Raw genomic sequence first — 56,345 nt, 5'->3', positions numbered from 1 at the left:
TTGAGCAGGAAACCGGTGGCACCGGCTTGCAGTGCCCGGATGACGTACTCCTCCTCGCCGAAGGTGGTCAGCATGACCACCTTCGGCTTGGGGACGAGGGCGACCAGCCGCGCGATGGCCGCGAGCCCGTCAAGCACGGGCATACGGATGTCGAGGAGCGCCACGTCGGGCCGGTGCTCGACGGCGAGCCGGGTGGCGTCGGCGCCGTTGGCTGCCTCGCCCACTACCTCGATGCCGTCGGCGTGCCGGAGGATCAGCCGGACACTGTGCCGGATCATCTCCTCGTCGTCGGCGAGCAGCACCCGGATCACGGAGCCCGTCCCAGGACCTTCCCCGAAATCGGTGACATCGGCGTGGTCAGCCATGTGTCCTGCCCCCGTGGAGCCCGTCGGTCACCATAGGCACCGCAAAACGGTCGATTGTGATCAGCGTGTCAGAGCGGAAACAGTAGCGGACGATGTCGAGCCGCCCGCCCTGGGGTTTGCTCTGCACGTACGGGTAGAGGCAGTCCGTGGCGGACTCGGGGCGTTCTGGCTCACGGCCGAAGGCGGCTGCGCGCACCACTTTGTCGTCCGGGGGCACGGCACCCTCCACCTGCTGCCTCGCCATCCCTACCCGAGGCGTCTCTGGGTGGTAGCCGGGGCCGGGCAGGGCCTTGTGCACCATCACCACCCCGAACAGCATCATCACGCCCACGCCCACCAGGCCGAGCAGCCCGGTGACGGCGCCGGTGAGCCGCAGCTCGACGCGCGAGAGCCCCCGGCCGGGCTCAGCGGCGCCGACCGCCGCCGCCTCGCGCGGCGCCGCGTCAGTCCACCCTCCGCCGATTCCCGGATCCGCGGGGATCTCCGCCGCGACGGTGAACCCGCCGCCCGGCGTCGCGCCCGCCTCGAAAGTGCCGCCGAGCAGCGCCACCCGCTCCCGCAGACCGATCAGCCCGCGCCCAGAACCGAGTCCTGTAGTGGCGGGGGCTGTGGGCACAACGCCGTTACGGACCCGGATCCCCACCCGCCCGTCGGTGTGCGTGACCGTGACGGTCACATGGGCCCCGGCCGCATACCGATGGACGTTGGTCAGCGATTCGCGCACCACCCGGTGCACCGCACGCCGCACGCGGGCTGGCCGCGTGTCGAGGTCATCCCCCTCCCAGGAGAACTCGACGGAAATGCCGCCGCCGCGTGACTCCTCGACCAACACCTCGATGTCCGAGCGGGTTCCTGTCGCGTCGGTCAGCACGTCAGTGCCGGTGTCCCGCCCCAGCGGGCCGAGAACCCCCAGCACCTCGCGCAGCTCCCGCATCGCGTCACGAGTGGCCCGCCGCACCAGCGTGGCTTCCTCCCGCAGCTCCGGCGACTCCTCGCGCAGCGCCATCTCCAAACCGCCCACGTGCAGCGAGATCAGGCTCAGCCGGTGTCCGACCAGATCGTGCATCTCCGCGGCTATGCGCGACCGTTCGTGCAGGCGCGACTCGCTGTCCGAGAGCCGGCGCGCCTCCTCGGCGGCAGCCGTACGCTCCCGCAGTGCCTGCAGCAGCCGGTCCTGCTGCCCGCCCGCCGTGCCGACCAGTCCTGGTATGAGGACCGTAGTCGCGGCGAGTACCGCACCGAGCGCGAGCCCGTACGGCCTGCTGCCGATCCCGGTGGCGGGAGCCGACACGAAACAGGCCAGCATGGGCAGCGCTACCCCGGCGAGCAGCAGCGCGGCGCGGCGCTGCGGCGCCTTCGTCAGCCGGGTGGCGGTGTGTGAGGCCACTGCGGTCAGCAGCCCCGTGGAGGGCAGCAGGCCCATCAGCGCGGACAGCCCGAGCACACTCGCCACCGGGAACCGACGCCGTACCACTACCAGCCCGACGCCGATGAGTGCCAAGATCGACGCGTTGTCGAACGACATCCGCAGCGACGGCCTCTCAGCGGCAAATGTGAGCAACACCAGCAGCCCGGCGAGAATCGCCTCACCCACCCCCCGCCAGAGGCACCGCGCCCGTTCTCCGGGTCCGGAGACCGGGCCCCGGGCGGCCAGACGGCCAGCGAAGGCCAACGAAGCGCTGAAAAACATAACGCCGATTATGGGCCCCACCCGCGCCGGGCCCGTACGCCTTGCGCAGGACCGTCCCTCTATCGAAAGGCAGAGGAATGGAATCTCACCCAATGCCAGCAACAATGCCGGTGATTGCTGGCTGTGCGAGGCAGAGGATCCAGGCCCCGAGCGCCGTCGCGGTGCTTCCACCTGCGGCCGACGACCGGCCCGCCCAGCACCGCCCCGAGATGCGCGCCCTCGTCGACCTCGGCCGGGACGGTCATTCCACCGACGACGGGAACGCCCGGGTCGTCTCCCCGGACCCCACCGATCGCCTCCGGCCAGGCGGAACGGACCTCCCGGCTTCGACAGGGAGCGGTACAAGAAGCGCAACGTCGTCGAGCGGGCGATCAACAAGCTCAAGGGCTTCCCAGCCGTGGCTACCCGCCATGACGAGCGAGGGCACGCGTTCCTGGGCACCGTGACCTTCGCGGCCGTCATCATCTGGGGGTGTGTCAGCGAAGCTTTCCGACACGCTCGAGGGCTCGGCCACGGGCTCTCTGGCCCACGTGGTCAGTGCAGGACGGTCCGCGGGGTGGCGGGGACGGGCGCGAGCCGGTAGGCGTCCTCGTGGGTGACCACGCGGCCGGCGGTGGGCGGCGCGAAGTGCGTGCCGAGGACCAGGGTGTCCGTGTCGGCGAGGGAGCCGAGCAGCTTGCGGCGCGAGGCCTCGGACTGCGCCGGGTCGATGTCGACGCAGGCGCCGATGGCGGGGTGGGCGAACTGGACCGGGTGATGGATGCAGTCGCCGGTGATCAGCGCCGTCTCCCCCTGGCTGGTCAGCTCGACAGCGATGTGGCCGGGGGTGTGACCGGGCGTGGGCAGCAGGCGCAGGCCCGGGGCGATCTCGACCCCCTCGGCTGGGACGTCGACGAGGTCGAGCAGCCCCGCCTCCTCGACCGGGATCACGGAGTCGCGGAACATCTGCCTGCGTGCCTCCTCCATGTCGTACGTGGCCCAGAACTCCCGCTCGGCGCGGGAGGTGACGTAGCGGGCGTTGGGGAAGGTGGGGACCCACTCGCCAGTCACCTCCTGCGTGTTCCAGCCGACGTGGTCGGCGTGCAGGTGGGTGAGGATCACCAGATCGACGGAGTCCGGGTGGAAGCCGGCAGCGGTGAGGCGCTCGAGAAAGTCGGTCCGCAGGTTGTGCCACGCCGGGTTTGCCCGCTCCTTGCCGTTGCCGATGCCGGTGTCGACGAGGATGCGCAGCCCGCCGACGGTGAAGGCGAAGCTGTGGCTGTCGATGTGCAGGATGCCCTCGTGGTCGGCGAAGTCAGGGTGCAGCCAGTCCTGGTGCTTGACCACGTCCGTGGTGGCGTCCGGCAGCAGCCAGTGGCCGGTCGCGGGCGGCAGGAGGACCTCGTCGATGCGGTGGACGGTGACAGCGCCCACGATCCAGGAGGGGATGGCGGTGGTCTGGTCGGCCGGTGAAGCGTTCATGGTCCGTCGTTCCTTTGTTCTTCAGTGGTTTCAGCGGAGGTGGTCGTCTGCGGTGCGGAGTGCCTTGCGTCCAGACGCGGTGAGTGCTGCCGCCGCCGCGACAGCGAGGAGTGCGGCGGCCACGGCGTAGGTGAGGGAAGTGGTCCGCAGCCCGAAGTGTTGGGTGGCGGCGCCTGCGGCGATGGCGGGCAGGCTCATGGACAGGTAGCTGAGGACGTAATAGGCGGCCAGGGTCGCGGCGCGGTCCCCTTCGTCGAGCGAGGCGAGCATCGCGCGGAGCGCGCCTTGGGAGACAGCACCGAAAGCGATGCCGGCCAGGGCCGCGCCGCCGTAGACGGCGGTCAGGCTGGCGCTGTGCAGACCGAGCAGGCTCAGGGCCGCGGAGGGGATGACCACCAGGGTTCCGCCGGTGGCGGCGGCGAGCGGCGCGGTCCTGCGCAGCCCCCACACGGTGAGCGCGGCCCCGGCACTGACGATGAAGAAGACCATCCCGGCAAACACGTGCGGGGCGCCGGGGGCCACCAGGCGTACGAGCGCCGGTCCGAGGGAGGAGTAGAAGCCGCCCAGCGCCCAGACGGCGGCGACTCCGGTGCCGGCTGCCAGCAGGGCGCGGCGCGCCGAGGGCGGCACGGCGAGCTGCGGACGCAGGGAGCGCAGTGCGCCAGGGTGCGGGTGGGCCGTCTCCGGCGTCAGGATGACCGCGATCGTCTGGGCGGCGAAGAGTGCTGCCAGGACTACGTACACGGTGGCCGTGGGAGCCGGAACGAAGCGCACGAGCAGGGTGGAGACCAGTACGCCGGCCGCCATGCCGACGACCGGGGCGATGCTGTTGGCCAGGGCGGACCGGCCGGGACGCCGGGGGTCCTCGAGGTCGAGGAGGGCGGCGCCCGCGGCGCTGGTGGCGGCGCCCGTGGCCGCCCCTTGCAGGATGCGGGCGGCGATGAGCGGCCCGGCGCCGTCCGCGGAGGCCAGCAGCAGCATGGACGCTGCCTCCAGGACCAGGGCCCCCATCAGGACGGGCCGCCGCCCTAGGTGGTCGGAGAGCCCTCCGACGGTGAGCAGGGCCACCAGCAGCGCCAGGGCGTAGGCGCTGAAGACCACCGTGATCGTCAGGGCGGTCAGGCCCCATTGGTCCTGGTACAGCGGGTACAGCGGCGTCGGCGCACTGGAGGCGGCCAGGAGGAGGGCGACGATCGACACGTCGAGGGCGAAGGAAGCCGCGCGGGTGCGGGCGGCGGGGCATGGGAACTGCGCGGCTGCGTCTGACATGGCGTTGGACATGGGACCCCTCCCGCTAAACGCAATTGGTTTGCTTTAATTCACCATAGCCCCTAGCGTCAGCTAAAGCAAACGGTTAGCTTTTGGTGCGGAGGGTCGCCCATGATCGCTCCGTCGCTCCAGTCCGATCAGGAGAGAACGTTCATGTCCGCTGCCGAACTCACGCCATCGGAGGCGGCCCGCTGGGCCGACCGCGCCGGGCTCCCACTGCCGACTGACCGGCTCGACGCGGTGGCCGCCACCGCCAACCACATCCAGTCCGTCGTCGCGATCCTGCGGGAACTGGACTTCGGAGACACCCCGCCTGCCGCCGCCTACCGCGCCGGAGAGGAGAAGAACGATGCAGCCGTATGAACTGTCCATCGCCGCAGCTGCTGACGCGATCCGGGCGCGAAAGTTGTCCCCCGTCGAGCTGGTGGACTCCGTCCTCGACCGCCTCGAGCAAGTGGAGCGGCACCTTCAGGCCTACGTCACCGTCGCGGCGGAGGAGGCCCGCCGGGCGGCGCGCAAGGCTGGGCAGGATGTCGCAGCCGGCCGTCTGCGCGGCCCGTTGCACGGCATCCCCATGGGGCTGAAGGACCTGATCGACGTCGCCGGCGCGGCCACCACGGCCAGCTCCCGGGTCCGGGCGGACCACCGCGCTGAGGCCGACAGCACGGTCGCCGCCCGCCTGGTCGCGGCCGGTGCGGTCCTGCTCGGCAAGACGCACACCCATGAGTTCGCCTACGGTCTGACCACCCCGCAGACCCACAACGCCTGGGATCGGGACCGGGTCGCCGGCGGCTCCAGCGGCGGTTCCGCCGTCGCCGTCGCCGCGGGCGCCGCGACCTTCGCTCTGGGCACCGATACCGGCGGATCGATCCGGGTGCCCTCCGCGCTCAACGGAGTCGTCGGCCTCAAACCGACCTACGGCCTCGTCCCCCGCCACGGTGTGACGTCCCTGTCCTGGTCGCTGGACCACGTGGGCCCGATCACCCGCACCGTGGAGGACGCCGCCCTGGTCCTGTCCGCCCTGGCCGGCCACGATCCCCGCGACCCCGCCTCCCTGGCCACCTCCGGCCCGGACTACCGGCCGGGCGGCGCCACGGAACTAACGGGCCTGCGCATCGGCGTGCCGCGCAACTACTACTTCGACCACGTCGACCCTGAGGTAGAGGCCGCCGTCCGGCGCGCCACAGCCGAGCTCGAGAGCCTCGGAGCGCAGCTCGTCGAGGTCGAGATCCCGATGACGCGCTACATCCAGGCCACCCAGTGGGGCCTGATGGTGCCGGAGGCCACCGCTTACCACGAGCGCACCGTGCGCGCCGTCCCCGAGCTGTACCAGGCTGACGTGCGGATCCTTCTCGAAGCCGGCGAGCTGATGCCGGCCGGGGACTACCTGCGCGCCCAGCGCTCGCGCACCCTCATGCAGCAGGCCTGGGCCCGCCTGCTGGAGGAGGTCGACGTGATCGCCGCCCCGACGGTCCCGGCCACTGCGGTGAAGGCGGACGACGAGGCGATCACCTGGTCGGACGGCACCGTCGAGGGGGTCTCCGACGCCTACGTACGCCTCTCCGCCCCCGCCAACATCACCGGGGTGCCCTCGCTGTCCGTCCCGGTCGGCCACGACACGTCGGGCCTGCCCATCGGCATGCAACTGCTCGGCCGACCCCTCGGGGAGCCGGTGCTGCTGCGGGTCGGCCACGCCTACGAGCAGACCCGGCCCGCGCGCCGGCTGGCAGCGGTGTGACGAACCGACCGAGTGGCCCCGGCCGCACCGGCCGGGGCCAGGACGAGCACTTGAAGCAGCATATTTGCTTTAAGGTGGTTCCATGAGCCGAAAGACCATGGTGCGCCCCGGTGGGCGCAGCGCCAGGGTGCAGGCATCGGTGCACGCCGCTGTGCGCGAACTCGAGGCGGAGGTGGGCCGCGAAGCCCTCACGGTCCCCCTGGTGGCCGCCCGCGCCGGAGTCACCCCGTCCACGATCTACCGCCGCTGGGGCGACCTGCAGGAGCTGCTGTCGGACGTGGCGGTCGAGCGTCTGCGGCCCGAGGCGGCGCCGGAGGACAAGGGAAGCCTGAGGTCCGACCTTGAGGCCTGGGCCGAGCAGTTCCTGGAGGAGATGTCCGCCCCCACGGGCCGCGCCTACATCCGCGACGCCCTGCTCGGCGACCCGAACGGCACCAACGCCGGCCAGTGCTCGGCCTACGCGGCCGAGCAGATCGACGTCATCCTCGATCGCGCGGCCGGCCGCGAGGAGAACACACCCGACGTCGAGACGGTCCTCGACCGCGTCGTCGCCCCCATGATGTACCGCATCCTCTTTCGTCCGGAGGGGCTCGACGCCGCGTACGTGCGTCAGTTGGTGGTCGGGCTCGTCGGGTCGAACGATCGCTGACCGAACGCTCTTGCGGCCGGCTCCTCCGCTCCCGAGCCGGACTGTTGCACCCCTGGCAGTCGTGGCCACAACACCGCTGCCAGGGGGCGGCTGGAATGCCGTCTTCGCTCACCAGGGCCGTTTCGCGGTCCCGGTTCACAGCCGCGTCGGTGCCGCCTCGTCATTCGTGCCGGCGGTGGCGGCCCCTGCGGGCTCAGCTCAGCTCAGCCGGGCCGTGGCTTGGCTGTTCGATGCCGCTGCGTCATGGCGCAAATGCTGGTCAAGGGGCTTGGACATGGCAACGGGACCCCTGTAGATCAACGATCGGCGAGGAAAGTCGATCAAGGTCAGGAGTCCCGTTGCAGGAGAAGCTGTCTAGGGTGGTGACCGTGGTAGATGCCGATGATGTCCGTCGTATCGCGTTGTCCCTCCCGGAGACCGTGGAGAAGGAGGCGTGGAGCATGCCGACGTTCCGGGTCGCCGGGAAGATGTTCATCACGGTTCCTGACGATCAGACGTCATTCGCCGTGCGGTGTCCGAAGCATGACCGGGCGGAGTTGATCGCTGCGGAGCCGGAGAAGTTCTGGGTGCCACCGCATGAGGTGTCTTCCGCCTGGGTGCGCGTGCGACTCGGCGCTCTGGAAGACATGGCCGAGCTGTACGACATTCTTGTGGATTCATGGAAGCAGGCCGCACCGGACCGCCTCGTGGAGGCATTCGGAGTGTTGGGACCGGTAGACCCGGGCGAGGGCAACTGGTGACCCGGCCGGCGAGCCAGCGCATTGGGCGGGGGGATCCGTGTCCGGCGCCCCGGGGCGCCCAACGGCGTTCAGGCAGGCCAAAGTTCGCGGGTCGTACGGCTACGGCATCGGAGTGGGTTGGAGTCGCTGCAGGGCTCTCAAAATCCCCATACGGAACCTCTGTGTACGAGGAGGGCTTTGAGCTCCCCTGATAGTGGAGGCTTCTGACGGATCGGCACGCGTTGGGGGCAGCGGTCACGGGCGTCGGCATGGGCGGCTGGTCAAGCCGGCCGGCCAGGCGGAATCCGGTTGGCGCGGGTAAGTGGCCGGTTCATAGGGTTGCGGCATGCTCGACCAACCAACCAACACCCCAACCGGCCCCGGGGCCGCCGAGTCCCCGCTGATCGCAAGCCTGCGGGCGGCCGTTGCCGCGGCGCCGCAGGACATACCCCTGCGCCTGCACCTCGCCGAGCTGCTGCTCGGCGCTGGGTCCGCTGACGCGGCCGTGGCGGAGGCGGCCCTGGTGCTCAGTCAGGCGCCCGGGGACGCGCAGGCGCGGGCCCTGATGGCGCGGGCCATGGGCGCTCCGGTGCCCACGGAGCAGGCGCCGCCAGCCGCCCCCGCAGAGCAGCAGGCCGGCGGCTTCGACTGGGAAGCCGCCGCCCGCGAGGTCGGGGACGCCGTCCCGCCCCGGTTCGCCGCGGAACCTGACGTCAAGGAAGCCCCGCTCACCGTCGACGGCAGCGGCGCCCCCGGGGAGGCACCCGCCTACGACGTGGACGCCCCCGACGCGCCCGGCGCGGTGCGGCTCGCCGACGTCGGCGGAATGCAGGAGGTCAAGGACCGCCTGGAGGCCGCCTTCCTCGCGCCGATGCGCAACCCGGAACTGCGCAAGCTGTACGGCAAGAGCCTGCGCGGCGGCCTGCTGCTCTACGGGCCTCCCGGGTGCGGGAAGACCTTCATCGCCCGAGCCGTCGCCGGCGAGCTCGGCGCGAACTTCATCAACGTGTCGATCAACGACGTGCTCGACATGTGGATCGGCAACTCTGAGCGCAACATGCACGAGGTGTTCGAAACCGCCCGCCGGCAAGCGCCCTGTGTCATCTTCCTCGACGAGCTGGACGCGCTCGGCGCCAAGCGCAGCCGCACCCAGCACAACGGGATGCGCAACACGGTCAACCAGCTGCTCACGGAGCTGGACGGCGTCAACGACGTCAATGACGGAGTGTTCGTGCTCGCGGCCACCAACGTCCCCTGGGACGTGGACATCGCGCTGCGCCGACCCGGCCGGCTTGACCGCACCCTCCTCGTGCTGCCGCCCGACGGCCCGGCCCGCGAGGCGATCCTCCGCTACCACCTGCGTGAACGCCCCATCGAGTCGGTCGACTTGGCCAAGCTGGTCAAGGCCACCGACGGCTTCTCCGGCGCCGACCTCGCCCATGTCTGCGAGAGCGCGGCCGAGTCGGCGCTGCTGGACTCCGCCCGCACCGGCACCGTTCGCATGATCAACACCAAGGACCTGCTGGGCGCCGCGAAGGCGATCCGGCCGTCCACCGAGCCGTGGTTCGCGGCCGCCCGCAATGTGGCGATGTTCGCCAACGAGGGCGGCATGTACGACGAGTTGCTCGCCTACCTGAAGAAGGCCCGGAAGCTGTGACGACCGCACTGCACCCGCTCGTCGAGCAGGCGATGGCCCTGATGGACCTCAAGCGCATCGACGAGGCCCGCGCACTGCTCGCCCGACGGCTCGCCGAGGACCCGACGGACATCGTTGCCTGGCTGCGCCTCGCCCGCTGCCATGAGGAGGTCCGGGACTACCAGGAGGTGCTCAACGCCACCAATGAGGTGCTGGCCCTCAATCCGGAGGAGTACGGCGCTTACCTGCGCCGCACGTACGCGTTCCGGCGGTTGGGCCGTCCAGACGAGTCGCTGGCCGCGGCCCATGAGATGCTCAGGCTGGAGCCGGAGTCCTGGCAGAGTCATGTGGGCCTCTCAGAGGCCCTGGGCGCGTGGCAGCCGCGCTGGCCCGAGGCCCTGGAGGCGGCGGCGACCGGCGTGCGACTCGGTCCGGACCAGATCGCCGCTCACTACGCGCTCTGGAAGGCCGCGTTGATGAACGGCCGGGTGGACCTGCAGCGGCAGGCCGTGGCCGAGTCCCTGCGCATCGACCCGCACGACGCCTGGGCGCTTGACCAGCGAGCCAAGTACGCCGAGGTGGATGCCGCCCGTCCGCCGCTGACGGGCGCGGGCGCCAAACTGCCGGCCGCCGCCGAGGCATTCGCCGACGCGCTGGCCGCCGCCCCCCAGGCCCCGCAGGCCGACCGGCAGCGCAAGCACCTGGACGTCGCGGTGTTCCGGATGCTGCGCGGCACCCGCTGGCTCGCGCTGCTCTGCGTGGTGATCGCGGCCCTGGCGGCGCGGGTCTTCCCGACCGGCAGCGACCCCACGGCCCTGCCGGGGCCGCTCGCCACCCGGCTCTACGGGCTCGCGCTGATGGGCGCAGTCTGGGGCTTCGGTGCCTGGCGCCGCTACCGGGGGCTGCGAGCCGGGGTGCGGATGAGCCTGTGGTCGCTGGTCCGGCGGGTGGGCTGGGCGCGGCTGGTGGTCGGGCAGTCGGTCTGGTGCACGCTCATCGCGGTGGTCGTGGTGCTGGTGCCGTGGTCCGAACGGACCGCCCCGCAGGTGCTGTTCTGGGTGGCGCTGGTGCCGACCCTGCTCACCATGTGGTTCGAGCGCGCGGCGATGCGCAGCTGACACGCACCCGCCAAGCCGTCCCGTTCGTCTGGCCGACGTCTGCCGCGCAACCGGCGGCCCGGTCCCGGTCCGTCAAGTGGCCAGGACGACCGCGGGGTTGGAGAAGGACGTGGAGCCGCGGGCTGCACCGTACTGCGCGACGATGTGGGTGCGGTCCGCGCCGTCAGCGCCGTCGTTCGGGACTGCCGTGGTCGACCGTGCGCGCTGCCCGGCGTCCCTGGCGCTGCCGTTCCCTCAACTCGTGCACCAGCGCGGCACGTTCGCCGCCCGGCCCATTCGGCTGACAGCCCATCAACTAATCGGTGGCGCTCCGGCTGTGATCGGCACGGTGCTGCCCAAGGTGTTGCGGTCCGGTGACACGGAATGCTCTATTCCGTCGATTGTTCGCACTAGATTCGATCGTGTACCCAGCCGCATAGCCTCGCGGTTCCCGCACGAGAGGGGACGGGCAATGTGCGCGCCCTCACCCGTACTGTGCTCAGGAGAACCTGCATGTCCCCCTTTACGACTCGCCGCGCGACCACCGTCCGCACCCTGGCCGGCACCATCCTGGCAGCCGCCCTGATCGTCCCCGCCGCGACAGCTTGCAGCTCCACGTCCGCCGCGCACACCACCGCGGCCGCCACGCCCACCACTCCTGACGCGCAGGGCACCGCCGCTCCGGCCACCACGACCGGCGCGCACAGGACCACCGCCCCGCCCGCCTCGCCCCGGGCCACCGCACCGGCCACCACGGCCAAGCCGAAGTCCCCGGTCCGCACCCAGTCCCTGGTGGACGGCAGCACGGCCGAGGTCCAGGAGGTCGGGGCCCAGCACTACGTCGCCAAGATCGTCCACAACGGTGATGTCCTCGCCACGCTGGAGGCGAACGACTCCGACGCCGGGCTGGACGCCAACGACATGTTCGTCGTGCTCTCGCTGGACGGCCAGGTCCACTCCTGGATGGGCGGTGGGAACCAGGGACCGGGCACGTTCAAGCTCGCGGGCGGTTGGACGGCCAAGGTCACGAAGATCGGCGACCTCCGGTACCGCGCGCAAATCATCGGCAACGACAACTCCGTGGACGGCACGCTGGAGTCGAACCAGCACGACGCCGGAGGCGTCGCCAACGGCGTCTACATCGTGCTCACCGCCGGCGGCGAGATCAGCGCCCACCTGTGACGAAGCACCACTTGTCGACGGCGGCCGTGGCCGAACCCGGCCGCTCTCCGGGGAGCCTCCAGCGCGGACGAAGCGCGCGGCGGTGACCGCGACCTAGGCCGTGCCGAGTTGGCGCCGGGAGGGTGACCTTCCTGCTGCGCGGGCTCTACAACAGGTCGACGACCTGACCGCGACGCTGGCCTGGACCCGGGCGGCCGGAGCCCAGGTGCCGTGGGGGCCGCGGCCGTCGGGCGGCCGCGACAGTGCCCTGGTGCAGTTCCCCGGCGGCTACGTGGCCGAACTCCACGACCCGCGTCCGGGGCGCTGACCGACGCGAGGATGGCCGGAGGGGATCCCTGATCAGCACCACCGGTCGGCCGGCGCCGTGGTCCTCGTAGTGCAGCTGCAAATCGGCCGAGTTCTCCCGACCCACGGTGAGGAAAGGCATCGCGCGTACTCCTTCTGACGAGGCGTCATGGTGCCCTCACTAGGAGGTGGGGGGAGAGGCGGGTTTGTCCCATGACGTACCGAAGCTGTTCCGTGCGTGCCTCGCTCAGCCGTGGTGGGTCTCCAGCGGGCGCAGCCAGATCTCGCTGACGGTCGGGTGGGCCGGGGCGGCGTGCCAGGGGCGGCTGAGCGGCGCCGGGCGGCGGCCCGCCTCGGGCAGTCCGGTCGGAGCGCCCTGTTCCGTGGGTGTCCGGTGCTGTTCCCAGAGGGAACAGGGTGGGGGATGGGGGCGACAGATGTTGATCCTTCAACTACAGTCTCTCTCGTCGGCTCACCCGGGCCGCATCCGAGGAGGAGGAACCATGGAGCAGTCCGTCGTCGACAGCACCGAGAAGTCGCGGTTCGAGGTCCACGAGGACGGCGAACTCGCCGGCTTCGCCGAGTACCACCGCTCGGGCAACGAGATCGCCTTCATCCACACCGAGATCGACCCGCGCTTCGAGGGCCGGGGGCTGGCTGGCAAGCTGGCGCGTGCCGCCCTCGACGCGTCGCGTGAGCAGGGGCTCGCTGTGCTGCCCTACTGCCCCTTCATCCGTGGGTGGATCACCAAGCACCCCGAGTACGCCGACCTGGTCCCCGCCTCCCACCGCGCCAGGTTCGGCCTCCCCGCTGCCTGAGCGGGTCACCGTCGGGTCGGTACGGCGTGCGTCACGACCGGCTCGTCCGGCGCGAACTTTCGGGCCGTGCACTCGAATTCGCGGTCGATCCCGGTGTGGCGCTCGTGGTGCTGGGCGCAGTGCTCCGCCCACGAGGTCACGGTGAAGACCTCGATGAACCGGCCCGGGTCCGCCGACGGCCGCCGCGGCGGAGCTGAGCGCGGCGACGCTGCTCGGTCTGTCCGGCTGGTTCCTGACGACCTGTGCGCTGGTCACGCTGCTGGCCAACACGACGTGGTCGTGGATGTACCCGTCGGGGGCGGTCCGCGCCCTGGCCCTGCTGCGCACCTCGCTGCGCTACCTCGAACGGCTGGTCAGCCACCGGGTCGTCCTCGCCACCACGGTGAACCTGCGGGCCCGCCTGATCCGGGGCGCGCGCGAACTGCGCGCCCGGCGCGACGGCGCCCTGCTCGCCCGCCTGACCGCCGATGTCGCGTCGGTGGCAGGCCTGCTCGCCCAGGTCATCGCCCCTCTCGCCGAGGTCGGTGCCCTGCCCCTGGACACACCGGTCGGCCCGGCCGGCCGCGCCCTGTCCCAGGGGCAGCGCCGCCGTCTCGCCGTCGCCCGTGCGATCCTGCGCCGCCCGCGCATCCTGCTGCTCGACGAACCCACGGCCGGGCTCGACCGGCCGACCGCCGAGGCGCTGCTGCGCGAGCTGCGCCGGGCGCTGCCCCGGACGGCGCTGGTCTTGGCCCTGCAAGGCCAGGACCTCGCGCTGCTCCCGTGGCGCCCGGACGTCACCGTCGACCTGACCGGTGTGGCGCCGCCTCAGCCTGCCTGCGCTACCGGGGGGTTCCCCCGTGGGGTGAGGATCGCGCCGGGCAGGACGGGGGCCGGGAGGCGGTCGCCGGGGTAGCCCGTGACGCTGCCGAAGCGGTCGGAGGCGTTCTGCCACGCCTCGCGGGCCGCGACGATCTCCTGGTGGTCGCGGCCGATGAAGTTCCACCACATCACGATCCGCTCCTCGAAGGGCGGGCCGCCGAGCAGGATCAGCCGGGCCGGGGTGGAGCCGGTGTTGGCCAGGGGCAGCGTCGTGGGCCCGGGAGCGAGGTAGCCGAGCTCGGCCGGCTTCAGCGCGGTGCCCGCCATGGTGACCTCCCCCTGGTCGACCAGCAGGCCGTGCTCGAAGGCGGGGTCGACCGTGAGGGTGATGGTCGCGGCCGGGCGGAGGGTGAGTTCGGCGCCGAGCAGGGGGGTGAAGGTCGGGACGGGGGAGGTGTCGCCCGCGAGGGTGCCGAGGAAGACCCGCGCCTCGCCGCCGTCCAGCGCGACGGGAGCCGGCACGTGGTGCTGGAAGTCGCGCCCGGTGTGCCGGTGCTCCTCCGGCAGCGCCACCCACAGCTGGACGCCGTGCAGCACGGTGGTTCCGGGGGTCGACACCTCCGAGTGGCAGATGCCGTACCCGCTGGTCATCAGGTTCACCTCGCCCGGTCGGACGAAGGCGTGGACGCCGTGGCTGTCGCGGTGCTCGATCTCGCCGCTGAACAGCCAGCTCACCGTCTGCAGTCCGATGTGCGGGTGCGGGGCGACGTCCATCCCGCCGGTCGCGGCGACGTCGTCCGGGCCGTAGTGGTCGACGAAGCACCAGGCGCCGATCAGGGTCCGGGCCCGCTGCGGCAGGGTGCGCCGGACCGTCATCGCGCGCGGGCCGCCGAGCGGGACGTCCCGGGCGGACAGGACCTCCACCTGCGGGTCGACGGGGTCGGTCTCGATGGTGCTCATGGTGGTGCACACTCCCGCTCTGCCACTTGCCAAGATGGTTTTAGTTTCAACTATTATGGCACGGCGAAGTGACGGGCGAAAGTGATGGGCCGGAGGAGTTCAGGTGAGTGCAGTGACCAGCGAGCACCGGCGGGTGTTCGTCGACAAGCAGAGCCCCCAGGCCTACCGCGCGCTGCTCGCGACCGCCGAGACCGTCCGCGCGGTCGCGGCGGACGCCGGGCTGGACCGCCGGCTGGTGGAGCTGGTCAACCTGCGCGTCTCCCAGATCAACGGCTGCGCCTACTGCCTCAATGTGCACACCAAGGCCGCACTGCAGGGCGGCGACAGTGCGCAGCGCCTGGGCGTGCTCGCGGCCTGGCGGGACGCCGAGCTGTTCACCCCGCAGGAGCGCGCCGCCCTCGCCCTGGCGGAGGCCACCACCACCCCGGCGGACGCCACGGCGCAGGAGATCGCCTACGCCGCCGCCCGCGCGGCCCTGACGGACGACCAGATCTCGGCAGTCGTCTGGGTGGCGGTCACCATCAACGCCTTCAACCGCGTGTCCATCCTCAGCAAGCACCCGGTGCGGCCCGTGCCGGCGCAGTGAGTCGCGTGACGTTCGGTCATGACATTCACGCACGGCCGGCCCCCGCGCCTGGTGCGCCCGGACGCGTTCAGCGGAAGCCGCGCTGGGTCACCCCGTCGGGGCGTTCCGCAGCTCCCGGAGTTCCGGCCAGTCCGGTGCCGGACCCGGCAGGGCAGTGGGCGAGTCGGCGACGGAGGTGGAGTTGGCAACTCCAGATAGTGCTACTGTCGGATCATGGACGGAACGGATTCATCCGCGTCCCGGGGCGCACGGCGCCTGAGACGCGATGCCGAGGCCAACCGGCAGCGCACGCTCCTGGCTGCTCGGGAGGTGTTCGCCGAACGGGGGTTGGGGGTGAACCTTGACGACATCGCTCGCCATGCCGGTGTCGGGGTGGCGACCTCCTACCGGCTCTTCGGCAACAAGCAAGCGCTGATCAACGAGCTGTTCGAAGAGCGTGTCGATGCCTTGGTGGTGGCCGCCGAGCAGGCTCTGGCGAATGACGACCCGTGGGAGGGGTTCGTCGGCCTGCTGACCTGGGTGTTGGAACAGATGGCTGCCGATCGCGGACTGAGAGAAGTGGTGTTCTCCGAGGTCGGGGGCCGTCCCCTGGTGGCGCAGGCTCGCCGCAGGTTCATGCCCGTAGCCGAGACGGTCATGCGTCGTGTCCAGGACGCCGGTCTGCTACGTCCGGACTTGGCGATGACCGACCTGCAGCTCATCTTCTACATGGTCAGCTGCGTGATCCAGCACACCCAGCCGGTCTCGAGCGAGGTGTGGAGGCGCTGCCTGACGATCGTGTTGGACGGCATGCAGGTTCGCCCCGGGCCGACGGGGATGCCGGTGGTCGCCCTCACGACCACCGAGGAAGAGCGTGCCGCCGGCTTGAACCCCTCCAGTCCCTGAACGCCCTCGTCAACCCCGAGGCGCTCCTCGCGAGGCCCGATGCCTCGCTCCTTGCGGCGCCCGGAATCTGCGCGTGGCCCTGATCGCGGCGGTGTGAGCCACCGCGTGCGGTCAAGGGCCCCTGCAGTCCCGCCTCTTCGTCGCGGTCTTGTGCGCTGAGCCTGACGGCTGGACATCGCGCGAGCGAAAGGTCCTCACACGCCGTGGCTCTGCTGCGGCGTTCCACCGGTAACCGCGGGCCGCGCTGAGTACGGCCGGCTCCCGACCTTCGAGCCGGCTCCCGACCTTCGAAATGCAATCACGGAAGGACGACATTCGTTGGAACCGACAGCTCTTGAGGTCGACTACCTGATCGTCGGAGCCGGGGCCATGGGCATGGCCTTCGCCGACACCCTCATCGCCGAAACCGACGCGACGGTGGCCATCGTCGACCGCTATGACCAGCCCGGCGGTCACTGGACGGTCGCCTACCCCTTCGTACGCCTGCACCAGCCGTCGGCCTTCTACGGCGTCAACTCCCGCGAGCTGGGCAGCGGCACGGTGGACCAGCACGGCTGGAACGCCGGACTGAACGAGCTGGCCTCGGCCAGCGAGATCCTGGCCTACTTCGACCAGGTGATGCGCAGGACACTCCTGCCGACCGGCCGGGTCTCCTACTTCCCCAAGTCGTTCTACGACGGCCCGGATCCGCAGCGGCCCGACGTCCAGCGCTTCCACTCCACCGTCAGCGGAGCCGCCTTCGAGGTGACCGTCAAACGGCGGACCGTGGACGCCACCTACATGAACGTCACGGTGCCGGCCATGGTGCCGCCCAAGTACGAGGTCGCCCCCGGCGTCCGCCTGATCACCCCCAACCAGCTGCCCGCCCTGCAGGACCAGCCGTCCCACTACACCGTCGTCGGGGCGGGGAAGACGGGCATCGACGCCTGCCTGTGGCTGCTCAGCCGCGGCACCGATCCCGCCGACATCACCTGGATCACGCCCCGCGATTCCTGGATGATCGACCGCGCCCACACCCAGCCCGGGGACTCCTACCTCGAAACGGAAGCGGCCCGTCGCGAGGCCGTGGCCGGCGCTGACACGGTCCAGGAGCTGTTCGCACGGCTGGAGGAGCGCGGCCTGCTGCTGCGGCTGTCGCCCGACGTCACACCGACCGCGTACCGTTGCGCGACAGTCGCCCGCGCCGAGCTCGAGCAGCTGCGCCGCATCGGCGACGTCGTCCGCCACGGCAGGGTCAAGCGCATCGACGAGAACGCGATCGAACTCGACCAGGCCACCATTCCCGCGCGGGCCGGAACCCTCTACATCGACTGCACCGCCGACGGCCTGGAGCGACGGCCGACGGTGCCGGTGTTCGACCAGACGCACATCACGCTGCAGGCGGTGGTTCCCTGCCAGCAGGTGTTCAGCGCCGCACTCATCGCCCACGTCGAGGCGGGTTACGCCGACGACGACACCAGGAACGCGCTGTGCGAGCCCTCGCAGCACCCCGACTCCGCTCTGGACTGGATACAGTTCTTCGGTGACATCCAGGAGCGGGTCGTGCGATGGACCGCCGACCCGGAACTCCTCGAATGGCTCGGCACCTGCAGGCTCCTGGGTCGGCGGCTCCCCGAGCTCTCCCCGGAGCAGCGGACCGCGCTCCTGCCCATGTTCCAGGCCCTGAAGCTGAAGTTGGAGCAGTTTCTGCAGCAGGCGGATGTCGTCGCGGCGGTGAACTGACCGGGCATGTGCCGACACCGCCCCTTCGGGGGCGGCTCTGCTGACGGACGGTTGTCTGTCGCGGTAGATCGTCCGGCGTGCGATGTGCGGATGGGGGCGGCTGACGGGCGAAGGCACGTCGGCGCCGCGGTGAAACTCAACCCCGGTGACCCCTCCAGGCCTGGACGATCGCCCTGCCCGCGCCCAGGCGGGACAGGGCCGACTCGGCTGCCCGCAAGCCGCACATGCCGTGGACGCCCGCGCCCGGAGGGGTCGACGCCGAGCACAGGTACACGCCGGGGACGCCCAGGCTGTACGGGTCAAGGCTGGCGCGGGGCCGGAAGACGAGCTGGCGGGCGTGGTTGGAGCCGCCAGCGATGTCGCCGCCCACGTAGTTCTGATTGCCGGCGGCCAGCTGCGGCACGGAACGGGCGTGCACCGCCAGGATGCGTCGGCGGAACCCCGGGGCGAAGCGCTCGATCTGGGCGGTGACCGCCTCGAGCGCGCTCCCGGCGTGCCCGTGCGGGACGTGGGCGTACGCGTACAGGGGGTTGGCGCGTCGGACGGAGCGGGAGGGGTCGGCCAGGTACTGCTGGCCGACCAGAACGAATGGCCGTTTCGGCATCACGCCGCGCGCGGTGGCGGCCTCGGCCGCGGCGATTTCGGCCGCGCTGCCGCCCAGGTGCAGGGTGCCGGCCCGGCGGCACTCCTCATTGGTCCAGGGCACGTCTCCGTCGATCGCGAAGTCGACCTTGTAGGCGGCCGGTCCGTGGCGGTAGCGGTTCAGCGACCTGCGGACCCGCGCAGGCAGGCGGTCGCCGACGATGCGCGCGGCCGCCCGCGGGCTCGTGTCGAGCATGACGAAGTCCGGGGTGTGGCCCAACAACCCGGGCAGCTGGTCGAGTCCGGCGACCTCGACGCCGGTGCGGACGCTGCCGCCGAGGCTTTCCAGGCATCGGATCATCGCGTCGGTGATCGCGTAGCTGCCGCCCTCGGCAACCGGCCAGCCGACGGCGTGTCCGGCTGTGGTGAGCAGTAGGCCGACCGAGCCGCTCAGCGGGGTGTCCAGCCGCCCGAACACGTGCGCCGCGCTACCCAGGTACAGCGCTCGCGCTGGCTCTTCCCGCCAGTAGCGGGTCATCCAGGTCGCGGGCGGCAGGGCGGCGACCCCGAACCTCGCCAATGCCGCGGGGTGCCGGGGCAGATGAAGCACTGGGCGGAGCACCTCATCGGCGATCTTGGCGAAGTCGGCGACGAGTGGTGCGAACAGCCGGCGCCAGGCCGCCCCGTCCCCGCTGCCGAGCGACGCCTCGGTCCTCGCCATGTCGCGGGAGAGGACCCCGGCGCGGCCGTCGTCCAGCGGATGGGCGAGGTCCACCTCGGGCCACAGCCAGCGCAGGCCGTGACGCTCCAGGCCGAGCGAGGACAGAAGCGGGGAGGCGACGCCGGTGGGGTGGATGGCGGCGCAGTCGTCGTGGAGCAGGCCGGGCAGCGTCAACTCGGAGGTGTGCGTACCGCCCCCTGGGCGGTCCGCGGCCTCCAGCACGGTGACCGAGAGCCCGGCCTGGGCCAGCCGGATGGCGGCGCCCAGCCCGTTGGGGCCGCTGCCCACGACGACTGCTGTGCTCATTGGTCGAAGCTCCTTGCTTGGTGCTGGGCGAGGCCCATGGTGCCCGAGGCCTGGGGCGGGACGCGGTCAGCCGGCGGGCGCGCCGTGATCAGGCCCGGGGCGGACGGCTCCCGCTGTCTCCGCCCCGAGTCCGCTGACCGCCTCCGCCGCCGCCTCCGCCCCGCCCTTACCTCCGCTCTGGCCTGACCCTGCGCGCGGCTGACGCCGTCTTTCACGCTTCCCGGACGGCACCGAGCCGTGCCGCTTCGCCGACGCTCTGGGAGCTCGGCTGATCGGCGCGCAACGCGCGCCCGGCGCCACTCGAGGTCGCCGGAGCAATCGCGTGCGAAAACATCGCTCCTCCATGCCCGACGCCGACGTCGAGCACACTGCCGGAGGTCACGGAGGTGAAGCAGTTTTGGAGCACTGCGGGTTCAGGTCTCCCGCATGTCCGATCCGACCGGCTCCCGGCCCGTCCCCCTGGACAGCAGTAGTCTGACCCCATATCAGTTCGCGGGGGCCGGGACCTGAAGAGATTTCAGTAATCTTCCCGACATTGTTCGTCTCGAACGACCAGAAGGGGTGCGGTGGGATGCTGGGGGGCAGAGGGTTCGGCGACCGGCAAGACGGGGCCGTCTTCCATCCGGACTTGGAACCCCCGTTCTGGAAGCGCCACGACGCGCGCATCCGGATCGCCGCCTTCACTGCCACCATCGGCGTGGTGGCCGGCCTGCTCATCGCCGGCGCCCCGTTCGACGACCAGGCGCCGGCACCGGCACCGGTGCATTCGACCGCGCCCGAGTTGGTCAGTACCACCCTCACGGATCGCGACCCCAAGGCCGCACCGAACGCGCAAGCGGTCTATCAGGCCCTCGCCGGGCTGGAGAACGCGGCCCGCGGCGGTGCCGCCGGGGGCACCGTCCTCGGCCAGCACGTGGAAGTGCACAACGAGCGGCTCAACCCCGAGTACGGCGACCAGCCGGGACTCAAGCAACCTGGCTACTACTACCGGAAGACCGAGGAACTCACCGGCCGCCTGGCAGGCTTCGTGGAAGCCGATCTGGGCCCTGGGTACGAGGAGCCGGGGTGGGCGGCGGGCGACCCGCGCAGCTACTCGACCGGCAAGTGGCCGACGTGTCGACCGGGTTGGCAGTACACCGACGATGTGGTGGACCTGCTGCAGGGCGTCTGGTCCGGGCTCCCCCGGCCCGCCGACGGCAGCTACTACACCGGTGGCGCCGAGCACAACTGCGACGGCTCGACCACGACGCTGCCGGAGAACGGGGGCGGCCCGGCGGGAATCGTCGGGATGTCCTTCCACGAGCCCTACCCGGGCAGCAAGCTGAAGTCCTTCTCCGAGGTCCAGTGCTCCGGCTCGCCGGCCGCGCACGACCCGGGCTGGTTCGACCGGGTCATCGACTGGCGCGACGACACGCCGGAGTACCAGGCGCTGCTCGGTGATCTCTCCTACCTGGCGGACCACCTGGCCTACCTGGCCGACCACGGCGTTCCGGTCCTGCTGCGGCCGTACCACGAGATGAACGCCACGAGTTGCGCCAACGGCTTCTGGTGGGCCGACCAGCCGCCGGCGAAGTTCAAGGCGCTCTGGCAGATCATGTACAACTACCTGGTCGGCACCCGCGGACTGCACAATCTGATCTTCGTGTGGTCGCCTTCGGCCTGGGACGGCACCAAGGGCGGCGATCCGGCGGCCTACTACCCGGGAAGCCAGTACGTGGACATGGTCGGCGTGGACGACTACAGCACCACACCCCGGACGTCCGGGCGGTCCGCCTGGACGTCCCAGTGGTACGACGGCCTGGCCTCCTACCGGAAACCGCGCATGCTGGCCGAGTCGTTCTACGTCCCGGTCAACCAGGCCCAGAACGACACCCTCAGCCGGACGCCGTGGGTGGTCTGGTCGGTCTGGGGGCAGGCGATCACGGCGGACAACGCCACCGAACCGAGTCGGCGCAACAGTCAGGACGACCTGACGGCGAGCTTCCGCGCGCCACTCGCCATCACGGGTGGCGGCAGGGCGCAGGGCTCGACCTTCGACTGGCGGAAACTGCACCGGCAGTGACGGTCCGGCGTTCCGGCCACCGGGCACCGGGTGAACGACTTCGTCACAATCGCACGCCGGGGGATTCGGGAGGTGGCGAACCGTCACGTCACTTTGTAATGATGCTACTTGGCCTCATCTGACCATAAGCATATTGACGCGAACTCCTAGAGGTGAGTGCGATCATCGGGGGAAATCGGGACAATTCCGGCATCGGGTCGCACGACTCTGCCGAGGTGCCCAAGCTTTACCGGGTCGCGGCCCATGTTGCGCTCGGATGGGCCGCCCTACTGCTGGTGCGGGCGCTCTGGAACTGCTTTGCCGATGTGGGCATCGTCAACTTCCTTCTCGGAATCGTGTACTACGGCTCGACCGACAAGACCGGTCAGGCCGAGACGTCCAGCCTCAGTTACGCCGTCTTCTACGGAGTCGGCGCGTTCTTCATCCTGCGCGGGAGCCACTGGGCGCGCGGTCTCGTCTGCGGTGTCGCCCTGGTCGAGGGGTACAACCGGCTGCGCAGCCTCACCGGGGCGCTGTTCGACCACGCTCAGCGCGGTTGGTTCACCAGCAGCACCCAGGGCGAACTGCTGCTGGCCACCTTCGTCCTCGGTGTCATCGTCAGTGTCGGGCTGGTCCTGATGCTGACCCGCCGGGTCGGCGCCCACGTGCCCTGGCAACCGCCGGTCAACGCCTGGACGGCCGCTGCCGTTCAGGCCCAGCAGGCTCTGGCCGCCCAACAGGCCGCCTACGGGCCCGGTCCGTTCCCGCAGCAGCAGATGGGGCAGCCCTTCGTCGCACCAGGGCCGATGAACCCGTACCAGCAGCCGCCGGTGCAGCAGCCCCTCGGGCAGTCGCAGCCGGTCGCCGGGCCGGCCGCGTCCGAGGGGTTCGGACAACAGGCCCCGGCGCATCCGGGCATGGCGGCACCAGCCCAGCCCACGCCGGGGGAACCGCAGCAGCAGGGCTGACAGGCCGACGGCCACAGCCGCAGGAGCAGGGACCCGAGGCGGTCCGGCCACTGGTCGGACCGCCTCGGACCGTTCGGAGGAAGGCAGTGCTACCCGCATGACCAGGGCAACCGACAAGCTGGCTCACCGGATCTCCCAGTGGCGCCCCGGCCTGACGCCGTTCGCCCTGCCGTTCCTGGCCCTCCTCGGGTTCGGCCTGTGGACCTATCGGCCGAACCACACTCCACTGGGCTGGATCCTCACCGTCATGTGGTCGGTCCCGGCCGTGGGCGTCCTGGTGGGCCTCCAGGGCGCGCTGCTGATCCGGCGCCGGATCCGGCGCAGCCACGAGATGACCCCCGCCGCGGAGGTGTCCGACGATCTCCTGATCGTGCTGGTGCCGACCATCGGCCGGCATGACACCTACCCGGCCCTGGAGCGATCCGTCCAGTCGTACGTCGCCCATCTCCCGGTGTACTTCTCCCAGCTCCGAGTCGACGTCCTCACCGAGGAGGGTTGCGAGGCCGCCGACCGGATCGACACCCTCGGCGCCGCGGATCCGCGGATCAGGATCGTCACGGTGCCGAAGGCCTACCGGCCGCCGAACGGCACCCGGTTCAAGGCCCGGGCCAACCACTACGCGCACGAGTTGCGGATCGCCGAGGGTGAGGCCCGGGACGAGGTGTGGGTCCTGCACATGGACGACGACACGGGCGTCGGGCCGGACACCGCCGAGACGCTCGCGCAGTTCATCAACCGCCAGCGCCGATCCAGCCCCGACGAGGCCAAGCACATGGCGCAGGGCATTCTCACCTACCCGCGCGAACTCGCCGTCAACCGCTTCACCTGGCTGGCCGACGCGGTCCGGCCGGCCGACGACATCGCTCGGTTCCGGGCGCTCACCGGCACCGGCACGCCCATCGCCGGCGTGCACGGCGAGCTGCTCCTGCTCCGGGCCTCCGTCGAGGCGACCATCGGCTGGGACTTCGGCCCGAAGGCCATCGTCGAGGACGCCCAACTCGCGCTCACGTTCTGCCGCCGCTATCCGGGCCGCAGCGACTGGTTCAACGGCCGCTGCTACGGGGCTTCGCCGGCGGGCGTCCGGGACTTCGTCAAGCAGCGGGAGCGCTGGTCGTGGGGGCTCGTGGCGCTGTGCTTCAACCGGAGCATCCCGCTGCGGCACCGCTGGTTCCTGGCCCTGTGCGTCTCCACCTGGATCATCGGCCCGCTTCAGCACATCGCCATGGTGCTCGCCTTCGCCTGGCTGAGCGGCTCGCTGAACACCTCGCCGGTCGCGCAGTCCGTGGTGCTGCTCTGGGCGCTGAACTTCGGGTACGTCATCTGGATGTACTGGGAGGGCCTCCGGCTGAACGGGCTGGTCTCGGCGGGCGGCCGGCGCCGCTGGTGGGAGCCGATCGCCGTGGTCGTGCTCATACCGGTCTTCTCGGTGCTGGAAGGCATAGGCGGGTTCCGCGGCTTCCTGAAGTTCGTCCGGGGCGAGGAGAACAAGTTCGTGGTGATCGCGAAGCCCGCCTGATCCGCTGCGGGCCCCGTGCGGCGCCAGCGACCCGACCTACTCAGACCTCACAGGAACCCGACGCCATGACCCGATCCCGTCGCCCCTGGCTCGCTGTCCTCCCGGTCACCGTGGTGACCGCCGTCGCCGCCGTACCGCTCGCCATGGGAAGCCAACCGCTGCACTGGGCGTCCGGCTCGGCCGTGCCGAGGCTCTCGACGGCTGCCACACCCTCCCCGGTGCCGAGCCCCGTCAAGGAGTTCGCCGACCCGGTGATCAATGCCGCGGACCCGGTGACCGCCGCGCCGTCGGCCGAAGTGCCGACCGTGGCCCACCCGTGGGAGCCCGGGATGCCGCAGTGGGGTGCCCAGGTGTACTGGGAGGACATGCCGTCCGACGGTGAATCCGAGATTCGCGGGAAGGCCCAGCGCATCGCCGACTACCTGGTGGGTCTGGGCGCCAATTCCGTCGCGCTCTCCTTCCCCGTCTACATCGACGGCATCGACTCGAACAGCCTGCACACGGGCAAGAAGACTCCCTCCCCGGCCAGGCTCAAGCCGGCGCTGGACACCTTCCACAAGGCCGGCCTGCGGATCACCCTGCGACCGATCATCGACGAGCGCAGCCTGCTTCCCCAGTGGCGGGGCGCGCTCGCCCCCGCGGACCGGGATCAGTGGTTCGCCTCGTACGGCAGTCTGCTGGCCCAGTACACGGACGTCGCCAGGAGCTCGTCAGTCACCACCATGGTGGCCGGCACCGAACTCGTCTCGCTGGAGGGCGATCCGCACTGGTCCGCGCTGGTCTCCGACCTGCGCAAGCGCTTCCCCGGCGAGCTGGTGTACGACACCAACTGGGACAACTACGTGGCGCACGACGTCGACGTGCCGGTGGACCAGGTCCAGGTGGACGCCTACTTCCCGGTCGACGCACCGGACAGCGCGGGTGTGGAGCAGATCACGGCCGCCTGGAACCAGTGGCTCGACCGCAAGCACTCCGGCGACTTCTCCGCCACCCTGCTCTCGGAGGCCGGCATCGGCGCGGAGAACGGCGCCTATCGGAGCCCCGGCGACTTCTACCGGTACGGGCGGGTCAACCCGCAGGTGCAGGCGACCTGGTACACCGCCGTGTGCCAGGTCGTCCGGCAGCGCAGGCTCGGTGGCGTCTACTGGTGGTCCGTCAACTTCCACACCAACCCGTCGATACCACCGGCCGACGACCACTCCCGACTGGACTTCGCAGGACGCTCCCTGACCGAACAGGCCGTCAAGTCATGCTTCTCGCAGTCGTACCAGCTGCCCGTCGACAGTCAGGACGCGAGCTCCGGCGCCGGCCATGAGACCGGATCCGGCAGCAACCGCCCCGTCAGGCCGCCGAAGCGCTGACCGGCCCTCGGCCACCCGGCTGGCGGTTCTGCCTACCGGGTGGCGGCCGGGGCCGTCAGGCGGAGCTGTTGCTCAAGCCACGGCGCGATCAGGGCCTGGCCGTCAGTCGTCAGCCGGGTGCCGTCCACGGTCGCGTAGAACCGGCGGCCCCGGGGGGTGCCCTGGCGGCAGGCATCAACCGGGCAGAGCTCGGCGTTGAGGTCGACCAGTCTGACCTTGCCCCGATGGGTGTCGGCGAACTCCTTGACCCGCTGGTTGTAGCAGGCGGCGCCGATCGGGTCGGTCGCGCTGTTGTCGAGCCGCTCGTTCATCACGAACACGGTGGCCTTCGGCACCACCGACTCGATCACCTGAAGGGCGTCGGCGAGCCGCGCGAGGTACAGCTGACGGTAGGCCGGGTCGCACGCGGTCTGCTTCCGGCCTGCCACCGTGCGGTCCTCCGCGTCCCTTCCGAGGTGCAGCAGCACGGCGTCGGGCTCGCTGGCGGCGAGGCCCGCCCGCCACTGCTGCCGCCAGCCGTCGCAGCCGGGGTGGCCGTCCGAGCCTGCCAGTACCCCGCAGCCGGCCAGGGGCCCGACGACCCCGCTCGCGCCGTTCAACGACCCGCCGGGCCGGTTGAGCGCGGTGGCGAAGTCACCGGCCAACCCGTCCCCCAGGCCGAGGACCAGTGCGCGGCCGTTCGGACGGAGCAGCTGAGCGGCCCGGGTGGGCAGCCAGTACGAGCCGCCGGCCACCGCGAGGCATCCGGCGAGAACCAGCGGCAGGGCCCGCGCCGCGCTCCAGGGCCTGACTGCGGCCCGCCGGGTCGGATAGTGCACGCAGATCGCCACGAGCCAGCTGAGGCCGAGGCCCGCGAGCAGCACTCCGTACCAGGTGATCTGCGGCCAGCCGCGGCGCAGCAGCCAGAACAGCAGCGGCCCGACGAGCAGCACCGCGTACCCGATCCGGCCGAACTCGACCAGCAGGGGGCGGCCGAGCAGCCCGCACAGCGGGCCGCGGCCGAGTGCCATCACCAGGGCGAGCAGGGCGAGCAGCAGCGCGGTGGCACCCTCGACCAGCAGCGCGGCGGTCGGCGCCGGGACCAGGTGCGCCAGCCTTGACTCGGCGCCGGTACCCGATCTGACGCCGACCGCTGCCAGCCCGACCGAGAGCACGGCCCCGGCAAGCGTCCAGCCGATGGCCGAGCGGGCACCGCCCGCGCCGGCCACGGCACCGCCCGCACCACGACGTTGGATCACGATCACCGCGCAGCACGCGGCGACTGAGCCCAGCGCGAGGTCGAGCATCCGCTCGGCGCCGGCGAAGAACACCTCGTGCGAGGCGAGCCCCCGCCAGGCCGCCGCGGGCAGCGCGAACGGCAGGGCGACCAGGGCTGCGGCCGCCGAGAGGAGAAGCGCGCCGAGCACCCGCAGCGATCCGCGCAGCAGGAACAGCAGGACGGTCAGCAGTAGTGGCCAGACCAGCGCGATCTGACCGACGACACTGAGCGGCCAGACCGCCCCGAAGGGCTCCGGAACCCACGAGCCGTCGTAGGCCGACTTCGGCAGGATCCCGTCGGCATGGAACTGGGCCCAGTCCGCGCACTGCAGAAAGACCGCCGGCACCAACGTGCGGAACACCTTGGCGATCGGCAGCCCGCCGACGAGTCCGACCGCGGCCAGTGCCGCCCCGAGGCACAGCAGCAGTACGGGGGTCTGCTGCTTCAGCAGGCGCTGCCAGCGCGACAGCAGGCCCGGACGCCCGGACGCCAACTGCTCCCGCAGCACCGAGAAGGTGACCAGGAACCCGGCCGCGACGATGACCGCATCGACGGCGGGGACGGACCTCGCGCCCGGCATCCCGCCTGCCTCGGCCAGCACCCCCAGCACGGCAAGGCCTTGCAGACCGAGTACGGACGGAGTTCGGGGCGCGGCCACCGGGGTGTTCGCCGCCGGTTCGGCCGCGGCGGCCGAAGCGCCGTCGAGGGCATCGGCCGACTCGCCCCCGGCACCCGCAGCGCTGGCGGGCACACCCTGGAGGACAGCGGTCCGGCCTCCGCCACCGGACCGCGCCCGCGGCACCGCTGCCGCCGCCCCCTCCAACTCCGCTTCCGTTGAACCTGGCCTGACCGTTCTGAACTCAGCCATCGATGCCCGCCGTTCGCCCCTGGTTGCTCCGCCGGTCCCCCCGCGCAAACCCAGCTTCCTCAGACAGCGCGGACCGTTGGCGGGCTCGTCGCGTTCGCCCACCAACAAGCCAACCTTTATACCAAACGGATACCCGGCCCTCCGCGACGCGCTTCCGTCCTGACAGACGCAGCTGACAAGCCGTCACGCCAGGACCCTCCCGACTGCCGCGGACGGCGCACCGGATCGCCGATGCGGCGTCACCATGCCTGTGTCGTGGGCGCGGTGACGAGCTGGCGTCGGGCGTCGAGCGTCGGGCGCTGGGGTGCGGCCAGCACCGCGGCCATTGCGGCCGCTGACAGGCAGTCGGATGACCTTTCCCGCGCGATCGCCGCAGGATCGAGAGAGCGTCCCCCGGGGGGCGACGGCTGCGCCACAGGATGGGAGGTGTCCGTGAGGTGGGCATGGCGACACTCCGAGGCTCCACCACACGGTGTCGCAGTTCACCGACGGCTACCTGGTCGCCCGGGCGGTCGGTGAGAGGGCACTGATCGGAGTGCTGGGCGACGCCGGCATGGATGTGCAGCGGCTGCATGCCGAGGCGCAGGAGTCCGCGGCGCGGACCAGCATCCTGCTCACCGCGGAAAGCAGTAAAGGCGAGGTCAACTGACCTCATCAGTAACTGAGTTGCTGACTACGGGGTCGACATCGGTCCACTTCCAGGACAACACGGAGAAGGAGCACAATTCAGCGGGTCAGAAGTCCGAGCGGCCCAGAGCATGAGCGAGAGGGCCGCGAGTCTGGTGAAGGCCTTGCGCGTCGAGGTTCCGGACTGCGTCGCGGCGGGGGTCATCGACATGTCCACCGGCATGCTGCTGTCGGTGGAGACCGTCGACTCGCACCCGCCGGAGGTCCTCGACATGCTGGCGGCAGCCACCCTCGACCTGTTCCAGGGCCGTAACGTGGTGATGATCGAAGGCATCTTCGAGGACGGCGCGGGGTCGTCAGCGACCGGCACTACTTCCAGGAGAGCGGGGCGTTTGCGTCACCGCGAACAGCACCACTGTCAGCCGATGCCCGCGTACGAGTGCTTTCCGGTGACGAAGATGTTGATTCCGTAGTAGTTGAAGAGCATGCAGGCGAAGGCGACCACGCCCACATAGGCGGCCTTTCGCCCGCGCCAGCCCGCGGTCGACCGGGCGTGCAGGTAGGCGGCGTAGGCGACCCAGGTCACGAACGACCAGGTCTCCTTGGGGTCCCACTCCCAGTACTTGCCCCATGCGGCTTCGGCCCAGATGGCGCCGGCGATGACGGTGAACGTGTAGAGCGGGAAGACCATCGCGGTCATGCGGTAGGAGAACCGGTCCAGCGTGGCCGCCGCGGGAAGCCGGTCCCAGACGGAGGCCGGGGTGCCGAAGGGGCCGGTCGTCTCGCCCAGGGAGCAGCGCTTCTCGTAGGTGTCCTTGCCGAGGTAGAGCAGGGTCGCGGTGGTGGCGGTGTAGAAGGCGCCCACGCAGAGCGTGGCGGCGGTGACGTGGATTCCCAGCCAGTAGGAGTGGAGGGCCGGGACGAGCTGCTCCGCCGCGGTGTAGAGCACGGTCACCGCGACGCCGAGGGTGAGCACGACGCCGAGGGTGACGGGCAGTCCCAGCCAGCGCACCCGCACCTTGGCCGCCAGCAGGCCCAGGTAGACGAGTACGGTGGCGAGCGCGAAGGCGCAGGAGAACTCGTACATGTTGCCCCAGGGCCAGCGCATCACCGACAGCCCACGGGTCGCCACGCCCCCGATGTGCAGCAGCACGCCGAGGGTGGTCAGCGAGACCGCGATCCGGCCCGCCAGGTCCGCCCGCGGGCTGTCACCGGCCGCCCCCGGCCCGTCGACCTGCTCGACCCCGCCCCGAGACGAGGTCACGACGCCCGCGCCCTCGCCCGCCAGCACGGTACGCGTGACCGTCGTGGAACCGCCGTCCCCCGATGCCACGGTGACCACGGCCTTCTTGGCCACCCGACGCGGAGCGGCCGCCGCCACCGTCTCGGCCAGACTCGTCTGCTCGGCCGAGCGCCGCGCGACGGTCCCCCTGCTGCCGAACGTCCACTCGAAGAGGTGGGCGAACATCGCGAGGAGGTAGACCGCTGTGGCCGCGATGATGAGTTTGATGGACGTACCAGCCAGTTGAGGATCAATGGCCGAGGCGAGCTTCACCAAGAACTCCTTCGGAGTCAGTTTCGATGAGGCGGACCCACCCACTGTACGGCGGGCGGATCACCGCACCGGCTGCGGGGCCGAGTCGACGGCTACCGGCCTCTCGGGCTCGCCGGATGAGCGATAATCGCTGCCCGGTAAGCGTCCTGACGGCCAGTCCGGTAATCCGGTGAGGCTGGGTCGGCGCGTGCGCCACGTCCGGCTCCAATGCCACCCGGCGGCAATGCCCCGGGGGCCGGAAGGGGCTTTGGCGCAGCATCTTCTGAAGCGTCTCAGCCTCCTTGAGGACCTCCAACGGCCCGGGGCGGCGTCGAAGGCGGTACCCGCGCATTGGCGATCGAGTACGGAGGTCCACCAGGCAACTGGGGAAGCCACACCGGAAGCCGCTCCACGGGCCGAAGCCGGTGGCTTGCCCTGCGTCGCCACGACGCGTGACCGGTCCTGTCACGGTTCGGTGGTTCCGTCGACTTGCTCGCGGAGGAGGTCGGCGTGGCCGCTGTGCCGCGCGTACTCCTCGATCATGTGGGCGAGGATGTAGCGGAGGGAGAAGACGTCGTCCCGGTACTGCCCGGTGACGTCGAGGGACTCGGCGGCATCCACGATGTCGCGGGATCGGGCGCACTCCTCGTGCCAGATCTCGAACGCCTCGGCCGGGTCCGCGGTGTCCACGTCGAAAGCGCCGCCGTCGCTCCGGGGCCAGTGGGCAGTGCTGTTCTCGCCGTTCAACACGTTCCGGAACCAGGTCCGCTCGACGTCAGCCATGTGCCGGACAATGCCGAGCAGGGACAAGCCAGAGGGCGGTACGGCCCTTTCCCTGAGCTGCTCGGCGGTGAGCCCCGCACATGCCATGGCCAGCGTGTCGCGCTGGCGTTGAAGGAAGCCGGTCAGCGTGGCGCGCTCATCCGCCACCCGCGGAGGTCCGGACCTCTTCTGGTCGCCCATCGGACCATCATGACAGCGAGGGGGCACGGCAGCCGGATCTCCGCGGCTGACCCGCGCCGCCGACGAAGGCGTCCGTCGCTCCGGAGCCGGAAGGGCGGGCGGGGCCGGTGTCCCTCCTGCGGGTCATCGAGCACGCCGGCCGCCTGCTGGCCCTGTGTGAGGCCAACTTCCCCTTCGAGCTCACGCCCGAACTGGACACCGTCGGCGCCCACGACTTCGACGGCAAGCTCCGCAGCGCGATGACCGCCCATCCGAAGACCGACCCGGTCACCGGGGAGCTGCACTTCTTCGGCTCCTCGCCCTTCCCGCCGTTCCTGACGTACTACGTCGCGGATGCCGACGGACGGATCACGCACAGCGCCGAGGTGCCGGGGGCCACCGCCTCCCTCAAGCACGACTTCGCCATCACCCGCCACCACGTCGTCTTCATCGAGGGAACGGTCACCTTCGACCCGGCCGAGCACTCCGGCATCCCCTACGGCTGGAACGACGCGCGGCCCGCCCGGATCGGCGTCATGCCGCGCGGCCCGCAGGGCGCCGGGAAGATCCGCTGGTTCCCCATCGAGCCCGGCAACCTGCTGCACACCGCCAACGCCTACGAGGACGCCCAGGGCCGCATCGTGCTGGAAGGCCCGGCCGTCGACCGCGAGGGCTTCCAACTCTCCTGGAACTGGTGGGTCGGCGCCCCCGAACGCGGCAGCGAACCGGGCAGCCGTTCCCGCAACCGCCGCTGGGTGATCGACCTGACGGCGGGATCGGTGAGCGAGCGGGAGATCGACGACCTCACCGTGGAGTTCCCCACCATCAACGAGGACCTGCTGGGCTTTGAGCACCGCTACCAGTACGCCATCTCCTTCCCCGACGAGAAGGGCTTCGGCGGCTACGGCATCGTCAAGTACGACCGCGTCACCGGCACCCGCCACATCCACCAGGTCGGCGACGCACGGCTGCCCAGCGAAGCCGTCTTCGTCCCCGCCGCCGGAGCGAGCCGCGAGGACGACGGCTACCTCCTCACCGTGACCTCCGACCTCAAGCAGGACTCCTCCCAGCTCCTCGTCCTCGACGCCTCCGACCTACCGGATCGCCGCCGTCCAACTGCCCCGCCGTGTCACCGCCGGCATCCACGGCTCCTGGATCCCCGACACCGCCCTCGACCGGAACTGAACGGCCCGGCTACCTTCGTCCTCAAGGAGAGTGTGTTTTGAGGCGGTTGCTGTTCCCCGGTGACGCCGAGTTCCGGGACGAGGCGCTCCGGTCGTTCGGCCACATCGCCTACGGTGGCGCGGACTTCGGTGAAGTGGTCTCGACCAGCCAGCGGATCGTCGAAGGCGACTACGACAGCTGGCACGATGAGTGGTTGGCCACGGCCGACCGGGTGTCAGGCGAGGCCGCGCGGGACTTGGCGGCAGGCCACCCGGTGAGTGCCCGGGACGGGTTCCTGCGGGCCTCGAACTACTACCGATCGGCGGAGTTCTTCCTGCACGGCGATCCCCGCGACCCCCGGCACGACCACGCCTACGACCGTAGCGTGGAGTGCTTCCAAGCCGCGGCGGCGCTGTTCACCCCCCGCGTGGAACCGGTCCGGATCCCCTACGAGGGCACCACACTGCCCGGTTACCTGTACCGCGCCGACACCTCCGGCACCCCGCGACCGACCGTGGTCATGCACAACGGATTCGACGGTACAGCCGAGGAGATGCACTTCTTCGGGGCCCTGGCCGGCGTCGAGCGCGGTTACACCGTGTTGGTCTTCGACGGCCCGGGCCAGCCCGGACCACGTCACCGCGAAGGCCTCGTCTTCCGCCCGGACTGGGAGAACGTCGTAGGCCCCGTACTGGACTTCGCGCTGAAGCTGCCCGAAGTCGACGGGCAGCGCATCGCACTGCTCGGCAACAGCATGGGCGGCCTACTCGCCCCTCGGGCGGCGGCGTTCGAGCACCGTCTGGCCGCGGTGGTCGCCCTCGACGGCGTCTATGACCTCGGCCCCGCGGTCACCAGGAGCATCCCCGGTGAGCGGACGGAGGTGGAACGACGGCTGCGCGCAGAGGCCGATCCGCAACTCGACGCCCTTCTGGACCACATGATGGCCACCGACCCGGTCATGCGCTGGGCGGTCAACCACGGCATGTACGTCATGGGCGCCCCGACCCCCCGCGCGTTCGGCGCCGCCTACCTCGCCTACCACCTCCGCGACGGCATCGCCGCACGGATCGAATGTCCCGCCCTGGTCTGCGAGGCCGCCGGGGACCTGTTCTTCGCCGGACAGGCCCGGCAGCTCTACGACGAGCTGACCTGCCCCAAGACCCTGCTCGAGTTCACCGCGGACGAAGGCGCCGACGCGCACTGCCAAGCCGGCGCCCAGAAACTCGCACTCGCCCGCATCTACAACTGGCTCGACGACACCCTCCGACACCGCGAGGGCGCGTCCGCGCCGGCGTAGACGCATCACGCGGTGCCACCGCCACCGCCGTGCCGCCGGCTTGCGGCGCCGCGGCGGCAGGGAATGTGACGCACGACACCGGAACTCCCTCCCGGGTGCCGGACAGTCCACAGGAGTGACCACAGATATGCGAACCCGGGTACGGGCCGGGGATCCGAATGTCTTCGCGGAGCTGTTCGACCTCTACGCCCGAACCGTCTACAACCACGCCTTCCGCCTGACCGCCGACTGGTCGGTCGCGGAGGACGTCATGTCGGCGACGTTCATGGAGGCATGGCGGCTGCGAGGCAAGGTGGCCCCCGAAGGAGGTTCGCTGCGGCCTTGGCTGCTGGGTATCGCCACCAATCTCGCCCGCAACCACTGCCGCAGCAACCGGCGTTACCGTGCCGCCGCCGCGGCGCTCGCCGCGGCGGGACCGTCGATTGCCCAAGTGCCGGACCACGCCGAGGAAGTGGCCGGCCAGGTGGACGACCGACGCCGGATCGCCGCCGCGCTCACCGCCATGAGCTCGCTGCGCCGCACCGAGCGCGAGGTCCTGGTCCTGTGCCTGTGGGAGGGCCTCGAGTACGCCGACGCCGCCGAGGCCCTCGGCATCCCGCTCGGTACCGTCCGCTCCCGGCTCTCCCGCGCCCGTACGAAGCTGCGCAAGCTCGCCGATGCGGAACTCGTGGCGGACAGACGGGAACCCGCCCGCCGCTCCCGACAGATACATGGCGACCGCGCGACCGCGGTCCGGTCCGCACAGGAAGGAATCCGATGAACGCCAGCCCCTCCCAGCCGCACCCGGCTGACTGGCAGGAGACCCAAGGGCTCCTGCCGGCCGTGGAGTGGGATCTGCCGGCGGGCCGCCACCAGTTCCACAAGGAGCACCTGATGGCCCGGATCCACCACGACCTCGACAACTCCGCCTCCAGCCCCGCCCCGACCCGCACCGCCAAGCCGCGCAACCGGTTCCTGCGCCGCGGGATCGTCCTGCCGGTGGCGGCGTGCGCCCTGGCGGGCGCGGTCGCCACCGGGGTCCTGCTGTCCGGCAGCTCGGGCGGCGGCGCCACTTTGGCCGCCGGCCCCGCGCTGACCACCCGGATCGGCACCGCCGATGCGCACGGAGTCACCCAGCTCCTGGACCAGATCTCCCTGGCCGCCCAGGAGGCCCCCGTCCCGCAGCCGAGTGCCGGCCAGTTCATCTACATCGAGGCGAAGACCGCCAATACCTACGTGCGGACGGACGGGGGCAAGAGCTCGGTGGTCAGCGCTCCGCTGCACACCCGCCAGATGTGGCAGTCGCTCGACGGCCACAAGGGCTGGCTGATCGATCCGGGCAACATCGACGGCACGTCCCTGGACTCGAAGGTCGAGCCGTACCTCAACGCGCCGTCGTACAACTATCTGGCCACCCTGCCCACCGACCCCGACACCCTGCTGAAGAAGATCTACACGGAGACCAAGGGCCACGGGCCCGGCCCGGACGCGGAGGCGTTCACCACGATCGGCGACCTGCTCATCCAGAGCTACCCGCCCGGGAACCTCTCGGCCGCGCTCTACAAGGCCGCCGCCAAGATCCCCGGTGTGGTCAAGGTCGACGACGCGGTCGACGCCGTGGGCCGTCACGGCGTCGCGGTGGCCCTGCTGAACGAGACCAGCGGCCAGCGCACCGAGTGGATCTTCGACAACAAGTCGTTCACCTTCCTCGGCGAGCGCACCGTCCAGGTCCAGGGCGCCTCCGGCGAGCACGGCCTGATCAAGCCCGGCACGGTCGTCAGCACCGAAGCCGTCACGCAGCGCGCGATCGTCAGCGCCATGAAGCAGACCCCCTCCCACACCACCTGAACGATCCAGGCGGCAAGGAGCACTTGACCCGGGAGCCGCAGGTTTACCACTGTCGTTCCGACTTCGGACCGAGGTCCTTAAAGGAGCAGCTCGAAGGCCGTATCCGTTCTGACGGATGCGGCCTTCCGCCGTTCTCGGGGGTCCCTCACCCGTGGCGACGCCTCGGCCGGTCGCGTGCTGCTGTAGCCGGCCGAGGCGTCGCCACCCGGTGCGGGCCCGGGTGCCGGGGTGGTCAGACCTCCCGGGGCGCCGTGGTGACGGTCAAGGTGAAGACCGGCGCGCCGTCCTGGGTGGCGCCGACCTCCACCTGGCACCGGCCCGGACCGGCGGACGGGCCGGGCTCGGCCGTCACCAGGCAGGGCCGGTCGAACTCGACGTACCGCAGGAACGTGGTGTCGAACGCGACCGCCACCACGGGGTGGTCGACCACGGCCTGGGCCGCCTGGGCCGCGGCCTCCAGCAGCACCATGCCCGGAACGTGGTCGTGCGGGTGGTCGAACAGGACCCGGTGGCCGACGTCCAGGCGCAGCCGCCACCGGTGCGCGGAGTCGGTCGGCGTGAGGACGACGTCCCCTTCGCTGCCGCGACCCACCCGGGGGGCGGGGACGGGCGGACCGGGCGGCAGGGCCCGGGCGAACGCCTCCCGGGCGTCCGCGTAGCGGCCGCGCAGCCGGTCGTACACGGCGGGCGGGTGGGTGCTGTAGTGCACCTCGGCCTCGCCGAGCTGCAGCCCGGCACGGGTGGCCTCGACGTGCGAGACGAACTGGGCGGAGCCGAGCCGCCGGTGCCGCACGAGCGAGTGCCGGACCAGCAGGTCGACCTCGGACGGACCGTCGGCCACCCGGAGTGCCGCGGGGTTCACGGCGATCCGGATGCGTTCCATCCCGAGGCGGTGGCCCAGCGGGACGTGGTGCACGCCGCTGGTCAGCAGGGCCAGCGCCTGTCGCGCGGTCTCGGTGAACAGCAGTGGGCTGTAGCGTCCGTCCTCGGCGTAGAAGGCGTGTGCGTGCGGCCATCGCGCGGTGACCCGCTGCGCGCCGTCCGGCAGCTGCCGCCAGCCGGTGACCAGGGCCTCGGCCGGGACGGACTTGCGGACCAGGGACGGTACGTCGGAAGGCGGCGGATCGACGGTGGTTCTTTGGTGGGTGATGGTCGGACTCGTTGCCATGGCGAATCTCCCCCCAGGAAGGTGAGCAGGCGGAGGCACCCGGCTGGCGCCCGGCCTGCTGTCGTGAATAAAATAAAGAGCTTTTTTCTTTTCGTATAGATGAGCGAAGGTGAACGATGGCGCAACGGGTCGTCAAGCAGGAGCGGGCCGAGCGGACGCGTGCTGCGCTGATCCGGGCTGCGGCGGAGGTGTTCGGCGAACTGGGCTTCCAGGGCGCCAGCGTGGTGAAGATCGCCGACCGGGCGGGTGTGACGCTGGGGGCCATGTACTTCCACTTCCGGAACAAGGACGACCTGGCGCGCGAGATCGTCTCCGCACAGCCGGAGCTCGTGGTTCCGCCGCAGCCCTCGCAGGGCCTGCAGCGCGTGGTGGACGTGACCCTCACCTGGGCGTACCAGCTCCGCGACGATCCGATGCTGCGGGCGGGGGCGCGGCTGGTGTGGGAGCAGGACCAGTTCCTCCCGCCGGAGGAGAACTCCCACCAGCAGTGGACCCGGATCATCGTCGACGAGCTCCGTACGGCCAAGAGCCGGCGGGAGCTGCGGGCCGGGACGGATGCCGACGCGCTCGCCCGGGTGTTGGTCAACTCCTGTACCGGTGCCCAGATGCACTCCGCCATCGAAACCGGTCACCGGGACCTGCCGCAGCGGATCGAGGAGATCTGGCGCTGCCTGCTGCCGGGCATCGCCACGCCGAGCGCGACCAAGCGGATCGAGCTGGGCGAGGCTCGTGTGAAGGTGTGAAGGTATTGTGAACTCGTTGGCGCGATGGAAAGATCCCCGTGCTTCGCCCATATGGCGGAGCGTCAGTGACTGGGCTGGTCGAGAGGGGAATCCGATGAGACGCCGCCTGGGGTTACTGCACGACAAGACGGTCATGATCACTGGAGCTTCGAGCGGGATCGGCGCGGCGGCCGCCCGGCTGTTCGCCGACGAGGGGGCGGCGGTGGTGCTGATGGCCCGCCGCGAGGAGTACCTGCGCAAACTCGCCGACGAGATACGGGCCGAGGGCGGCCGGGCCGTGGTGGCGGCGGGGGACGTCACCGCACCGGCGGACGTCGAGCGGGCCGTCGACACCGTCGTGGCGGCCTACGGCCGGCTGGACGCGGCGTTCAACAACGCCGGCTGGGGCGCGATCGGGGCCGAGCTGCACGCGACGGACCACGCCGTCTTCGACCGGATCATGGACGTCAACGTCCGCGGCGTGTGGAACTGCCTGAAGCACCAGCTGCCGGTGATGCTGCGGCAGGGCTCCGGCGGTGCCATCGTGAACACCTCAAGCACCGCGGGGCTGTTCGCCACCGGGGCGGTCTCCCCGTACGTCGCGGCGAAGCACGCCGTCCTCGGTCTGACCCGGGCCGCCGCGTCCGAGTACGGGCAGCGGGGCATCAGGATCAACGCGCTGATGGTCGGGGCGACCCGTACCGAACTGCTGGAGGAGGCCATGCTCCAGCTGCCGCAGCTGGAGCAGGCCGCGGCGGCCCGGGCGATCCAGCGGCGCCTCGCGGAGCCCAGTGAGGTGGCGCGCGCCGCGGCCTGGCTGCTCAGCGATCAGGCCTCGTTCGTCACCGGTGGCGCCGTCCCGGTCGACGGCGGCTGCACTGCGATCTGACGCGAACAGGGGGTTGTGAACGTGACGTGACGTAGCGTCAGGAATGGCTTTCCGTCGCGAGCCCACGCAGGGCGATCTCCCAGATCCGGGCGAGCGTCCCGGCGGTCCGGTCATCCAGTGCGGCAGGCCGGCCGGCCTGCCGCCGGGCCCGGTCTTCTGCTCCGAGGAGCAGGTAGTCGGCCAGGGTGGCGAGGACGGTCCGGTCCGCCGCCGGGCCCGACCGGCCCGCACCCGTGCGCCCCAGGTGTTCCTGGATCACCGGCGCCCAGGTGGCGGACCAGTCGGGCCCCACCCCGGGCTGCTCCCTGGCCAGCCGGGCCGCGGCGCGCACGGCGACGTCCTGCTCCAGCAGTTCGGCGAGGGCCACGGTCAGCGAGACCACCGACCGCACCGGGTCCTCCCAGCGCTCCGCCACCCGGCCCACCACGGCGAGGGTGGCGGCCTGGCCCTCCGCCCGAACCTCGGCCGCGAGGTCCTGCTTGCTCCGGAAGTGGAAGGTCAGCGCCCCCATGGAGATCCCGGCGGACCTGGTGATGTCGGCCAGGGACGATCCCGCGTACCCGTTGCGGTCGAACTCCCGCGCGGCGGCGCAGATCAAGTCCTGGCGCGTCCGGGCGGCCCTCTCCTGCATCACATGATCCTCCCCTGTCGGCGGGCGATGGCGCCGTGATCTGTTGTCCATCCGACGTTAGCTCGCATGACCGCTGACGACAAAAATAAAAGTTACTATTATTTAGGTGGGACGATACGTGGCATACGAGGGGGAGCGATGACTCAACTCGACCAAGCCGCCGGAGCGTTGGCGGTCCGGGTCCTTGTCGTGGAGGATGACGCGACCGAGGCCGAGACCCGGGTGCGCGACCTACGTCGGCAGGGCTACTCCGCCCGGAGCGTCGACACCGGCGCGGAGGCGCTGATGGCCCACCAGCAGTCGGACCTGGTCCTGCTCGACCTGGACCTGCCGGACATCGACGGCCTGGAGGTCTGCCGGCAGATCCGCGAGGCCGGGGACAAGCCGATCATCTCGGTGACCGCGCGCGACACCGAACTGGACCGGATCCTCGCGCTACAGGCCGGCGCGGACGACTGCGTCGTCACCTCCTGCAGCCCGCGGGAGATGACCGCCCGGATCAGGGCCCTGCTGCGCCGGGCCTACCCGCGGTCGGACCCGGCCCGCACCGTCGTCCTCGATCCGCTGCGGATCGACAACCGCACCCGGGAGGTCCGCCTGCGCGGCGAGCCGGTGAGCCTCACCGCGAAGGAGTTCGAGCTGCTGCACGTCCTGGCGGCGAGCCCGGAGAGCGTGCTGTCCCGGAAGGAGCTGATGGCCCGGGTGTGGGACACCGACTGGTCGGACTCGAGTCGGACCATCGACACGCACGTGAGCGGGCTCCGGGCGAAGCTCGGCAGCACCTGGATCATCACGGTGCGCGGGGTGGGCTACCGCATCGGCCACGGGTGACCGGCCCCGCCCCGTCGCGAGGCGGGGACGCGGCCGGAACGCGACGCGGCCCCTGATGGCCAGCGGTTTCGGTCACCGCTGTGCACCAGGGGCCGTTCCTCGTACGGGCGCCGGGCCGCGCCCGGTCTCCGGGCGCCGGCCGGCCGTGGGTCAGAGCGCTCCCGGACGCTTGGCCGGGAAGGCGTGCGCGCGGGCGCCGACCACGACCAGGAGCACCGGCGCCAGCAGTGCCAGGACGAACCAGGGGAAGGACGTCGGGCCGAGGGCGTCGAGGATGATGCCGCCGGCCGCGCCGCCGCCGGCCATGAAGGAGTTCCAGGTGGTCACCAGCAGGGCCTGGCCGCGGTCGCCGCCCGCGTCGGTCACCGCGGTCTGCAGCAGGGTCGCGACGCCGCCCCAGCCGAGCCCCCACAGCACCATCGCGAGGTAGACCACGGCGGCGTTGTCGGCGAGCAGTCCGAGTAGGACGGCGGCCACGATGAACAGGGCGGTGCTGGCGATGGTCAGCGTCCGCAGTCGGCGGTCGACCAGGGCACCGGTGATCCAGATGCTCACCATCGAGGCGATGCCGAAGATCAGCAGCACCAGGTCACGCGAGCCGCCCATGCGGTACTTGTCGAGGAAGGTCGCGATGTAGGTGTACAGGATGTTGTGCGCCAGGACGTACGCGGCGACCACGAACAGCACCGCCACCACACCGGGCAGGCGCAGCCCGCCCAGGATCGGCTCCCGCTTGTCCGCCCGCTGGCCGGGGTAGTCCGGGACGGATGCCATGATCCAGACCACCAGGGCGACGGAGACGGCGGTCACCAGGCCGAAGGTCAGCCGCCAGCCGAAGACCTTGCCGAGGAACGTGCCGATCGGGATGCCCAGGGAGAGTGCGAGCGGGATGCCGGCCATGGTGATCGCGATCGCCCGGCCCTGGAGCTGTGGTGGTGCCAGGCGGCGCGCGTACCCGACCAGTTCGGCCCACACCACGGCCGCGGCCACGCCGGCGACCAGCCGGAAGGCCATGGTCAGCGTGTACGCGGACGAGACTGCGGTGACCGTGTTGGCGATGGCGAACGCCACCACCGCGACCACCAGGAGCTTGCGGCGGCGCCATGCCGCCGTGGCCATGGCCACCGGGATCGCCGAGAGTCCGGTGGCGATCGCGTAGATGGTCAGCGACTGCCCGGCCGCGGACTCGCTGACCGAGAGGTCGCGGGCCATCTCCGGGAGCACGCCCGCGGGCAGCGCCTCGGTCAGGATGCCCATGAAGGCGGCGGTGGCGAGTGCCAGCAGCGGCGACCAGGGCAGCCTGCCGCCCTCCGGTGCGGCGGGAGCCTCAACGAGTGTCTCTGTCTGAGAAGTTGACATGCTGTTATCCTCGAACCCTCACATAGGTGTGAATGTCAAGCGGTTGGACATGAGGTGGGTCACATGCGGATCGGGGAGCTGTCCGAGTGCACCGGAACCCCGCGCAGGCTGCTGCGCTACTACGAGGAGCAGGGGCTGCTCGTGGCCGACCGCTCCCCGAACGGCTATCGCGACTACGACGAGCGCTGCGTCGACCGGGTGCTGCAGATCAGGGGGCTGCTCGAATCGGGCCTGTCGACCCGGATCATCAAGCAGATCCTGCCGTGCCTCGGCGGCCGTCTGATCCACGTGACCGGCGCCAGCGACGAGACGATCGCCACCCTGGAGCGCGAGCGGGACCGGATGCGGCAGCGCATCGAGTGTCTGACCCGCAGTCAGGAGGCCATCTCCGGTTACCTCGACGCCGTGCTCCGGCACCGGCGGCCTGCCGCCGGGCGGGCGGCCGGTACCATCGCGGAGCCGTCCTACGACCTGGCCGCGACGGCCTGACCGTACCGGACGGGGTTCGCCAGGACGACGCCGTGGCTGGTCACGTCGATGACCAGCCGGTCGCCGTCCTCGATCCGGAACCCGTCGTGGTAGCTGGCCTTGTCGGCGCCCAGCAGCAGGTAGTTCACCAGCCCGGGCCGGCGCAGCAGCGGGTACGAGAACAGGTGCTCCGCCATGTCCGGCACCCGGTGGTACAGGGAGTCGGCGCCGCAGGAGAAGTCCCCCGACCAGGCGGCGGCCCCGTCACGCTGGACGGTGACCCGGCCGGTCACCGTCCGGGGCGGCTTGTCGAGGAACAGCCACGGGGTGAGGGAGGTCTCGCAGAGCTTGGCGTACGGCGTCCAGGCCCACTTGTTCCGCAGGTGCAGGCCGATGTCGTTCAGGTCGTTGCCGAAGGTGTAGCCGGCGTAGTGCGGGTTTCCGTCCTCGTCGTTGACGTAGACCAGCGCGACCTCCGGCTCCTCCAGCAGCCAGACCGGAGCGGCGGGGGTGACCAGCGGTTCGTCCGGCATCCGCAGCCAGGAGCCGAAGCCCTTGAGGTAGTAGTTGGGCGGGGTGAACTCCTCGTCCGGCGCCGGATCGCGGTCGAACTTGGAGCGGTGCGTGCCCATGAAGCCGTTGACCAGGGAGTTGTTGGTCGCGGTGGGCAGCAGCGGGGGGAGGTAGCGCAGTTCGGGGTCGTCCGCGTGCACCGAGACGGTCTCGGCCCCGCCGCCCGCCTCCCCGGTCACGGCCGCGGCGACGGCCTGCGTCCCGCCGGCGATGACGGCGGCCCTCAGCTGCCCCTCGGCCACCCGGTAGAGGGTGTGCGGTTCACCGGGGGCGGGGAGGCCGAGGCCCGCGTACCGCAGGCCCTTGTACTCGCACTCGAAGACGATGGTCATGAGAGGGCTCCTAGGGAGGAGGGGGACTGGTCGGACACCAGGTGGGCCAGGGTTCTCGTGATGTGGTCCAGACAGGCTCCGATCCAGGGGAGTCGGAGGGGGTCCGGGGCGGACAGGGCTTCGGAGCGCTCGGCGTCGGTCTCGCCGTAGAGCCGGCTGGTCGCGGCTCTGATCCGTAGCGAGCGTTCGTCCTCGCCGAAGGCACTGCCCGGCAGCAGGCCGACTCCGTGGCGCTCCGCCAGCAGTTCGGCCAACTCGCGGCCGTTGCCCACCTGGTGGACCCGGGCGAGCCGGTCCCGGAGCGGTTCGAAGTCGGGGTAGAGGTAGCAGGTGGCCCGGACCGGCGCGAGTGTGGCGCCGGCGGCGGTGAACCGCCGGGCCACCGCGCGGGCCACCACCTCGTGCAGCCGCTTGGCGGCAGCGACGTAGGCGACCACCTCGGGCGGCTCCTCGAAGGCGTAGGCCGCTGCGGCCTGCACCGGGGCCGCCACGCTGGACCAGATCTGGCTGGCCGCGCCGACCAGCCGGGCCCAGAGCCCGAGCCCGAGCGGGCTGTCCGGGAGCCGGGCGACACCCGTGCGCCAGCCGCCGAGCGCCAGGTTCTTGGTCAGGCCGGTGGTGACGACCGTCCGCTCGGGCGCGAAGACGGCGGGGGAGAAGGCCCGGTCGGCCGGGTCGAAGACCAGGTCGCAGTAGATCTCGTCGGAGACGACGACCAGGTCCAGCTCCCGTGCCGCGCGCGCCAGTTCCCGGACGGTGGCGGGGGTGGCGACGGTGCCGGTGGGGTTGTCGGGCAGGGTGACCACCACGCACCGCGGGTTCAGGCCCGCGGACCGGGCGCGCCCCACCGCCGCCCGCAGCAGCGCCGGATCGGGTACCCCGCCCTCCCCGGGCCGGCCGGGTACCGGGATGACCCGGGCCCCGGCCAGCCGGGCCTGCGCCGGGTAGCTGACCCAGCTCGGCACCGGCACCACCACGTCGCCGCCGATGGCGAGCACCAGGGCGAACAGCAGCGGCTTGCTGCCCGGGCCGCAGACCACCAGCTCGGGGTCGGTGTCCAGGCCCCGCCGCCGCCAGTAGCCGGCGGCCGCGGAGCGCAGCTCCGGGCTGCCGGCGACGGGGCCGTAGGCGTTGCGGTCCGCCGCCGCGGCCAGCCTCTCCCGCAGGACCGGCAGGACCGGGAGGCCGACCTCACCGCTGGCCAGGGACAGGACCTGCTCCCCGGCGAGGCGCCGGCGGGCCAGTGCGTCGTCGGCGGCGAGGGTCGCCGACATGGTCACCGGTGCGGGGTCGGACATGGTGCTCCTCCAGGGGGTACGGGCTGAGCGGAAGCGGCGCGGTCGGGGCGGCGGACGGCGGCGGCGGGTCGGGTCAGGCTCCGGCGTAGCGCTCCCGGAGCTCGACCTTGCGGACCTTGCCGGTCAGGGTCTTGGGCAGGGCGTCGACCACTTCCAGCCGCTCCGGGAGGAACCGGGGGGCCTGGCCGTGGTCGAGCAGGTGGGCGCGGATGTCCGCCAGCGTGGGCCGGGCCCCGCCGCGGGGGACGACGACCGCCAGGATCGGGTCGTCCACCTGCCCGGTGGGGCCGACCAGGGCGGCCTCGGTGACCGCCGGGTGCCGGGAGATGATCGCCTCCAGTTCGGCCATCGGGACGACCGCCCCGTCGCGCAGGATGGTGTCCCTGGCGCGACCCAGGATGCGGATGCCGTTGCGGCCGTCCTCCCGGGCCACGTCCCCGGTGTCGAACCAGCCGTCCTCGGTGAGCTCGGCGTCGAAGGCGTCCTGCTGCTTGTAGTAGCCGAGCGCCTGGGACGCGCCGCGCACCCGCAGCCGGCCCACCGGGGCCCGCTTGCTGGGGTCGTGGCACAGGTCGATGCGGATCTCCATGGAGTCGATCGGCCGGCCGTGGCTGTGTGCCGCCCAGTCCTGGTTGTAGTCCAGCCGGCTGATGGTGACGGGACCGAACTCGGACATGCCCCACACCGAGTACGTGCGGGCGTCGAAGGTGTCGCGCAGCTCGTCCACCAGCTCCTGGAGCACCGGCGCCGCACCGGTGATGGTGTGGCGCAGGCTGGACACGTCGTGCGGATCGCGCTGCTGGGCGGAGGCGACGCCGGACAGGGTCGGCGGCGGCCCGTACAGCACGGTGGCGCCGTACCGCTCGACCAGGTCCAGCAGGCCGACGTGGTCCGGACCGTCCTGGAAGGCGATCGTCCCGCCGAGCATCACCCCGGCGAGGATGCCCTGGCCGAAGCCGGAGTAGTGCACCAGGGGAGTGGTGACCGCGACCACCAGGTCGTCGCAGAGCAGAAAGGTGTCCACGTAGCCGCGCACGCCCGAGTGCACGGTGTTCTGGCTGTGCACCACGCCCTTGGAGAATCCGGTCGTGCCGGACGTGAACAGCACCACGAACGGCTCGTCGGGCCGGAGCTGGCGGCCCTCCAGGTCGCCCATGCGCTCCTTCTCCCAGTGCGCGGAGACGAAGTGGTCGTGGAAGTCGATCGCGTCTTCGGGAGCGTGACCGTCGACCACCACCACGTGCTCCAGCGGAAGTCCGCCCCGCAGCGCGTTCACCGTCCCGGCGAGCGGGTAGCCCTCCCACTCCGGCACGGTGATGCACACCCGGGCCCCGGTGAGCGAGAGCCGGTGGCGCAGCTCCTCCTCCTGGCAGACCGGCGCGATGGGGCAGATGACCGCGCCGACCGCCATGCAGGCGAACATCAGCGGCACCATCTCCCACCGGTTGGGCAGCTGTACGGCGACCACGTCGCCCCGTTCGACGCCCAGTTCCAGCAGGGCCCCGGCGAACCGGTCGGCCAGCCGGGACAGTTCGGCGTAGTCGAGGGTGTCGGTGCGGGCCTCGTCCAGGCGCCGTCCGGCGATGGCCAGCTTGCGCGGCCGCAGCCGGGCCTGCCGGCGCAGGTCGTCGAGGAAGGTCTCGTCGCGCCACCAGCCGCGCCGCCGGTACTCGGCCAGGCGGTCCGCGGCCGAGGTGGTGGCCGCCTTGGCGGCCGGGCTCACCGGAGCTCCTGCCGTCGGGCCGCGAGCAGCTCGGGCAGCGGGTCGCCCGCGCGGGAGGCGGCGATCTCCAGCAGGTCCCGGGTGTTGCGGCGGACCTTGTCGGCGACCCAGTCGAAGACCCACGCCTTTCGCGCGTGCGCCGGCAGTTCGAACGGGACGACCCGGGTGACGGCCAGGGCCGCCGAGCCGGCGCCGCCGATGTTCGCGATGACGCCCGGGACCAGGGTGACGCCCGCGGCGGCCGCCTTCTCCTTCGCCTCGGCGCTGGAGGCGAGGTTGGCGCCCTCGACCACCAGGCCGGCGCGCAGCCGGTGGGTGTTCTCGGCGTTGAGCGCGTACTTCTGGGCGGCGAGGACCAGCAGGTCGGCATCGACGTCGAGCCAGGCGTCCGGCGCGGTGTCCACGGTGACGTGCTGCGGTAGCCGGGAGTGGTCGATGTGGCCGAACTCGTCGGTGATGGCGGCCAGGTCGGCGACCGGCAGCCGGTCCGCGCGGACGGTGCCCTGCACGTCGGCGACGCCGACGACGATGTGCCCGCGCTCCTCCAGGAACCGCGCGACCGCGCGGCCCACCGCGCCGAAGCCCTGGATGACGACCCGGGCGGGCTCGGTGCGGCCGCCCGCCTCCAGCGCGGTGAGCGCGGCGACGCCGACGCCGTGGCCGGTGCAGTCGATCAGCGGCTCGTAGTACGTCCGCCAGTCGACGGGCATGTCCGGCGCGCCCAGCCGGTAGCGCGGGTCGTAGCCGGCCTCCTCGAAGAACACCGCGCGGTCGGCGGGGGTGACGCCCATGTCGATGCCCAGGTGGATGCCGCCGTGCAGCAGCGGCTTGACGGTGCGGCCGAAGGTGCGGAAGGTCTGCTCGCGGTCGCTGCCGTCGGAGACGATGCCGGCCTTGGCACCGCCGATGCGCAGGCCGGCCAGGGTGAACTTCTCGGTCATGTCGCGGGCGAGGCCGGCCACCTCCTCCTCGGTGACGCCCGGGGTCATCCGGGTGCCGCCCATCGCCAGCCCGTCGACGAGGCTGTCGACGACCACCCATCCCTTGACGCTGCCGCCGCTGCCGCCCAGGTGGACGGTGAACGCGGGCTGCTGCGGTCCTTCCAGATCGGTCATGTTCAAGTCCTCCAGTGCGTGAGGTGGTTGGTGCTGCGGGGCGCGGTCACCGGTAGAGCTCGGCGAAGCCGCGCAGGATCTCCAGGCCGTCGCGGCGGAACTCCAGGTGGGCCTGCGAGCCGAGGATCCGGCCGTCCTCGGAGCGCAGGAACTCCACCGGCGCGTGCTCGGAGCGCCCGATCGAGCGGAAGCCCTCCGGAGCCTCCTGCAGGTAGAGGGTGTGGCGGTGGAAGACCGTCACGGTGGGCTTCACGTACGCGAAGAGCGGCTCCTCGGTGTCGACCCGCACATCGAATCCGCCGACCCGCTGCGGCCCCTCGGCCAGCCGGCCGCCGGCCGAGACAGCGAGGATCTGCATGCCGCCGCAGATGCCGAACACCGGGACGTCGGCGCCCATGACCAGGTCGACCAGTGGCCGGTAGAAGTCGTGGTCCCAGGCCCGGACCTTGGTGCCGCTCAGGACGATCGCCTGGTGGCGGCCGTCGAGCCGGGCGGGTACCGACGCCGCGTCGGCCACGTCCGTATCCGAGCCCAACTCCTCGAATCGGGAGCGGAGTTGTTTCAGGGATAGGGTTCCGTTGTTGACGACGAGCACACGGGATCGCGCCATGTGCGTACTCCTCACGTTCGCGTGATGACGGTGCCGGTACGGGCGGCGAGCAGCTCGGTGACCGGCGCGCTGCCGATCACGACCTGCCCGACACCCCGGTCCAGGGCCTCGCCCGCGGCCCGCAGCTTCTTGCGCATGCCGCCCTTGGCGCCCCGGTCGCGGAACTCGGCCGCGGCCTCGGCGGTGATCCGGTGCACCGGCTCGCCGTCGATCAGCAGATGCGTGACATCGGTGACCAGCACCAGATCGGCGGCTCCGGTGGCCCCGGCGACGGCGGCGGCGGCCCGGTCGGCGTCGGTGTTCACCTCCTGCCCGGCGGCGTTGCGGGCCAGCGGCGTGACCAGGTGGCACCTGCCGGGCCGCAGGTCCGCCAGCGGGCCCGGGTCCACCCCGGTGATCGGCCCGACCAGGTTCTCCCGCTCGACCAGCTGCTTGTCCTGCCACCACCAGCGCTCGCCTTCACCCGCGCTGACCAGGCCGTCGCTGCCGACCAGGCGCTCGGTGCCGATGCCCCGCGCTTCGAGCAGGCCGATGACCTGCTCGGCCAGTTCGGCGCTGACCCGCTTGATGTCGGCGATCACCTGCGGGGTGGTCCACCGGCTCTGGTTGCCGTAGCGGTCCCGCAGGATCGCCGACGGTTCGGAGTACTCCGGCCGCAGCTCCCTGAGCGGCTTGGACCAGCCGTGCACGAGGACGAGCGGATGGTCGCGCCCGTGCTCGGCCAGGTCGTCCCACCACGCCTCGGACATGGCGTGCAGGGTGGAGCCGCCCAGCTTGACCACCGTGGGTGCCGCGGCGCTCATGCCGGCATCACCGGCTGCATCGTCAGCCCCGTCTCCTCCGGCAGCGAGAACCGCTTGTTGATCGCCTGCACGGCCTGGCCGGCGGCGCCCTTGACCAGGTTGTCCAGGGCGGCCAGCACGACGATCCGCCCGCCCTCCGGGTCGTGCAGGACGGTCACGTCGCAGTAGTTGGAGCCCAGCACCGCCTGCGGGTCGGGCACCGGGATGAGCGTCTCGTCGTGCCGGCGGACCCGCACGAAGTGGTGCCCCTTGTAGAAGCGCAGGTAGGCGCGCTGCAGGGTGCGGGTGTCCACCTCGTCGTCGGTGAACACGTAGGAGCTGGCCATCAGCCCCCGCACGTGCGACACCCCGTACGCCGACATGCTCAGCGAGCCGATCCGCCCGGGCTTGCCCCGGTCCAGGAAGTCGCGCACCTCCGCCGCGTGGCGGTGCCCCACCGGCGCGTACGGCGCGATCGCTCCGTTGCGCAGCGGATGCAGGTCCGCCGTGCGCAGCTGCAGGCCGCCGCCGCTGGAGCCGCTCTTGCCGTCCACCACCACGGTCCTCAGGTCGAGGCCGAGGGAGAGCACCAGCGGGGCGAGCCCCAGGGTGATCGCGGTGGCGTAGCAGCCGGGCAGGGAGATCAGCGCGGCGCCGACGAGCTGGTCGCCGACGAGCTCCGGCACGCCGTAGACGAACCGGTCGGCCAGCCCGTCCGGGCGCGGCACACCCGGGTACCAGCGGTCGTGGAGCTCGGGGGTGCGGATCCGGAAGGCGCCGCTCAGGTCGATGACGCACGGGACGCGGTCGGCCAGCCGTACCGCGAGCTCGGCCGAGACGGGCGCCGGCGTCGCCAGCAGGACGACGTCGCAGCGGTCCGACAGGTCCTCGGGGACCGGCTCGACCACCAGGCCGAGGTCCAGCCGCAGGCCCGGGTGGAGCTCGGCCGGGCGCCGCCCGGCGCTGGACGCGCCGCCCAGGAAGGTCAGCTCCAGCTCGGGGTGCTGGGTCACCAGTCTGATCAGTTCGCCGCCGGCGAGCCCGGAGGCGCCGACCACTCCGACGCGGATCATCCGACGACCTCCCTCAGGTAGCGGGCGACGGCCGTGGCGACGTCCGCCCCGGTCGCCGAGGCCACCGCCTTGAAGGCCGGCGCGTGGTTGACCTCGTTGACGAGGTAGCCGTCGGGCGTGTTGAACAGGTCGATGCCGTAGATGCCCTCGCCGAGTTCGTCCACCACACTGTCGACGATCTTCAGCACCTCGGGGTCGTGCTCCATGGCGCGGTGGCGGTTGCCCAGGGCCGCGTTGCTGCGCCAGTCGGTCCCGGCGCTCTCGAACTCGGCGGCCGCGACCAGCTCCCGGCCGGCGACGAAGCAGCGGATCGAGGAGCCGCCGCTCAGGTAGGGCTCGATCAGGCAGGCCTGCTCGAAGCCGTGCCCGAGGTCCTCGACGTAGTCGTAGACGGACGGGGCCGTGTCGGCGGTGCGCAGCAGCGCCACCCGCTTGCCCATGCCGCCGAAGACGGGCTTCAGCACCACGGGCATCGACAGCTCGGCGAGCGCCTTGTCGAAGTCCTTCCGGGACAGGACGAGCCGGAAGTCGGGCACCGGCACACCCGCGCTGCGCAGCACCGCGCGCAGGGACAGCTTGTTCTCGCAGACGCGGATGGCCGAGGCCGAGTTCAAGGTGGGTATCCGCGCCGCCTCCGCGAGGGTGGCGACCAGGCCGCCCCGGGTGTAGCTGCGGCTGCGGACGAGGACGGCGTCGTAGCCGTTGAGCGGCGCCTGCTCGGGGTGGCCGAGGCAGAGCGACTCGTCGTTGACCCAGTCGATGCGCAGCCCCAGGCCCGGGGCGACGTCGATCAGCCGGCGCTCCTCCCAGCCGATCCGGTCCGCGATGATGGCGATGGTCCGGTCCATGGGATCACTGGCCCCAGTCGCGGAGCTGGACCTCGACCATCTGGAGCGAGAGCTCTCCGCCTCGGACGTCGTCCACCCGGAGCGTCAGCATGCACTCGGGGCAGGAGAGGGTCTCGCCCTGCACCATGGGCGGGGTGGTCAGATCGGTCTCGCACTCGGGGCAGGAACCGGTGAGCGTGTCGGTGGGCACGGGTGTCCTCCAGGGTTTCCGGTTGGGGTGTCGGCGGGTTGACGTGCGGGCGGTTCGGGGGGCGGCGGTCGTTCGGGCGGCCAGGTCTGCGGGGGCACCGGATCAGCGGGACTGGAAGTCGACGGCGGCCTTGCGGACGGCGTCCCGGTCGAGCAGGCGTCCGCCGCTCTCCTGGCGCGCGGTCAGCCAGTCGGTGAAGGCGTCGACGTCGACCTCGATGCCCGAATCGTCGAGGGCCCAGCCGACGAGGGCGGGCGTCAGGCGGGTACGCACGCGCAACTCCCGGCTGTTCCCGACGACTTCGGCGGGCAGGGTCTCGTAGGCCTCCGGGTGGCTGAGCTGGCCGGGCAGCTCGTAGGCGAAGGCGTGCGGGGTGGTGGGGCCGGACTGGAAGGCATCGCCGAGCTGCGCCCCGTGCAGGGCGAGCCGGCTCAGCTCGGTGAGGTGGGTCAGGTCGAAGCGGGTGTCGCCGTAGACGACGCGCAGCGAGGTGAGCAGTTCGGCCAGCGGGGCGTTGCCGCCGCGCTCGCCGATGCCGCCGACCGTGGCGGAGATCCAGGCCGCGCCGGCCCGGTAGGCGGCCAGCGAGTTGGCTACCGCCATGCCCAGCATGTTGTGCGAGTGGATCTCGATCTCGGACCCGTCGATCGCGGTGAGGTTCCCGATCACCTCCTCCATCTGCCAGGGCGACAGACAGGCGACGGTCTCCGCGAGCCGGAAGCGGTCGGCGCCGGCCGCGAAGCCCGCCGTGACGTAGGGGACGAGCCGCCTCTTCGGGGTGCGGGCGCCGTCCTCGCCGCTGAACGTGACGTGGAAGCCGTGGTCCTTGGCCAGGCCGATGGCGGTACGGGCCAGCGCGTTGAGGTACTTGAGACTCGGCGAGCCGAGTTTGAGCTTCGCGTGCTGCTCGGACGTCGGGATCGAGAACATGACGTACCGGACGCCCAGCCGCTTGGCCTCGTCCAGGGCCTTCGCGACCTGGTGGCGGTCACGGACCATGACCAGGGACATGCTGCGCTCCGGGCCGATCGCCTCGTGGGTGGCGGTGATCAGGTCGGCGTCCTTGGACGAGGGGCCGGAGATCATCCCCACCTCGACCAGTTCCACCCCGGTGCGCACCAACAGCTTCGCGATGCGGGCGGCGTCCCTGGGGCCGAACTCCACGCCGGCCATGTGCGCGGAGTCCCGCAGGGTCGCGTCGGACAGGCGGGGCAGTGGCTGGGGCAGGGCGCTCTGGTGCTCTGTTACTGACATGGCGTTCCCTCCGTTTCCCGGAGTCGGGTTCCTTTTTCCCGCTGAGAAACATGCTGGGTGATTCACCGGCGGAGGTGCAATGAATTCTTCGTCAGGGCTTTGTCAGGGACTGTCAGGGACCGTTGTGTCTCGGTAATGACCTGTGCCTGAAAGGTAGTTGACTGTGCTGCACGGGCCATGGACTGTTGCGCGCGGACAATTTTCGGGCCAGTCGGTCGGCAATCAGCGCAGAGCTCGCTACGGTGTTCGAGAATTCCTGGGAATCGAGCCCCGGAAAAAGGAGAGAAGGGGATCTGAATGGTTTTTCCGAATTCTCCGACCGACCACGGCCCGGACGGCTTCGAGCCGGCCTGGGCCGAGCGTGCCCGCAGCCTCGCGGAGCGGGTGGTGCGGCCCACCGCGGCCGGCCGCGACCGCGCCGGCCGTTGGGACCACGCACTCTTCGCCGAGCTGGCCGCCGACCGCCCCGGGCCCGGCCTCGCCGGGCCGCTGGTACCGCGCGCGCTCGGCGGCACAGGCCTGTCCGCCGCCCAGACCTGCGCCCTCCTGGAAGGGCTGGGCGAGGGAGCCCGCGATCCCGGGTTCGCCCTCGCGGTCGGCGCGCACTCGGTGCTCGCCACCGTGCCGATCCGGGCGTTCGGCAGCGCCGGGCAGCGCGAGCGCTACTTGCCCCGGATGGCCTCGGGCGAGTGGCTGGGCTCGGTGTCGCTGCACCAGACCCGGGGCGCCGCCGCCGACCCCGCCGTGGCGGCCCGGCCCGCCGGTGACGGAAGCGGCGGCTGGGTGCTCGGCGGCGACCTCGACCTGGTCGTCGGTGCCCCGGTGGCCCACCACTTCCTGGTCGTCGCCGGGCACCACGGTGGCCGGACGGCGTTCCTGGTGGACGCCACCACGCCCGGCCTGCGGATCGCCGAGGCCGGCCCGGAGGCGATGCCCACCTGCAGCTGGGGCCGCCTCGCCCTGGACGACTGCGCGCTCCCGCAGGAGGCCGTGCTGGGCACGGTCGGCGGCGCCCCGGACGAGGTGGAGCCGCTGCTGGCGGCGCTGGACTGGGTCTTCACCAGTGCGCCCTGGCTCGGTCTGCTGCGCGCCCTGACCCGGGACGCCCTCGACGGCGCCCGGGACCGCCGGCTCTTCGGCCGGCCGCTGACCCACTCCCAGTCCGCGCGCTTCGCCCTGGCGGACCTGGCCACCCAGTGCGAGCTGGCCGCCGGGCTGCTGTACCGGGCGGCGGCCCAGTTCGACGCCGGGCGTCCCTCGCTCGCCGACGCGGCCGCCGTCCGGCTCTTCGTGGCGTCCGCCGCCCGCGCGGTCACCGAGGGAGCGGCGCGCCTGGCCGGGCCGCCGTCCGCCACCGGCGACCGGCTCATCGAACGGACGCACCGCGACGCGCTGTTCTTCGCCGAGACCGGCGGCGTCGACGTGCTGCACCCGGTGATCGCGGCATCCGTGCTGGAACTCGGCTGAGTGTGAAGGGGAGACCGACATGAACGGACGTCACACGACCGTCACCGCGTTCGACTTCTCCGGTATCGCGGTGCGAGCCGCCGAGACCGACGCGACGGCCCGAATACCGAGCCAGAACTGGAAGGACCTGGTCGACAGCGGCTACCTGCGGCTGTTCTCACCGCGGGAGATCGGCGGCCTCGGAGCGGATCCGCTCACCCAGACCGCGGCCATGGAGGCCCTCGCCCGGGCCTGCCCCGGCACCTACTGGTCGGCGACCGTGTCCGCGCTGCTGTGCGTCAAGCTGATCTCCGCCTACGCCGATCCCCGGACGCACGATCGGCTGATCCGGCCGCTGCTCTCCGGCGAGCGGCTGGCCTGCTTCGCCGTGGCCGAGACGACCGCGGGCAGCGACTCCGGCACCATCCGCACCACGGTGCGTGCCGCCGGCCCGGGCGGTGGGTTCGTCATCCGCGGCGAGAAGTCCAGGATCACCAACGCGCCCAACGCCGATCTGGCCGTGGTGCTCGCCCGCCGGGAGCGACTCGCCGGGGACGACGGCCCCGCCTGGTGCCTCGCCTTCGTGGACCTCCACCAGCCGGGCGTCAGCCGCTACGAGATCCCGCGCATGGGGCTGCGCGGCATGCCCTGGGGCGGCCTCGTCCTCGACGACGCCCACATCGCGCCCACCGACCTGGTGCCGGTGCCGATCGAGGAGCTCGCCGAGACGATGGCGTGGGGGTGGCTGAAGAACTCCTTCGCCGCGATCGGCGTCGCGGAGTCGGCCCTGGCCGCCGCCACGCGGCACGCCCTGGAGCGGGTCTCGTTCGGCCGTCCGCTGGCGCACATGGAGGGGGTACAGGCCCAACTCGCCCAGTCCCGTGCGCAGATCGACGCCACCAGGCTGCTGGCCCGCCGGGCGGCGTGCGAGCGCGCCGCCGGCCGGTCCGCGCGGGACCTGATCGCGATGCTCAAGATCTACGCCACCGAGATGGCCGTAGAGGTCGCCGCCCGGGCCGTGCAGATCCACGGCGCGACCGGCGTGACCCACGGTCACGAGGTCGAACGGCTCTACCGGGACGCCCAGATGAACGTCATCGGCGGGTTCACGTCCAACCGGCTGCGCGAGCAGGCCGCCGAGGGGCTCGGCCTGGGGCCGGCGGTCTTCCGCGCCTTCGACTGGGTGGCACCCGCCGGTCTGGGCCACGACCCGGCGGGCCTCGACGGCTTCCCCCGCCCGGCTGCGGCCGCCTGAGAACGCGCTCGGCCGGCCGCACGCTGCTCGTGGCAGCGCTCGGCCGGCCGAGGCGCGTTCGGTGACGCCGGGAGCGCGGCGTCCGTCGACCGGGGGCTAGCGCGGCTCGTGGCCGGTTGCGCCCGGGGAGAGCGTGTTCAAGGCTTCCTTCACCCGGTCGACGTCCAGCCAGCCGTTGAACATCGGCCCCCACCAGCGCGGATGAGGCTATCGGCAGGAGCAATGCCGAACGCCCCCGGCGCGGTGACCACCGCACCGGGGCGCACGGCCGGCGCGGCTCGGATCAGCCGATCCCCTCGCCCTCTCCGCCGTTGGCCAGGTTGCCCTTCGGCAGCAGCGCGAACACCACCACCGCACTGACGAAGCTGAGCACCGCGCCCACGACCATCGCCAGGTGCATACCGCCGGTGAACGCAGACCCGGCCGACCGCACCAGATCGCTGGCCCGATCGGTACCGAGCCCGCCGGCGACGGCCTTGACCGCCCCCACCGAGTCGCGCACCTTGTCCGCCGACTCGCCCGGCAGCCCACTCAGATGCGAGGACAACCGGTCCGAGTAGACCGACGCGAGCACACTGCCGAGGATGGCGATCCCCAGTGCACCGGAGCTCTGCCGCACCCAGTGACTCGCGCCGCTCGCCACTCCGGCCAGCTCCTTCGGCACCGCGCTCAGACTCGCCGCGATCGCCTGTCCCACGTTCAGCCCGGCCCCGAACCCGGTGAACCCGAGGCTCACCCCGATGATCGTGTACGAGGACGAGGCATCTGCCGTGACCAGTGCGAGCATGCCCACCCCGACCAGCACCAACCCGATCGCGATCACCGCCCGGCTGCCGATCCGCGCGGCCAGCGGCCCGGCCAGCACGCTCGACGCCGTGAACAGCACGGCCAGAGGCACCAGCCCGAGCCCGGCGTTCAGCGGCTGGTAGCCCAGCACACCCTGCAGGTACTGGGTCAGCACGAACATGATGCCGCTGAACACGAAGAAGCTCAGCGACGTCGCCAGCGACCCCACCACGAACACCCGCAGCCGCAGCAGCCGCAGGTCCAGCACCGGGGCCTTCGCCTTCCGCTGCGACAGCACGAACACCGCGAGCAGCAGCACACCCGCCACGCCCGCGCCCACCGTCGGCACCGCCGTCCAACCCCGGTGCGGCCCCTCGATCGCGGAGAACAGCAGCCCGCCCGTTCCGACGGTGGACAGCAGCACGCCAGGCAGGTCCAGGCCCCCAGGCGCCGTCTCCGGCGCCCGGTGCTTGATCAGCAACTGCGCGGCCACCGACGAGACCACCACCAGCGGGATGTTGATCAGGAAGACCGAACCCCACCAGAAATGGTTCAGCAGGTACCCGCCCAGCACCGGTCCGAGCGGAAGACCCAGCACCGTCATCGCGCTCAGCACGCCGATCGCCTTGCCCAGTTCGCCCTTGGGGAAGCTGACCGTCACCAGCGCCAGGGACGCCGGCAGAATGCCTGCCCCGCCCACACCGAGCATCGCCCGCCAGGCCACCAGCTGCGCCGTGCTGGTCGCCGTCATGCACAGCACGGACGACACGCCGAACAGGGCCAGGCACGCGATCAGCAGTCTCTTGTGCCCGAACTGGTCACCCAGCCGACCACCGATCAGCATCAACGCCGCGAACGTCAGGATGTACGAGTCGTTGACCCAGGCGAGATCGCTCGCGGACGCCGACAGGTCGACCGCCAGGGATGGCAATGCGATGTTGACGACGGTCGCGTCCACCTCGACGATGGTCACGACCAGGCACAGTACGGCCAGCACCAGCCAGCGCCGGGGCGAGAAGCCCGCGGCGTCGTCGTTCCCTGTCGGTGCTGGGTCGCTCTGGTCCCTCGTGGAGTCCACCAGGGAGTTCGGATTGGACACCGGATTCTCTCTTTCAAGCTGGTGTGCGGTGTGAACGGACGGCCGCGGTACCGGGTGGTCGACCCGGCACCGCGGCGGGAATCACCGCTACGAGCTCCGGCCGGTGGGCCTACTCGGAGCGGGAATCCAGGGCGGCGGAGATGACGCGTCCGATCTCGGCGGCCGGGCCGGGCTGCATCATCTCGCCGTGGCTGCAGGCGACATCGACCTTGTAGACCACGCCGTCGACGTACCGGTCCCAGCTGTCCCGGCTCGGCGAGGCCTCGGTACGCCCCGTCGTGGCCGTGAACAGCAGCGCGTTCCCCTTGAACGTGCCGGGCCTGAACTGGCGCAGCAGATCGACGTTGTGGACCCAGGTGTCGACCAGGTTGCGCACCTGGTCGAGCCGCAGGAACTGGACCGCCTCGACCTGGCTGTGCATGATCTCGGCGAACCGGTCCCGGTCGAGGGACGGCAGGTCCGCCTCCTCGACCCGCAAGCCGAAGTCGTCCAACAGCAGTGCCAGCGCCTCGTTCTCGGTCACCTCCACGGTGCCGAAGGCGTATTCCTCACCCGGGTAGGTGTCGAGGATCGCGACGAACTCGACCTCCTCGCCCTGCTGTTGGAGTTCCACGGCGACCGTGTGCGTCACCAGCCCGCCGAAGGACCAGCCGAGCACGTGGTACGGGCCGGTCGGCTGGACGCTTCGCATCTGCTCGATGTAGTCCCGGGCCATGTCCTCGACACTCGCCGGCCGCAGCCCCGGGGTACCGAGGCTGCGTGCCTGGATGGCGTACAGCGGACGGTCCTTGCCGATGTTGCTGAGCAGCGCCGAGTAGGGCCAGCCGAAGCCCAGCCCCGGATGGATGCAGAACAGTGGTGACTTGTCCCCGGTGGGCCGTAGCGGCAACAGCACGTCGAACGGGTCCTTGGTCCCGCCGCTCTGGGTGAGGTGGGCGAGTTGGGTGGTGGTGGGGTTGTCGAAGAGGTCGCGGATGGTGAGGTTGGTGTTGAGGGTGGTGTTGATGCGGGTGATGAG

At 71.4% G+C, this 56,345-nt stretch carries 52 protein-coding genes and 1 pseudogene (1 of these 53 running past the window's edge); 28 read left to right on the top strand and 25 right to left on the bottom strand.

Annotation, left to right across the window (positions count from 1 at the left end; all coding sequences use genetic code 11):
* From ABD369_RS34420 to ABD369_RS34400, 4 genes are all read right to left on the bottom strand, one after another.
* Positions 1-365, bottom strand: partial view of a response regulator gene (locus ABD369_RS34420; protein ID WP_344640561.1) — the 5' portion only. The gene continues 352 nt to the left of window position 1, outside the view; the window shows 365 of its 717 coding nt (coding positions 1-365); the start codon lies at positions 363-365; its stop codon lies off the left edge, out of view.
* On the bottom strand, positions 358-1,959 hold the full coding sequence (locus ABD369_RS34415; protein ID WP_344640560.1) for a sensor histidine kinase: 1,602 nt from the start codon (positions 1,957-1,959) through the stop codon (positions 358-360). The genes ABD369_RS34420 and ABD369_RS34415 overlap by 8 nt, the downstream gene beginning before the upstream one ends.
* A gap of 630 nt (positions 1,960-2,589) precedes the next feature.
* On the bottom strand, positions 2,590-3,516 hold the full coding sequence (locus ABD369_RS34405) for an MBL fold metallo-hydrolase (RefSeq protein WP_344640559.1): 927 nt from the start codon (positions 3,514-3,516) through the stop codon (positions 2,590-2,592).
* Positions 3,517-3,546: 30 nt separating this feature from the next.
* Complete coding sequence (locus tag ABD369_RS34400) at positions 3,547-4,797, bottom strand: MFS transporter (RefSeq protein WP_344640558.1); 1,251 nt, start codon at positions 4,795-4,797, stop codon at positions 3,547-3,549.
* Positions 4,798-4,938: 141 nt separating this feature from the next.
* Between ABD369_RS34400 and ABD369_RS34395 the strand changes: the two genes are divergently transcribed.
* The 8 genes from ABD369_RS34395 (at position 4,939) to ABD369_RS34355 (ending at position 12,909) form a co-directional block, all read left to right on the top strand.
* Positions 4,939-5,148, top strand: a complete 210-nt coding sequence (locus tag ABD369_RS34395; RefSeq protein ID WP_344640557.1) for a hypothetical protein — start codon at positions 4,939-4,941, stop codon at positions 5,146-5,148.
* Positions 5,135-6,523: an amidase gene (locus ABD369_RS34390; RefSeq protein WP_344640556.1), complete on the top strand. Its 1,389-nt coding sequence runs from the start codon at positions 5,135-5,137 to the stop codon at positions 6,521-6,523. Before ABD369_RS34395 ends, ABD369_RS34390 begins: the two co-directional genes overlap by 14 nt.
* An 82-nt stretch (positions 6,524-6,605) precedes the next feature.
* Positions 6,606-7,172, top strand: a complete 567-nt coding sequence (locus tag ABD369_RS34385) for a TetR/AcrR family transcriptional regulator (RefSeq protein ID WP_344640555.1) — start codon at positions 6,606-6,608, stop codon at positions 7,170-7,172.
* Between the two features lie 368 nt (positions 7,173-7,540).
* Positions 7,541-7,912 carry an MmcQ/YjbR family DNA-binding protein gene (locus ABD369_RS34380; protein ID WP_280703760.1) on the top strand — a complete coding sequence of 124 codons (372 nt, stop codon included), beginning with the start codon at positions 7,541-7,543 and terminating at the stop codon, positions 7,910-7,912.
* 325 nt (positions 7,913-8,237) lie between these two features.
* A complete protein-coding gene (locus ABD369_RS34375; RefSeq protein ID WP_344640554.1) occupies positions 8,238-9,548 on the top strand; it encodes an ATP-binding protein in 1,311 nt (436 codons plus the stop codon).
* Positions 9,545-10,645 carry a tetratricopeptide repeat protein gene (locus tag ABD369_RS34370; RefSeq protein WP_344640553.1) on the top strand — a complete coding sequence of 367 codons (1,101 nt, stop codon included), beginning with the start codon at positions 9,545-9,547 and terminating at the stop codon, positions 10,643-10,645. Before ABD369_RS34375 ends, ABD369_RS34370 begins: the two co-directional genes overlap by 4 nt.
* A gap of 492 nt (positions 10,646-11,137) precedes the next feature.
* The gene (locus tag ABD369_RS34365; protein WP_344640552.1) at positions 11,138-11,806 is read left to right on the top strand and encodes a hypothetical protein; all 669 of its coding nucleotides are present in this window, start codon (positions 11,138-11,140) and stop codon (positions 11,804-11,806) included.
* A gap of 788 nt (positions 11,807-12,594) precedes the next feature.
* Positions 12,595-12,909 (top strand): GNAT family N-acetyltransferase, encoded by a 315-nt coding sequence (locus ABD369_RS34355; protein ID WP_344640551.1) that lies wholly within the window; start codon positions 12,595-12,597, stop codon positions 12,907-12,909.
* 5 nt (positions 12,910-12,914) lie between these two features.
* Here ABD369_RS34355 and ABD369_RS34350 read toward each other — a convergent pair whose 3' ends face one another.
* A complete protein-coding gene (locus tag ABD369_RS34350; RefSeq protein ID WP_344640550.1) occupies positions 12,915-13,049 on the bottom strand; it encodes a hypothetical protein in 135 nt (44 codons plus the stop codon).
* Positions 13,050-13,192: 143 nt separating this feature from the next.
* On the opposite strand from ABD369_RS34350, the gene ABD369_RS34345 reads away from it, so the two are divergent.
* Entirely contained in the window at positions 13,193-13,804 is a 612-nt protein-coding gene (locus ABD369_RS34345; RefSeq protein ID WP_344640549.1) for an ATP-binding cassette domain-containing protein, read from the top strand.
* On the opposite strand, the gene ABD369_RS34340 is transcribed toward ABD369_RS34345, so the two are convergent.
* Positions 13,717-14,670: a pirin family protein gene (locus tag ABD369_RS34340; RefSeq protein ID WP_344640548.1), complete on the bottom strand. Its 954-nt coding sequence runs from the start codon at positions 14,668-14,670 to the stop codon at positions 13,717-13,719. The genes ABD369_RS34345 and ABD369_RS34340 overlap by 88 nt on opposite strands.
* Before the next feature lie 103 nt (positions 14,671-14,773).
* Here ABD369_RS34340 and ABD369_RS34335 point away from each other — a divergent pair, with 103 nt between their 5' ends.
* The 3 genes from ABD369_RS34335 (at position 14,774) to ABD369_RS34325 (ending at position 17,863) form a co-directional block, all read left to right on the top strand.
* Positions 14,774-15,256, top strand: a complete 483-nt coding sequence (locus ABD369_RS34335; protein WP_344640547.1) for a carboxymuconolactone decarboxylase family protein — start codon at positions 14,774-14,776, stop codon at positions 15,254-15,256.
* Between the two features lie 213 nt (positions 15,257-15,469).
* Positions 15,470-16,141 carry a TetR/AcrR family transcriptional regulator gene (locus tag ABD369_RS34330; protein ID WP_344640546.1) on the top strand — a complete coding sequence of 224 codons (672 nt, stop codon included), beginning with the start codon at positions 15,470-15,472 and terminating at the stop codon, positions 16,139-16,141.
* A 318-nt stretch (positions 16,142-16,459) separates the two neighbouring features.
* Positions 16,460-17,863 (top strand): NAD(P)-binding protein, encoded by a 1,404-nt coding sequence (locus tag ABD369_RS34325; RefSeq protein ID WP_344640545.1) that lies wholly within the window; start codon positions 16,460-16,462, stop codon positions 17,861-17,863.
* A 136-nt stretch (positions 17,864-17,999) separates the two neighbouring features.
* On the opposite strand, the gene ABD369_RS34320 is transcribed toward ABD369_RS34325, so the two are convergent.
* Entirely contained in the window at positions 18,000-19,472 is a 1,473-nt protein-coding gene (locus ABD369_RS34320; protein ID WP_344640544.1) for a phytoene desaturase family protein, read from the bottom strand.
* A 628-nt stretch (positions 19,473-20,100) separates the two neighbouring features.
* Between ABD369_RS34320 and ABD369_RS34315 the strand changes: the two genes are divergently transcribed.
* From ABD369_RS34315 to ABD369_RS34300, 4 genes are all read left to right on the top strand, one after another.
* Complete coding sequence (locus ABD369_RS34315) at positions 20,101-21,534, top strand: glycoside hydrolase family 26 protein (RefSeq protein ID WP_344640543.1); 1,434 nt, start codon at positions 20,101-20,103, stop codon at positions 21,532-21,534.
* Between the two features lie 215 nt (positions 21,535-21,749).
* Positions 21,750-22,481: a hypothetical protein gene (locus tag ABD369_RS34310; protein WP_344640542.1), complete on the top strand. Its 732-nt coding sequence runs from the start codon at positions 21,750-21,752 to the stop codon at positions 22,479-22,481.
* Between the two features lie 97 nt (positions 22,482-22,578).
* Positions 22,579-23,997 carry a glycosyltransferase family 2 protein gene (locus ABD369_RS34305; protein ID WP_344640541.1) on the top strand — a complete coding sequence of 473 codons (1,419 nt, stop codon included), beginning with the start codon at positions 22,579-22,581 and terminating at the stop codon, positions 23,995-23,997.
* Positions 23,998-24,062: 65 nt separating this feature from the next.
* Positions 24,063-25,358, top strand: coding sequence for a glycoside hydrolase family 113 (locus ABD369_RS34300; RefSeq protein ID WP_344640540.1), 1,296 nt, complete (start codon positions 24,063-24,065; stop codon positions 25,356-25,358).
* Positions 25,359-25,390: 32 nt separating this feature from the next.
* Here the strand turns inward: ABD369_RS34300 and ABD369_RS34295 are convergent, their stop codons facing one another.
* Complete coding sequence (locus ABD369_RS34295; RefSeq protein ID WP_344640539.1) at positions 25,391-27,367, bottom strand: SGNH/GDSL hydrolase family protein; 1,977 nt, start codon at positions 27,365-27,367, stop codon at positions 25,391-25,393.
* A 589-nt stretch (positions 27,368-27,956) separates the two neighbouring features.
* Here ABD369_RS34295 and ABD369_RS34290 point away from each other — a divergent pair.
* Complete coding sequence (locus ABD369_RS34290; protein WP_344640538.1) at positions 27,957-28,133, top strand: hypothetical protein; 177 nt, start codon at positions 27,957-27,959, stop codon at positions 28,131-28,133.
* A gap of 109 nt (positions 28,134-28,242) precedes the next feature.
* Positions 28,243-28,493: pseudogene (locus tag ABD369_RS34285) on the top strand (hypothetical protein); the annotation flags it as partial.
* Between the two features lie 36 nt (positions 28,494-28,529).
* Here ABD369_RS34285 and ccsB read toward each other — a convergent pair.
* Together ccsB and ABD369_RS34275 are read right to left on the bottom strand one after the other, a co-directional pair.
* Complete coding sequence (gene ccsB, locus ABD369_RS34280) at positions 28,530-29,666, bottom strand: c-type cytochrome biogenesis protein CcsB (protein WP_344640537.1); 1,137 nt, start codon at positions 29,664-29,666, stop codon at positions 28,530-28,532.
* Positions 29,667-30,110: 444 nt separating this feature from the next.
* Positions 30,111-30,608, bottom strand: coding sequence for a DinB family protein (locus ABD369_RS34275; protein WP_344640536.1), 498 nt, complete (start codon positions 30,606-30,608; stop codon positions 30,111-30,113).
* Between the two features lie 107 nt (positions 30,609-30,715).
* Between ABD369_RS34275 and ABD369_RS34270 the strand changes: the two genes are divergently transcribed.
* From ABD369_RS34270 to ABD369_RS34255, 4 genes are all read left to right on the top strand, one after another.
* Positions 30,716-31,813, top strand: coding sequence for a carotenoid oxygenase family protein (locus ABD369_RS34270; RefSeq protein WP_344640535.1), 1,098 nt, complete (start codon positions 30,716-30,718; stop codon positions 31,811-31,813).
* Positions 31,810-33,048, top strand: coding sequence for an alpha/beta hydrolase family protein (locus tag ABD369_RS34265; RefSeq protein WP_344640534.1), 1,239 nt, complete (start codon positions 31,810-31,812; stop codon positions 33,046-33,048). The genes ABD369_RS34270 and ABD369_RS34265 overlap by 4 nt, the downstream gene beginning before the upstream one ends.
* Before the next feature lie 127 nt (positions 33,049-33,175).
* Positions 33,176-33,808: an RNA polymerase sigma factor gene (locus tag ABD369_RS34260; RefSeq protein WP_425557836.1), complete on the top strand. Its 633-nt coding sequence runs from the start codon at positions 33,176-33,178 to the stop codon at positions 33,806-33,808.
* Positions 33,805-34,875 carry a CU044_5270 family protein gene (locus ABD369_RS34255; protein ID WP_344640532.1) on the top strand — a complete coding sequence of 357 codons (1,071 nt, stop codon included), beginning with the start codon at positions 33,805-33,807 and terminating at the stop codon, positions 34,873-34,875. Before ABD369_RS34260 ends, ABD369_RS34255 begins: the two co-directional genes overlap by 4 nt.
* Before the next feature lie 232 nt (positions 34,876-35,107).
* Here ABD369_RS34255 and ABD369_RS34250 read toward each other — a convergent pair whose 3' ends face one another.
* Complete coding sequence (locus ABD369_RS34250; RefSeq protein ID WP_344640531.1) at positions 35,108-36,043, bottom strand: ScbA/BarX family gamma-butyrolactone biosynthesis protein; 936 nt, start codon at positions 36,041-36,043, stop codon at positions 35,108-35,110.
* Positions 36,044-36,159: 116 nt separating this feature from the next.
* Here ABD369_RS34250 and ABD369_RS34245 point away from each other — a divergent pair, with 116 nt between their 5' ends.
* Complete coding sequence (locus ABD369_RS34245) at positions 36,160-36,786, top strand: ScbR family autoregulator-binding transcription factor (RefSeq protein ID WP_344640530.1); 627 nt, start codon at positions 36,160-36,162, stop codon at positions 36,784-36,786.
* A 94-nt stretch (positions 36,787-36,880) separates the two neighbouring features.
* Positions 36,881-37,654, top strand: coding sequence for an SDR family NAD(P)-dependent oxidoreductase (locus tag ABD369_RS34240; RefSeq protein ID WP_344640529.1), 774 nt, complete (start codon positions 36,881-36,883; stop codon positions 37,652-37,654).
* Positions 37,655-37,691: 37 nt separating this feature from the next.
* Here ABD369_RS34240 and ABD369_RS34235 read toward each other — a convergent pair whose 3' ends face one another.
* Positions 37,692-38,285 carry a TetR family transcriptional regulator gene (locus tag ABD369_RS34235; RefSeq protein ID WP_344640528.1) on the bottom strand — a complete coding sequence of 198 codons (594 nt, stop codon included), beginning with the start codon at positions 38,283-38,285 and terminating at the stop codon, positions 37,692-37,694.
* Positions 38,286-38,423: 138 nt separating this feature from the next.
* On the opposite strand from ABD369_RS34235, the gene ABD369_RS34230 reads away from it, so the two are divergent.
* On the top strand, positions 38,424-39,116 hold the full coding sequence (locus tag ABD369_RS34230; protein WP_344640527.1) for a response regulator transcription factor: 693 nt from the start codon (positions 38,424-38,426) through the stop codon (positions 39,114-39,116).
* 150 nt (positions 39,117-39,266) lie between these two features.
* Here the strand turns inward: ABD369_RS34230 and ABD369_RS34225 are convergent, their stop codons facing one another.
* Complete coding sequence (locus ABD369_RS34225) at positions 39,267-40,475, bottom strand: MFS transporter (protein WP_344640526.1); 1,209 nt, start codon at positions 40,473-40,475, stop codon at positions 39,267-39,269.
* 63 nt (positions 40,476-40,538) lie between these two features.
* Between ABD369_RS34225 and ABD369_RS34220 the strand changes: the two genes are divergently transcribed.
* Positions 40,539-40,964 carry a MerR family transcriptional regulator gene (locus ABD369_RS34220; protein WP_344640525.1) on the top strand — a complete coding sequence of 142 codons (426 nt, stop codon included), beginning with the start codon at positions 40,539-40,541 and terminating at the stop codon, positions 40,962-40,964.
* On the opposite strand, the gene ABD369_RS34215 is transcribed toward ABD369_RS34220, so the two are convergent.
* The 10 genes from ABD369_RS34215 to ABD369_RS34170 form a co-directional block, all read right to left on the bottom strand.
* Positions 40,940-41,848, bottom strand: coding sequence for a fumarylacetoacetate (FAA) hydrolase (locus tag ABD369_RS34215; RefSeq protein WP_344640524.1), 909 nt, complete (start codon positions 41,846-41,848; stop codon positions 40,940-40,942). The genes ABD369_RS34220 and ABD369_RS34215 overlap by 25 nt on opposite strands.
* Positions 41,845-43,146: a pyridoxal phosphate-dependent aminotransferase gene (locus ABD369_RS34210; RefSeq protein ID WP_344640523.1), complete on the bottom strand. Its 1,302-nt coding sequence runs from the start codon at positions 43,144-43,146 to the stop codon at positions 41,845-41,847. Before ABD369_RS34210 ends, ABD369_RS34215 begins: the two co-directional genes overlap by 4 nt.
* Before the next feature lie 73 nt (positions 43,147-43,219).
* The gene (locus tag ABD369_RS34205; RefSeq protein ID WP_344640522.1) at positions 43,220-44,869 is read right to left on the bottom strand and encodes an AMP-binding protein; all 1,650 of its coding nucleotides are present in this window, start codon (positions 44,867-44,869) and stop codon (positions 43,220-43,222) included.
* Positions 44,866-45,984 (bottom strand): Glu/Leu/Phe/Val dehydrogenase dimerization domain-containing protein, encoded by a 1,119-nt coding sequence (locus ABD369_RS34200; protein WP_344640521.1) that lies wholly within the window; start codon positions 45,982-45,984, stop codon positions 44,866-44,868. The genes ABD369_RS34205 and ABD369_RS34200 overlap by 4 nt, the downstream gene beginning before the upstream one ends.
* A gap of 46 nt (positions 45,985-46,030) precedes the next feature.
* On the bottom strand, positions 46,031-46,594 hold the full coding sequence (locus ABD369_RS34195) for a type 1 glutamine amidotransferase (RefSeq protein ID WP_344640520.1): 564 nt from the start codon (positions 46,592-46,594) through the stop codon (positions 46,031-46,033).
* Positions 46,595-46,605: 11 nt separating this feature from the next.
* Positions 46,606-47,397, bottom strand: a complete 792-nt coding sequence (locus tag ABD369_RS34190) for an amino acid kinase family protein (protein ID WP_344640519.1) — start codon at positions 47,395-47,397, stop codon at positions 46,606-46,608.
* Entirely contained in the window at positions 47,394-48,449 is a 1,056-nt protein-coding gene (gene argC, locus ABD369_RS34185; RefSeq protein ID WP_344640518.1) for an N-acetyl-gamma-glutamyl-phosphate reductase, read from the bottom strand. Before argC ends, ABD369_RS34190 begins: the two co-directional genes overlap by 4 nt.
* Positions 48,446-49,297, bottom strand: coding sequence for an ATP-grasp domain-containing protein (locus ABD369_RS34180; RefSeq protein WP_344640517.1), 852 nt, complete (start codon positions 49,295-49,297; stop codon positions 48,446-48,448). Before ABD369_RS34180 ends, argC begins: the two co-directional genes overlap by 4 nt.
* Positions 49,298-49,301: 4 nt before the next feature.
* On the bottom strand, positions 49,302-49,487 hold the full coding sequence (locus ABD369_RS34175; protein WP_344640516.1) for a lysine biosynthesis protein LysW: 186 nt from the start codon (positions 49,485-49,487) through the stop codon (positions 49,302-49,304).
* A gap of 102 nt (positions 49,488-49,589) precedes the next feature.
* Positions 49,590-50,741 (bottom strand): isopropylmalate synthase, encoded by a 1,152-nt coding sequence (locus ABD369_RS34170; RefSeq protein ID WP_344640515.1) that lies wholly within the window; start codon positions 50,739-50,741, stop codon positions 49,590-49,592.
* Positions 50,742-51,038: 297 nt separating this feature from the next.
* On the opposite strand from ABD369_RS34170, the gene ABD369_RS34165 reads away from it, so the two are divergent.
* Positions 51,039-52,208, top strand: coding sequence for an acyl-CoA dehydrogenase family protein (locus ABD369_RS34165; RefSeq protein WP_344640514.1), 1,170 nt, complete (start codon positions 51,039-51,041; stop codon positions 52,206-52,208).
* A 19-nt stretch (positions 52,209-52,227) separates the two neighbouring features.
* Entirely contained in the window at positions 52,228-53,442 is a 1,215-nt protein-coding gene (locus ABD369_RS34160) for an acyl-CoA dehydrogenase family protein (protein ID WP_344640513.1), read from the top strand.
* 283 nt (positions 53,443-53,725) lie between these two features.
* Here ABD369_RS34160 and ABD369_RS34155 read toward each other — a convergent pair whose 3' ends face one another.
* Positions 53,726-55,327 carry an MFS transporter gene (locus ABD369_RS34155; protein ID WP_344640512.1) on the bottom strand — a complete coding sequence of 534 codons (1,602 nt, stop codon included), beginning with the start codon at positions 55,325-55,327 and terminating at the stop codon, positions 53,726-53,728.
* A gap of 109 nt (positions 55,328-55,436) precedes the next feature.
* On the bottom strand, positions 55,437-56,345 hold a 909-nt coding region (locus ABD369_RS34150; RefSeq protein WP_344640511.1), incomplete at its 5' end, for a thioesterase domain-containing protein.

This window comes from Kitasatospora cystarginea (assembly GCF_039533515.1).
Taxonomy (GTDB): Bacteria; Actinomycetota; Actinomycetes; order Streptomycetales; family Streptomycetaceae; genus Kitasatospora; species Kitasatospora cystarginea.
This window is presented reverse-complemented; position numbering and strand designations above follow the sequence as displayed.

Excerpts from the sequence above, each read along its gene's own strand:
- ABD369_RS34405 (WP_344640559.1), bottom strand. The coding sequence starts at position 3,516 with ATGAACGCTTCACCGGCCGACCAGACCACCGCCATCCCCTCCTGGATC.
- ABD369_RS34400 (WP_344640558.1), bottom strand. The coding sequence starts at position 4,797 with ATGTCCAACGCCATGTCAGACGCAGCCGCGCAGTTCCCATGCCCCGCC.
- ABD369_RS34395 (WP_344640557.1), top strand. The coding sequence starts at position 4,939 with ATGTCCGCTGCCGAACTCACGCCATCGGAGGCGGCCCGCTGGGCCGAC.
- ABD369_RS34390 (WP_344640556.1), top strand. The coding sequence starts at position 5,135 with ATGCAGCCGTATGAACTGTCCATCGCCGCAGCTGCTGACGCGATCCGG.
- ABD369_RS34385 (WP_344640555.1), top strand. The coding sequence starts at position 6,606 with ATGAGCCGAAAGACCATGGTGCGCCCCGGTGGGCGCAGCGCCAGGGTG.
- ABD369_RS34375 (WP_344640554.1), top strand. The coding sequence starts at position 8,238 with ATGCTCGACCAACCAACCAACACCCCAACCGGCCCCGGGGCCGCCGAG.
- ABD369_RS34365 (WP_344640552.1), top strand. The coding sequence starts at position 11,138 with ATGTCCCCCTTTACGACTCGCCGCGCGACCACCGTCCGCACCCTGGCC.
- ABD369_RS34355 (WP_344640551.1), top strand. The coding sequence starts at position 12,595 with ATGGAGCAGTCCGTCGTCGACAGCACCGAGAAGTCGCGGTTCGAGGTC.
- ABD369_RS34345 (WP_344640549.1), top strand. The coding sequence starts at position 13,193 with ATGTACCCGTCGGGGGCGGTCCGCGCCCTGGCCCTGCTGCGCACCTCG.
- ABD369_RS34340 (WP_344640548.1), bottom strand. The coding sequence starts at position 14,670 with ATGAGCACCATCGAGACCGACCCCGTCGACCCGCAGGTGGAGGTCCTG.
- ABD369_RS34330 (WP_344640546.1), top strand. The coding sequence starts at position 15,470 with ATGGACGGAACGGATTCATCCGCGTCCCGGGGCGCACGGCGCCTGAGA.
- ABD369_RS34320 (WP_344640544.1), bottom strand. The coding sequence starts at position 19,472 with ATGAGCACAGCAGTCGTCGTGGGCAGCGGCCCCAACGGGCTGGGCGCC.
- ABD369_RS34305 (WP_344640541.1), top strand. The coding sequence starts at position 22,579 with ATGACCAGGGCAACCGACAAGCTGGCTCACCGGATCTCCCAGTGGCGC.
- ABD369_RS34300 (WP_344640540.1), top strand. The coding sequence starts at position 24,063 with ATGACCCGATCCCGTCGCCCCTGGCTCGCTGTCCTCCCGGTCACCGTG.
- ABD369_RS34275 (WP_344640536.1), bottom strand. The coding sequence starts at position 30,608 with ATGGGCGACCAGAAGAGGTCCGGACCTCCGCGGGTGGCGGATGAGCGC.
- ABD369_RS34260 (WP_425557836.1), top strand. The coding sequence starts at position 33,176 with ATGCGAACCCGGGTACGGGCCGGGGATCCGAATGTCTTCGCGGAGCTG.
- ABD369_RS34255 (WP_344640532.1), top strand. The coding sequence starts at position 33,805 with ATGAACGCCAGCCCCTCCCAGCCGCACCCGGCTGACTGGCAGGAGACC.
- ABD369_RS34250 (WP_344640531.1), bottom strand. The coding sequence starts at position 36,043 with ATGGCAACGAGTCCGACCATCACCCACCAAAGAACCACCGTCGATCCG.
- ABD369_RS34245 (WP_344640530.1), top strand. The coding sequence starts at position 36,160 with ATGGCGCAACGGGTCGTCAAGCAGGAGCGGGCCGAGCGGACGCGTGCT.
- ABD369_RS34240 (WP_344640529.1), top strand. The coding sequence starts at position 36,881 with ATGAGACGCCGCCTGGGGTTACTGCACGACAAGACGGTCATGATCACT.
- ABD369_RS34235 (WP_344640528.1), bottom strand. The coding sequence starts at position 38,285 with ATGCAGGAGAGGGCCGCCCGGACGCGCCAGGACTTGATCTGCGCCGCC.
- ABD369_RS34230 (WP_344640527.1), top strand. The coding sequence starts at position 38,424 with ATGACTCAACTCGACCAAGCCGCCGGAGCGTTGGCGGTCCGGGTCCTT.
- ABD369_RS34225 (WP_344640526.1), bottom strand. The coding sequence starts at position 40,475 with ATGTCAACTTCTCAGACAGAGACACTCGTTGAGGCTCCCGCCGCACCG.
- ABD369_RS34220 (WP_344640525.1), top strand. The coding sequence starts at position 40,539 with ATGCGGATCGGGGAGCTGTCCGAGTGCACCGGAACCCCGCGCAGGCTG.
- ABD369_RS34215 (WP_344640524.1), bottom strand. The coding sequence starts at position 41,848 with ATGACCATCGTCTTCGAGTGCGAGTACAAGGGCCTGCGGTACGCGGGC.
- ABD369_RS34210 (WP_344640523.1), bottom strand. The coding sequence starts at position 43,146 with ATGTCCGACCCCGCACCGGTGACCATGTCGGCGACCCTCGCCGCCGAC.
- ABD369_RS34200 (WP_344640521.1), bottom strand. The coding sequence starts at position 45,984 with ATGACCGATCTGGAAGGACCGCAGCAGCCCGCGTTCACCGTCCACCTG.
- ABD369_RS34195 (WP_344640520.1), bottom strand. The coding sequence starts at position 46,594 with ATGGCGCGATCCCGTGTGCTCGTCGTCAACAACGGAACCCTATCCCTG.
- ABD369_RS34190 (WP_344640519.1), bottom strand. The coding sequence starts at position 47,397 with ATGAGCGCCGCGGCACCCACGGTGGTCAAGCTGGGCGGCTCCACCCTG.
- argC (WP_344640518.1), bottom strand. The coding sequence starts at position 48,449 with ATGATCCGCGTCGGAGTGGTCGGCGCCTCCGGGCTCGCCGGCGGCGAA.
- ABD369_RS34180 (WP_344640517.1), bottom strand. The coding sequence starts at position 49,297 with ATGGACCGGACCATCGCCATCATCGCGGACCGGATCGGCTGGGAGGAG.
- ABD369_RS34170 (WP_344640515.1), bottom strand. The coding sequence starts at position 50,741 with ATGTCAGTAACAGAGCACCAGAGCGCCCTGCCCCAGCCACTGCCCCGC.
- ABD369_RS34165 (WP_344640514.1), top strand. The coding sequence starts at position 51,039 with ATGGTTTTTCCGAATTCTCCGACCGACCACGGCCCGGACGGCTTCGAG.
- ABD369_RS34160 (WP_344640513.1), top strand. The coding sequence starts at position 52,228 with ATGAACGGACGTCACACGACCGTCACCGCGTTCGACTTCTCCGGTATC.